General features: G+C 33.3%; 56 protein-coding genes (1 of these 56 running past the window's edge). 33 read left to right on the forward strand and 23 right to left on the reverse strand.

Annotated features, from left to right (window positions below; translation table 11 throughout):
- From PQF96_RS08960 to ahr, 16 genes are all read left to right on the forward strand, one after another.
- The coding region (locus tag PQF96_RS08960; protein ID WP_271765806.1) for a transposase at window positions 1-405 on the forward strand (405 nt) is incomplete at its 5' end.
- The gene (locus PQF96_RS08965; protein WP_271765808.1) at window positions 406-621 is read left to right on the forward strand and encodes a hypothetical protein; all 216 of its coding nucleotides are present in this window, start codon (window positions 406-408) and stop codon (window positions 619-621) included.
- A gap of 1,311 nt (window positions 622-1,932) precedes the next feature.
- Window positions 1,933-2,343, forward strand: a complete 411-nt coding sequence (locus PQF96_RS08970; protein WP_109435893.1) for a prepilin-type N-terminal cleavage/methylation domain-containing protein — start codon at window positions 1,933-1,935, stop codon at window positions 2,341-2,343.
- Window positions 2,343-2,825 carry a hypothetical protein gene (locus PQF96_RS08975; protein WP_271765809.1) on the forward strand — a complete coding sequence of 161 codons (483 nt, stop codon included), beginning with the start codon at window positions 2,343-2,345 and terminating at the stop codon, window positions 2,823-2,825. Before PQF96_RS08970 ends, PQF96_RS08975 begins: the two co-directional genes overlap by 1 nt.
- Window positions 2,789-4,240 carry a GspE/PulE family protein gene (locus PQF96_RS08980; RefSeq protein WP_271765810.1) on the forward strand — a complete coding sequence of 484 codons (1,452 nt, stop codon included), beginning with the start codon at window positions 2,789-2,791 and terminating at the stop codon, window positions 4,238-4,240. The genes PQF96_RS08975 and PQF96_RS08980 overlap by 37 nt, the downstream gene beginning before the upstream one ends.
- 94 nt (window positions 4,241-4,334) lie before the next feature.
- A complete protein-coding gene (locus PQF96_RS08985) occupies window positions 4,335-6,539 on the forward strand; it encodes a type II secretion system protein GspD (RefSeq protein WP_271765812.1) in 2,205 nt (734 codons plus the stop codon).
- Entirely contained in the window at window positions 6,539-7,750 is a 1,212-nt protein-coding gene (locus PQF96_RS08990) for a hypothetical protein (protein ID WP_143917476.1), read from the forward strand. The genes PQF96_RS08985 and PQF96_RS08990 overlap by 1 nt, the downstream gene beginning before the upstream one ends.
- Entirely contained in the window at window positions 7,734-8,255 is a 522-nt protein-coding gene (locus PQF96_RS08995) for a hypothetical protein (protein WP_143917475.1), read from the forward strand. Before PQF96_RS08990 ends, PQF96_RS08995 begins: the two co-directional genes overlap by 17 nt.
- 13 nt (window positions 8,256-8,268) lie before the next feature.
- Complete coding sequence (locus tag PQF96_RS09000; protein WP_271765814.1) at window positions 8,269-9,006, forward strand: hypothetical protein; 738 nt, start codon at window positions 8,269-8,271, stop codon at window positions 9,004-9,006.
- Window positions 9,007-9,008: 2 nt separating this feature from the next.
- Window positions 9,009-9,938, forward strand: coding sequence for a hypothetical protein (locus PQF96_RS09005; RefSeq protein WP_271765816.1), 930 nt, complete (start codon window positions 9,009-9,011; stop codon window positions 9,936-9,938).
- Window positions 9,939-9,943: 5 nt separating this feature from the next.
- Window positions 9,944-10,411, forward strand: a complete 468-nt coding sequence (locus PQF96_RS09010; protein ID WP_271765819.1) for a hypothetical protein — start codon at window positions 9,944-9,946, stop codon at window positions 10,409-10,411.
- A complete protein-coding gene (locus PQF96_RS09015; protein ID WP_271765821.1) occupies window positions 10,408-11,673 on the forward strand; it encodes a hypothetical protein in 1,266 nt (421 codons plus the stop codon). Before PQF96_RS09010 ends, PQF96_RS09015 begins: the two co-directional genes overlap by 4 nt.
- On the forward strand, window positions 11,661-11,978 hold the full coding sequence (locus PQF96_RS09020) for a hypothetical protein (RefSeq protein ID WP_271765823.1): 318 nt from the start codon (window positions 11,661-11,663) through the stop codon (window positions 11,976-11,978). The genes PQF96_RS09015 and PQF96_RS09020 overlap by 13 nt, the downstream gene beginning before the upstream one ends.
- Entirely contained in the window at window positions 11,975-12,436 is a 462-nt protein-coding gene (locus PQF96_RS09025; protein WP_271765824.1) for a PulJ/GspJ family protein, read from the forward strand. Before PQF96_RS09020 ends, PQF96_RS09025 begins: the two co-directional genes overlap by 4 nt.
- Window positions 12,437-12,439: 3 nt before the next feature.
- Window positions 12,440-13,570: a type II secretion system F family protein gene (locus tag PQF96_RS09030; RefSeq protein WP_271765826.1), complete on the forward strand. Its 1,131-nt coding sequence runs from the start codon at window positions 12,440-12,442 to the stop codon at window positions 13,568-13,570.
- 237 nt (window positions 13,571-13,807) lie between these two features.
- Window positions 13,808-14,812: an NADPH-dependent aldehyde reductase Ahr gene (gene ahr / locus PQF96_RS09035; protein ID WP_271765827.1), complete on the forward strand. Its 1,005-nt coding sequence runs from the start codon at window positions 13,808-13,810 to the stop codon at window positions 14,810-14,812.
- Between the two features lie 197 nt (window positions 14,813-15,009).
- On the opposite strand, the gene PQF96_RS09040 is transcribed toward ahr, so the two are convergent.
- Entirely contained in the window at window positions 15,010-15,447 is a 438-nt protein-coding gene (locus PQF96_RS09040; RefSeq protein WP_271765828.1) for a hypothetical protein, read from the reverse strand.
- Window positions 15,448-15,805: 358 nt separating this feature from the next.
- Between PQF96_RS09040 and PQF96_RS09045 the strand changes: the two genes are divergently transcribed.
- Complete coding sequence (locus PQF96_RS09045) at window positions 15,806-16,627, forward strand: SH3 domain-containing protein (RefSeq protein ID WP_271765830.1); 822 nt, start codon at window positions 15,806-15,808, stop codon at window positions 16,625-16,627.
- Between the two features lie 3 nt (window positions 16,628-16,630).
- Here the strand turns inward: PQF96_RS09045 and pdeM are convergent, their stop codons facing one another.
- On the reverse strand, window positions 16,631-17,266 hold the full coding sequence (pdeM, locus tag PQF96_RS09050; protein ID WP_271765831.1) for a ligase-associated DNA damage response endonuclease PdeM: 636 nt from the start codon (window positions 17,264-17,266) through the stop codon (window positions 16,631-16,633).
- Between the two features lie 136 nt (window positions 17,267-17,402).
- On the opposite strand from pdeM, the gene PQF96_RS09055 reads away from it, so the two are divergent.
- Window positions 17,403-17,804: an endonuclease domain-containing protein gene (locus PQF96_RS09055; RefSeq protein WP_271765832.1), complete on the forward strand. Its 402-nt coding sequence runs from the start codon at window positions 17,403-17,405 to the stop codon at window positions 17,802-17,804.
- A 39-nt stretch (window positions 17,805-17,843) separates the two neighbouring features.
- On the opposite strand, the gene PQF96_RS09060 is transcribed toward PQF96_RS09055, so the two are convergent.
- The 3 genes from PQF96_RS09060 to PQF96_RS09070 are packed head-to-tail and all read right to left on the reverse strand — an operon-like array spanning window position 17,844 to window position 22,986.
- A complete protein-coding gene (locus tag PQF96_RS09060; protein ID WP_271765833.1) occupies window positions 17,844-20,333 on the reverse strand; it encodes a ligase-associated DNA damage response DEXH box helicase in 2,490 nt (829 codons plus the stop codon).
- The gene (locus PQF96_RS09065) at window positions 20,333-21,964 is read right to left on the reverse strand and encodes an ATP-dependent DNA ligase (protein WP_271765835.1); all 1,632 of its coding nucleotides are present in this window, start codon (window positions 21,962-21,964) and stop codon (window positions 20,333-20,335) included. Before PQF96_RS09065 ends, PQF96_RS09060 begins: the two co-directional genes overlap by 1 nt.
- Entirely contained in the window at window positions 21,961-22,986 is a 1,026-nt protein-coding gene (locus PQF96_RS09070; RefSeq protein ID WP_271765836.1) for a ligase-associated DNA damage response exonuclease, read from the reverse strand. The genes PQF96_RS09065 and PQF96_RS09070 overlap by 4 nt, the downstream gene beginning before the upstream one ends.
- 585 nt (window positions 22,987-23,571) lie before the next feature.
- Here PQF96_RS09070 and PQF96_RS09075 point away from each other — a divergent pair.
- On the forward strand, window positions 23,572-25,191 hold the full coding sequence (locus PQF96_RS09075) for a vitamin K epoxide reductase family protein (protein ID WP_271765838.1): 1,620 nt from the start codon (window positions 23,572-23,574) through the stop codon (window positions 25,189-25,191).
- Window positions 25,192-25,297: 106 nt separating this feature from the next.
- The gene (locus PQF96_RS09080; protein ID WP_271765839.1) at window positions 25,298-25,534 is read left to right on the forward strand and encodes a hypothetical protein; all 237 of its coding nucleotides are present in this window, start codon (window positions 25,298-25,300) and stop codon (window positions 25,532-25,534) included.
- 151 nt (window positions 25,535-25,685) lie between these two features.
- Here PQF96_RS09080 and PQF96_RS09085 read toward each other — a convergent pair whose 3' ends face one another.
- Window positions 25,686-25,931 (reverse strand): hypothetical protein, encoded by a 246-nt coding sequence (locus PQF96_RS09085; protein ID WP_271765841.1) that lies wholly within the window; start codon window positions 25,929-25,931, stop codon window positions 25,686-25,688.
- A 126-nt stretch (window positions 25,932-26,057) separates the two neighbouring features.
- Entirely contained in the window at window positions 26,058-27,776 is a 1,719-nt protein-coding gene (locus tag PQF96_RS09090) for an AraC family transcriptional regulator (protein WP_271765843.1), read from the reverse strand.
- Between the two features lie 145 nt (window positions 27,777-27,921).
- Between PQF96_RS09090 and PQF96_RS09095 the strand changes: the two genes are divergently transcribed.
- A complete protein-coding gene (locus tag PQF96_RS09095) occupies window positions 27,922-28,353 on the forward strand; it encodes a tellurite resistance TerB family protein (RefSeq protein ID WP_109435874.1) in 432 nt (143 codons plus the stop codon).
- A gap of 32 nt (window positions 28,354-28,385) precedes the next feature.
- On the opposite strand, the gene PQF96_RS09100 is transcribed toward PQF96_RS09095, so the two are convergent.
- The 5 genes from PQF96_RS09100 to fbp all read right to left on the reverse strand — a co-directional run bounded on the left by PQF96_RS09100 (window position 28,386) and on the right by fbp (window position 32,856).
- On the reverse strand, window positions 28,386-29,915 hold the full coding sequence (locus PQF96_RS09100) for an ATP-binding response regulator (RefSeq protein ID WP_271765844.1): 1,530 nt from the start codon (window positions 29,913-29,915) through the stop codon (window positions 28,386-28,388).
- Between the two features lie 2 nt (window positions 29,916-29,917).
- Complete coding sequence (locus PQF96_RS09105; RefSeq protein WP_109435872.1) at window positions 29,918-30,412, reverse strand: Rab family GTPase; 495 nt, start codon at window positions 30,410-30,412, stop codon at window positions 29,918-29,920.
- Window positions 30,399-31,223: a cell envelope biogenesis protein OmpA gene (locus tag PQF96_RS09110; protein ID WP_109435871.1), complete on the reverse strand. Its 825-nt coding sequence runs from the start codon at window positions 31,221-31,223 to the stop codon at window positions 30,399-30,401. The genes PQF96_RS09105 and PQF96_RS09110 overlap by 14 nt, the downstream gene beginning before the upstream one ends.
- Window positions 31,224-31,241: 18 nt before the next feature.
- Window positions 31,242-31,595 (reverse strand): fructose 1,6-bisphosphatase, encoded by a 354-nt coding sequence (locus PQF96_RS09115; RefSeq protein ID WP_109435870.1) that lies wholly within the window; start codon window positions 31,593-31,595, stop codon window positions 31,242-31,244.
- 262 nt (window positions 31,596-31,857) lie between these two features.
- Window positions 31,858-32,856 (reverse strand): class 1 fructose-bisphosphatase, encoded by a 999-nt coding sequence (gene fbp / locus PQF96_RS09120; RefSeq protein ID WP_109435869.1) that lies wholly within the window; start codon window positions 32,854-32,856, stop codon window positions 31,858-31,860.
- A gap of 177 nt (window positions 32,857-33,033) precedes the next feature.
- On the opposite strand from fbp, the gene PQF96_RS09125 reads away from it, so the two are divergent.
- From PQF96_RS09125 to PQF96_RS09135, 3 genes are read left to right on the forward strand one after another with little or no spacing between them, the layout of a single operon-like run.
- Entirely contained in the window at window positions 33,034-33,513 is a 480-nt protein-coding gene (locus PQF96_RS09125; RefSeq protein ID WP_109435868.1) for a GNAT family N-acetyltransferase, read from the forward strand.
- An 18-nt stretch (window positions 33,514-33,531) separates the two neighbouring features.
- A complete protein-coding gene (locus PQF96_RS09130) occupies window positions 33,532-34,785 on the forward strand; it encodes an aspartate kinase (protein WP_109435867.1) in 1,254 nt (417 codons plus the stop codon).
- Window positions 34,786-34,838: 53 nt separating this feature from the next.
- The gene (locus tag PQF96_RS09135) at window positions 34,839-36,647 is read left to right on the forward strand and encodes a GNAT family N-acyltransferase (protein ID WP_109435866.1); all 1,809 of its coding nucleotides are present in this window, start codon (window positions 34,839-34,841) and stop codon (window positions 36,645-36,647) included.
- Window positions 36,648-36,720: 73 nt separating this feature from the next.
- Here PQF96_RS09135 and PQF96_RS09140 read toward each other — a convergent pair whose 3' ends face one another.
- The 5 genes from PQF96_RS09140 to PQF96_RS09160 form a co-directional block, all read right to left on the reverse strand.
- Window positions 36,721-37,149, reverse strand: a complete 429-nt coding sequence (locus PQF96_RS09140; RefSeq protein ID WP_109435925.1) for an arsenate reductase ArsC — start codon at window positions 37,147-37,149, stop codon at window positions 36,721-36,723.
- A 70-nt stretch (window positions 37,150-37,219) separates the two neighbouring features.
- Window positions 37,220-37,717, reverse strand: coding sequence for a GNAT family N-acetyltransferase (locus PQF96_RS09145; RefSeq protein WP_143917073.1), 498 nt, complete (start codon window positions 37,715-37,717; stop codon window positions 37,220-37,222).
- Window positions 37,717-38,202, reverse strand: a complete 486-nt coding sequence (locus tag PQF96_RS09150; RefSeq protein WP_271765845.1) for a DUF6428 family protein — start codon at window positions 38,200-38,202, stop codon at window positions 37,717-37,719. Before PQF96_RS09150 ends, PQF96_RS09145 begins: the two co-directional genes overlap by 1 nt.
- Window positions 38,203-38,222: 20 nt before the next feature.
- Window positions 38,223-38,546, reverse strand: a complete 324-nt coding sequence (locus PQF96_RS09155) for an ArsR/SmtB family transcription factor (protein WP_109435864.1) — start codon at window positions 38,544-38,546, stop codon at window positions 38,223-38,225.
- A gap of 94 nt (window positions 38,547-38,640) precedes the next feature.
- Window positions 38,641-38,991, reverse strand: a complete 351-nt coding sequence (locus PQF96_RS09160; protein WP_109435863.1) for a TM2 domain-containing protein — start codon at window positions 38,989-38,991, stop codon at window positions 38,641-38,643.
- A 208-nt stretch (window positions 38,992-39,199) separates the two neighbouring features.
- Here PQF96_RS09160 and PQF96_RS09165 point away from each other — a divergent pair, with 208 nt between their 5' ends.
- Entirely contained in the window at window positions 39,200-39,622 is a 423-nt protein-coding gene (locus PQF96_RS09165; RefSeq protein WP_109435862.1) for a hypothetical protein, read from the forward strand.
- Window positions 39,623-39,731: 109 nt separating this feature from the next.
- On the opposite strand, the gene PQF96_RS09170 is transcribed toward PQF96_RS09165, so the two are convergent.
- The 6 genes from PQF96_RS09170 to PQF96_RS09195 all read right to left on the reverse strand — a co-directional run bounded on the left by PQF96_RS09170 (window position 39,732) and on the right by PQF96_RS09195 (window position 43,289).
- Window positions 39,732-40,115: a VOC family protein gene (locus PQF96_RS09170; RefSeq protein WP_109435861.1), complete on the reverse strand. Its 384-nt coding sequence runs from the start codon at window positions 40,113-40,115 to the stop codon at window positions 39,732-39,734.
- A gap of 10 nt (window positions 40,116-40,125) precedes the next feature.
- Entirely contained in the window at window positions 40,126-40,584 is a 459-nt protein-coding gene (locus PQF96_RS09175; RefSeq protein WP_109435860.1) for a DUF1801 domain-containing protein, read from the reverse strand.
- Between the two features lie 14 nt (window positions 40,585-40,598).
- Window positions 40,599-41,120 carry a DUF4199 domain-containing protein gene (locus tag PQF96_RS09180; protein WP_109435859.1) on the reverse strand — a complete coding sequence of 174 codons (522 nt, stop codon included), beginning with the start codon at window positions 41,118-41,120 and terminating at the stop codon, window positions 40,599-40,601.
- A 103-nt stretch (window positions 41,121-41,223) separates the two neighbouring features.
- On the reverse strand, window positions 41,224-41,640 hold the full coding sequence (locus tag PQF96_RS09185; RefSeq protein WP_271765846.1) for a response regulator transcription factor: 417 nt from the start codon (window positions 41,638-41,640) through the stop codon (window positions 41,224-41,226).
- A 51-nt stretch (window positions 41,641-41,691) separates the two neighbouring features.
- Window positions 41,692-42,309, reverse strand: a complete 618-nt coding sequence (locus PQF96_RS09190) for an HD domain-containing protein (RefSeq protein WP_271765847.1) — start codon at window positions 42,307-42,309, stop codon at window positions 41,692-41,694.
- Complete coding sequence (locus PQF96_RS09195; protein WP_271765848.1) at window positions 42,303-43,289, reverse strand: 2-hydroxyacid dehydrogenase; 987 nt, start codon at window positions 43,287-43,289, stop codon at window positions 42,303-42,305. The genes PQF96_RS09190 and PQF96_RS09195 overlap by 7 nt, the downstream gene beginning before the upstream one ends.
- Window positions 43,290-43,519: 230 nt before the next feature.
- Here PQF96_RS09195 and PQF96_RS09200 point away from each other — a divergent pair, with 230 nt between their 5' ends.
- The 8 genes from PQF96_RS09200 to PQF96_RS09235 form a co-directional block, all read left to right on the forward strand.
- Window positions 43,520-45,361 carry a T9SS type A sorting domain-containing protein gene (locus PQF96_RS09200; protein ID WP_271765849.1) on the forward strand — a complete coding sequence of 614 codons (1,842 nt, stop codon included), beginning with the start codon at window positions 43,520-43,522 and terminating at the stop codon, window positions 45,359-45,361.
- Window positions 45,362-45,657: 296 nt separating this feature from the next.
- Window positions 45,658-47,349: a tetratricopeptide repeat protein gene (locus tag PQF96_RS09205; RefSeq protein WP_271765850.1), complete on the forward strand. Its 1,692-nt coding sequence runs from the start codon at window positions 45,658-45,660 to the stop codon at window positions 47,347-47,349.
- A gap of 182 nt (window positions 47,350-47,531) precedes the next feature.
- Complete coding sequence (locus PQF96_RS09210) at window positions 47,532-48,068, forward strand: helix-turn-helix transcriptional regulator (protein ID WP_271765851.1); 537 nt, start codon at window positions 47,532-47,534, stop codon at window positions 48,066-48,068.
- Between the two features lie 190 nt (window positions 48,069-48,258).
- Complete coding sequence (locus PQF96_RS09215; protein WP_271765852.1) at window positions 48,259-50,544, forward strand: T9SS type A sorting domain-containing protein; 2,286 nt, start codon at window positions 48,259-48,261, stop codon at window positions 50,542-50,544.
- Window positions 50,545-50,845: 301 nt separating this feature from the next.
- A complete protein-coding gene (locus PQF96_RS09220; RefSeq protein WP_271765853.1) occupies window positions 50,846-54,655 on the forward strand; it encodes a T9SS type A sorting domain-containing protein in 3,810 nt (1,269 codons plus the stop codon).
- A complete protein-coding gene (locus PQF96_RS09225; RefSeq protein ID WP_271765854.1) occupies window positions 54,652-55,341 on the forward strand; it encodes a fibronectin type III domain-containing protein in 690 nt (229 codons plus the stop codon). Before PQF96_RS09220 ends, PQF96_RS09225 begins: the two co-directional genes overlap by 4 nt.
- A gap of 161 nt (window positions 55,342-55,502) precedes the next feature.
- A complete protein-coding gene (locus PQF96_RS09230; RefSeq protein WP_271765855.1) occupies window positions 55,503-57,182 on the forward strand; it encodes a tetratricopeptide repeat protein in 1,680 nt (559 codons plus the stop codon).
- Window positions 57,183-57,349: 167 nt separating this feature from the next.
- Window positions 57,350-57,671: the start of an immunoglobulin-like domain-containing protein gene (locus tag PQF96_RS09235; protein WP_271765856.1), read on the forward strand. Its footprint extends 6,074 nt past the window's final position; 322 of the gene's 6,396 nt are visible here — the first part of the coding sequence; its start codon is at window positions 57,350-57,352; its stop codon lies off the right edge, out of view.

Consider the following 57,671-nt stretch of genomic DNA (forward strand, 5'->3'; position numbering starts at 1 on the left):
TTTATGCCTAGTCACATCCATTTAGTATTCAGATCTGCTAATGAAGATCCATCGGGTTTGATACGAGATTTTAAAAAATATACAGCAAAAAAAGTATTAAAGGCTATACAAGATAATCCGCAAGAAAGTAGAAAAGAATGGTTACTAAGTATGTTTAAGGAAGCAGGTAAAGAAAAAGGAAATATAAATAAGTATCAATTTTGGCAACATCATAATAAACCAATAGAATTATGGTCGGATAAAGTCATTCAACAAAAAATAGACTATATCCATAATAATCCTGTAATGTCTGGTTTTGTGGTAGAGTCAGTAGATTGGAAATATAGTAGTGCTAGGAATTACCAGGATGATCATACTGTTTTGAAAATTGATAATGAAGGAGTTCTGTTAGTACTGCCTAAATAAATGTTATGGGCACAAGTTGCAAACTTGCGCCATCGATGGGAGTCTTCAAAGATAGAATTGGAAGCAGTAAAAGAAGATATTGATGATTTAATAATTAATATAGAAGATTATTGGAAGCCTTTAAGTATAGAATCTAATGTGTGTTTTGAAAATTCACATGAAGCTTTGAGTTGGATAAAAAAAATAAAAAATGTACCGACCACCCGCACTAGCTAGCGCTCGTCTGTGATGGGTGCCGTCAAAGCTAAACAAGTTAGGATATGACAAAGTAGATAAAACAAAGCTATGGTATGATAAGTATCATAGCTTTTGTGTTTTTATAATGTTTGAAAAGGCACAAATTACAAACTTATACCAGCGAATGAGTAAGCAAATTAAGAGTAAGAAATATAAAAAAATTGGTTTTGGTAAGAAGTAGAAGGTTATAAAATTGATGAAATAAAAAAAGCGAGATCAAAATTACCTCGCTTTTTTACGTTTTATATACCAATCCTCGTAGGGATGGTGTTTTCCTGTACCAACTCATGGCTTACCTATGGATTGCATAACTAGAAGATGCAGGAAGTTCTTTTAAAAAGTTAATAAATGGTTTAAAGTTAAATGTCCATGTAATCGTGTATAAAGTTTTCATATCTACATTATTTTAAATTAATATTTCTTGTTTGGTTATAGTATTAACAATTGCCGTGCCAAAAATTAAAAAATTCTGTAATCAATAGTATATCAATGGATTGAAGAGGTTGGTGTTTTGAGATGAGAAAAAGAAGAAACCTATAAACTTCTAAATTTTGATCACTTAATTCTAAAATTCTAACAAAAAAATACTCAGTCTCGAAAAATGATACTGGGATATGGTATTATTGTGCCATAAACTCACTATGCACTTCCTGATAGAGACTAAATACATTGACTCAATGAAGAGGAGAATTGGAGAAATAAATAATTGGATTTTTACTTTTAACATTTAATGTCTAATAAAAAATTCTCAGTCCCGAAAAATGAAACTGAGATATAGTATTATTGTACCAATGAAACGATGTGATGGTATTAAAAGATGAAATATTGGTGTACAAAATAGGAATATATGTAAGGACAAATGTTGAAAGTTTTTAACGGGGTAACAAAAATTGAACTTACGACATTAATAAGTAGGTCTATTATCGAATATAATTGGAGTTTGAAATTACTTTGATATCGTATTAAAACCTTCAAATCGAGTAATTTTTGGAAATGAAATGAAGAAAAATTGTACTTCGACAAGCTCAGCAGGACTATCAAGATTAGGTTTTGTAGAATGAGAAAATACTTAGGCTGACGAAAATGAGAAAAAGTAGAATACTGTTTTAGGGATAATTAATTCAGAATAGATATTAAAATTGTTATTAAAATAAAAAAATGAATCATTAAAGAAGTGATGATATGGTAAGTGTTGAAAATGTATAAATAAAGTTGGATTCCTGTCTTTTTGGATCTCCAATATTTCTTTGAAAACCTTACTTTTGCCACTATTTTGATTATAAGATAATTATGCAAAAAATCCTACCCAAAAAAATAAAGGCGTTTAACCTTCAGGAGATGCTCCTGGTACTCGCCATTATCGGAATCTTATTATTGATTGCCTTACCTAATTTTTTACCACTTATTGCACAGGCTAAGGCACAAGAAGCTAAAATTCAGCTGAAAACGATTAGTGATATGCAAACACAATATCGTTATCTCAATTCTAAATACTCCTTAGATTTTTCAGAACTTAATTATGAAGCCCCCAAAACCGTAAAAACCGGTGGAACGGCAAATTATAGTTATGAAGTTCTGGAAGCTAGTGTGTCAAATTTTAAAGCCAGGGCAACGGCTGTGGTCGATTTTGATGGAGATGGAGTGTTTAATGTATGGGAGATCGATGAAAACGGTAGTCCAAAACAAATTGTAAAGGACTAATGCTTCTTTTAAAAATAATCACAATTAGTGTTCTGGCAATCATCATATATCAGGACCTTAAAGATCGAGAGGTCTTCTGGTTTATGTTCCCTATACTGATGGGTTTACTTGGGTTTTTACATTATCATCACACACAACAAATTAGTTTTTTGTATGCAGTAGTAATCAATGTAGGAGTATTGATCGTGGTCATGGGGTTGTTGTATCTATATACATTGATCAAAATAAAACGCCCGTTTTTTGAAGAAGTATTTGGAGTAGGAGATCTTTTATTTTTTGTTGCCTTAGCAATAGGATTTCCAACGGTGACATTTATTGTTTTATTCGTGTTTTCATTAGTTTTTTCATTGCTAGTGTGGCTTATGATTAAAAAGAAAGCAAAACATAATACGGTTCCGTTGGCGGGATACATGTCTGTATTTCTTATCGTAACATTTATTACTCAATGGATAACGAACACATTAACCTTATACCTGATATGAGTAGTATCACAACATATGAAATACCAGTACATTTGAAGCAATTAATTACTTCGAATCAGGCATTTCATTATAGGATAATCCCAGTAGCAAAAGAAGGAGATGAACTACACCTTAAAACTGATGTTAAGGATATTGACGGTCTACAAAAAGAGTTAAAAATAATTTTGGGATGCTCTATTGTTGTTATACAAGAAACTACAGAGCATATCCAGTCATATTTGACGTTTAATTACCGAAAAACAACAGCTTCTTCAAGTGAAAAATTAGCCTATGAAGATCGATTTTTACAAAAACTAATCGCTACAGCCAAAGATTTTGGTAGTAGTGATATCCATATGGAACCATATGAAAAATCATGTCGAGTACGATTTAGATTAGACGGTAAACTAAAAGAGCAATACACGATTTCTAATACTGAATATCCGCAACTGGTGAATCAGATTAAAATACAATCGGGACTTGATATTTCGCAAAAGCGATTAGCACAGGATGGTCGAATTACATTTAAAGAAGGAGCAGACGAATTCGATATTCGTGTATCTACGATGCCTACACTATACGGAGAAAAAATAGTACTCCGACTATTAAATAGAGATACACAAGAGGTGTCTTTAAATGATTTAGGTTTTACTACAGAAGAATTAGAGTTATATCGTGAAGCCATAAAAAATCCTCAGGGGATCGTGTTAATTTCGGGGCCTACAGGGTCGGGTAAAACAACCACATTGTATGCGACCTTAAAAGAATTGAATACCGAAACAACAAATATTCTTACCATAGAAGATCCGATAGAATACACCTTACAAGGGATTAATCAGGTGCAGCTTAGAGAAGATATAGAATTTGATTTTCCGGCAGCGCTTCGTGCATTTTTACGTCAGGATCCAGATATTATAATGGTAGGTGAGATTAGAGATGATCGTACAGCAGGTATGGCGATAAAAGCAGCACTTACAGGACATTTGGTGTTATCAACCATACATACCAATTCTGCCTGGGCAACGATTTCGAGATTAATCGATATGAAAGTACCAGCATTTTTATTAGCTAATACCATCACGATGAGTATTGCACAACGCCTGGTAAGAAAGCTATGTCCACATTGTAAAACACAGAAAAAAACAGAGGCGAAAGATTTTCCTCAGGGATTTGAGATTCCAGAAGACATGGCAGAACACCATATTGCAATAGGGTGCAACCAATGCTATCATACAGGATATTTAGGACGTAAAGCCATTTATGAGATATTACCAATTACAAAAGAACTCGAAATAGCAATACGACATAACGAATTGCAGATAGATACCTATATAGAAGAAAGAAATATAAAAACATTACAGCATAATGCCATACGTATGGTAAGTAATGGAGAAACTTCGGTAGAAGAAGTATATGCTTTGTTGGCAGATAATTAAATAGTATAAATGAAGATACTAAGAGGAGATAATATCAACTCAAATTAGTATTGACAATTCCATCGGGGAATGGAAAACAATAAATAGAAAAGCAATGAGAATACAATTAAAAATAACAATACTAAGTATTGTTCTTGCCTTTGGAGTCCAGATTTGGGCCCAGGATGGGTTTCAAAACCAAGCGCAAGACAATACCCGTGTTGCTACCATAGAAAATAAACTTCAATTATTAAATGTAGACATACCAGGATTAGCAGAAAAGGTAAATGTAAACATATCCAATACTTCGTTGCTTAACTTCTTGAGAGCAGTTTCTCAGGTACACAAGATTAATATCAATCTGTCTAATGAATTAAATGATATTACTATTGTTAATGGATTTAATAATGTGACCGTACAGGATTTATTGGTATTTCTGGTAAAAGAATATCGTTTGGACATCGCATTTACAGGTAATATATTATCCGTTAAAAAGTATACTCCTCCGGTGGTTGCTCCTATAGAAAAAGAAGTAAAAGTACAATACGATGTTTTGGCAACAGCACTATCTACAGATCTAAGTAATGATCCGTTACCAAAAGTATTTAGAAAAATAACAGAGGTGTCTGGGAAGAATTTATTGTTTACACCTGAGCTAAATAATAAAAACCTCAATTTGTTTATCAGCAATGTTCCTTTTGATCTTGCGATGAAAAAACTGGCAGAAGCCAATAATCTGGATTTTAGGAAAACCAGGGACGGATTTTATGAATTTGATGCCTTTCCGCAAACAGGAAATAGTGCAGTTGGTGGACGTTCACGTCGTCCAAATTTTTCATATAAAGTGATAGATACGCTAACAAGAATAGTTGCCGTTGATTTAAGAGATACACCAATATCTGATGTTATTTATACATTATCCGAAGATTTAAAATTAGATATTTTTACAGCATCACCGCTAGAAAATGCAGGAAAAGTAACCGTAAAGGCAGAGTCTATTTCTTTTGATGCCTTATTGGTTAAAATCTTTGAAAGTAATGTAACTTCTGTACAAAATAATACCGCAGGTCAAAGAAATACTTCTAATGTAAATGGACAACAGAATCTACAGAATACTTCTGGGGGATCCAGATCATTTACATTTAAAAGAGAAGGGAATGTATACTATTTTGGAACAGAAGATCAGCTGGCGCTAAAGAAAATAGAACTGGTACAAATGATGCATCGCTCTATTGCGATGCTAGGAGATGCAAATTCCTCTACTTCGTATGGAAATAGTTTTAATAATAGCAATTTTACTACTGGGGGAATCAATTATATCTCTGGGGCTTCTAATAATGGATTTAATCAAAATGGAGGAGTAAATAGAAATCAACGAGGAGGTTCATCGTTTAGAAATACAAACACTTCCTCTGGAAGAACACAAGAGATAGGTTCTATTTCAGATATTTTTCCTGCCACTATCATCGATGGTTTAGATGTAAAAATAGATACAGAACTCAATAGTTTTGTAGTTAGTGGTCCAGGGACACGAGTAGAAAAGTTTAAAAACTTTATCAAATATATTGATAAACCTGTTCCTTTAATACTGATTGAAGTTATGATTCTCGAAGTTAATCGTACGGCTACAGTAGAAACCGGAGTAGAGTTTGGAATTGGTAAAGAACCAGCTACAACCGCAGGAACTACTTTTCCGAATGCGAATATTACATTGGGAGCTTCGACTATAAATAGGATTATAGGAGGCTTTGATGGTTTTGGGTCACTCAACATCGGTAATGTAGTCCCAAATTTCTATATGGATATCAAAGCGATGGAAACCAACGGAAATGTAAAGATACTATCTACGCCAAAGCTAAGTACGCTTAACGGGCATAAAGCGTATTTGTCTAGCGGACAAACAACCTATTATGCGGTGACCAATCAAAACTTTTTTGGATCTCAAATTCCACAAACTTCTGAGGTGGTGAATTACCTTCCGATTGATGCAGAATTAGCGCTGGAGTTTAAGCCTTTTGTATCTGGAGATGGACAAATTACATTAGATATACAGGTAATCCAATCTAATTTTAGTGGAGAACGCATCGCAGAAAATGCTCCGCCTGATATTAATAGTCGTAGGTTTTCTTCTATTATGAGAATGAGAGCAAATGACGTGGCTATCCTTGGCGGAATTGAACAAAAAGTAAAGAATGATACGGGTTCTGGAGTACCTATATTGGCACGTATACCGATCATAAAATGGCTATTTAGTAAAAGAACCAGAGAAGATACTAAGAAGAAGTTAAACGTGATTATAAAACCAACAGTGTTCTATTAATGGCAAATCTATTATCGTCATATAATCCTATTGGAAAAACTTTGGTATCGGTAGAGTATTCTGTGCAAGAAGGAAAACCTATACTGTTTGGCCTGGAACTGGTTCAGAAAAAAGGAGAATTGGATATTAATCAGACCTTTACTTTAAAACAACCTGAAGAACTATCCAAGTTTTCTAAAACAACCCATTTAAGTCTTGTGATTACAGATGATTATGTATTGTCTAAAGAAGTACAACAAACAGGAACCGATGCTGAGATTGTAGCTGAAGCTTTTCCCAATTTAAATCTGAATGATTTTTATTATCAAATCCTTAGAAGTACAAATTCGTCTTTTATAGCTGTATGTAGAAAAGAATATGTTGAAACCTGCATCGAACAGTTTCAAAAAGCTGGAAATACTATTACAACAATAGCTCTTGGAGTTTTAAAAATGACAGCTTTATCTGGATATGCTCAAGGCGAAACCTTAAAAAGCTATACTGCAGAAGTAGGTTTTAGTAATGAAGAACTGATTTCTATTGTATCCAAAAGAGAACATATAGAACAGCAATATAATATCGAAGGACTTACTTTTCCTGCTACACATTCCTTACCGTTAGCTATAATTCTGGATGCTGTATTTAATACTGATAGGATTTCAGGAAATCTCGAAACTCGAAATCAGGAGCTACGGAAGCGATATAAAGAAACTCGTTTTTTTAAAAACACATTACAACTCGGTGTCGGATTTCTATTAATAACATTGTTGATTAACTTTTTTGTTTTTAATGCAAATTATAAAAAGTGGCAAGGGTTACAAGAAGAACTTCAGGTGTATACCACACAAAAGGAACAGATTACCAAAAAACAAGCTGAGGTAAGTACAAAAGAGGCTTTGGTACAAAGTATATTAACTACCGGGTTTTCTAAAAGCTCATATTATACAGATCAGATCGTGCAAGCACAACCAGCTACGGTACTCTTGACATCCTTTATATATCAACCTTTAACAAAACCCATTCGTAAAAATAAATATATTGAATTCAGAGAAAATATAATCTCTATTATGGGAAAATCAACAGATAAAACAGAATTTACAGCTTGGTTAAAAATAATGGAAAACTTACCGTTTGTGGAAGCAGTAACCATAATACAATATGGTTTGGATAAAAAGAATATCTCAGATTTTGAAATAACACTTAAGATTAAACCAGATGCAGCAAAAGACTAAAAACATACTACTCATCGTTGGATTGTTCTGTATGCTGCTTATCGCTTATCAGTATGGTTTTGCAAAAACATTCACATTACGAAGTGAAGTAGCTAAACTAGAACATGAAAAAGATAAATATTTGGCGGCACCAATGCAACTAGCTGCTTTAACAAAAAAGAAACAGCAACTAGATGCTGTTCTGGCAAAAAATAATGTAGAAGGAAACTCGGTACAACAGAATCTTCTTAAAACTTTAAATACGTTATCGAATACTTCAAATATTAAAATCATTGCTTTTGAAGAACCTCATGTCTTCACTAATGAGACAACAAATGAAGGAACTACAACTTATGATTTTATTTTACAAGGAGATTATAAGGCATTGATCCAGGTAATATATGCACTCGAGCAGCAATATAGTTTTGGAAATATTGCCCAGGTAAAATTTGAAAAAAAGAAAAACTTTAGAACAGGGGCAAGGTATTTACAGTGTAGGTTACTATTGCAACGTCTGAACCAATAACATAAATAGAAATATGATGAATTATAAAGCATACTGTTATATTATCTTTCTGGCCCTTTGTTGCACAGGATGTCATAGTATAAAGGTGAATCATACCAAGATGCATACGGCTGTAACTAATCCTATAGCGTTAGGAGTAATCGGTTTGCAGAAAGGAGATGTGTATGCCTCAGATTTTCAGGTGACTGCAATACCAGAATATAAGACTGAAATTAGAGTGCAGATCACCAAAGAAAATTTTAATCGAACTACATTTGATACTTATCTCAAAGCAGCCAAAGGAAATGAACATAAGATTAATTATGTAGATTCTTTGGAAGCCAAACCACAGTTTGTAATTCTTGAGTTATTAGATCGTGTAGCTCTTATGGCCGAAATAGAGGAAGCCCACAATACAAAAACACTTAGATATATAAAGAGTCAAAAAGAAGCAGGTATAGTGACTTCGGTTTCTCTGGCAATATCACAGGAGCTAATACAAGAACTGGATAATGCTGATGTAGTTTTTTTAAACAATAGTGCATACAAGCAATACCAATTATCACTGGTAAAAGAAGGAGAAACATATAAGACTATTGACTTTGCAAAGACATCCATTTTTGGATACACCTTATCCTATTTCTGTTGGAGAGAAAATGATAAAAGACAAATTACTTTGGTAGATATTATTGATGAAAAATCATCCTGCTCAAAAAACACATATAGAGATGCAGAAAAAGCATTAGAAAACATGAATTATTTTAAATTATAATGATGAAGAGGATAAACATATACTTAGGGATAGTGTTTCTGGTATTTTTTAGTTGTGAAGAAGTACTTTTAGAGGAAGACCTATCTGATAAAACAATACTAATAAATGCACCTACTGATGGTGCTACTGTGCGCAATACTTCAGTGACTTTTAATTGGGAAACTGTAGATCAGGCAACAGCATATCGACTTCAGGTAGCTCAACCCGATTTTGAAAATGCAGCACAAATCGTATTGGATACTACGATAACAGGAACTAGTTTTAATACGAGTTTAGTTAGAAATAGTTACAATTGGAGAGTACGGGGACAGAATTCTGGTACGGCCACACCCTATGTAACATCAGGGTTCACGGTTGTAGAAAGCGAGGATTTTTCTGCACGAGAAGTGCTGTTAACAGCTCCCGAGAATACGACCATTGTTAATACAACTTCAATAAATCTACAATGGCAAGCGGTAACCGATGCTACTTCTTATAGAATTCAGCTATTAAATCAGAGTAATGCAGTGGTAGAAGAAAAAACTACAGCAGATACTTCGATATCATTTACTTTTCCAGAAGGGGTAACACAATGGCAGGTAAGAGCAGAAAATAATACGCAAAATACACTATATACCACAAGATCATTGACTGTAGATAGTATGAAGCCAAATCAACCTGTGGTTGTAGCTCCAGCCAATGACGCTTCGCAAGCAGGTACGACAGTCACTTTTAGCTGGACTAGAGAAGCTGTAGCAGGTACTCCAGAGTTTGATAGTATCTATATCTATAGTGATGTAGCATTGACGCAGCTTGTGTCTAAAAATAGAGTAACATCACCAACAGATATAGAACTTGATGCAAGTACTACATATTATTGGTTTCTAAAAGCATTTGATGAGGCTGAAAATGAAAGTGAATCCAGTACAAGTTCTCGTTTTACAATAAATTAAAAACTATGCTAAAAGGTAAAAAAGCACTATATATCTTATTACCATCGGTAGCACTTATCTGGGGAGCGATTATTGTTCAGGTAGTTGGCGCATTCTCTGATGACGATCCTGTTAGCTTGGGAACGACTTCAGTAGATATAAAACCGCTCAAAACAAAAGAACGAGAAAAATTCACTTTAGGAATAGTAGAAAGAGATCCTTTTTTAGGAACATTGTACCAACCCAAAAAGAAAGAAAGTAAACCTAGATCAATAGTTAAAAAAGTAGATTTGGTATGGCCTTCTATTCGTTACAAAGGTGTGGTCTCTGGACAGAATAGTGCTAAGGCGATTTATCTTATTGAAATTAATGGAACGGATCAACTTATGAACCTAAGACAAACCATAGATGGAATAACGTTACAAAGAGGAAAGTCAAGTTCGGTTTTATTGCGGTACAAAGGAAAAACAAAAGATTTTAAAATCACCAATTGAAGATATTCTCAAAAATAAGAGCTCAAGCGATGCAATTTGCCATACTCATTTCGGTATTGGTAGCACTAGTATTAAGTGCGTTCTTATTATTAACACATACACACTCTTTTTTTAAAATCAAATCCCAGGAATTGTTACAGGCTTTTGAGCAATCTAATAAGCTTGTATTCGAATCTTTAGAAAACCATACCATTAAAACAGACACTATCGTTTCTCAGGAAGAGGCCAGGATTATTAAACAAACAACGAGTTATCATGGTGTATGGTCCAAACAATTTTCGCAAGTAAGTATACATCAAAGAAAAGCAACCAGAATAGCGTATATTGGATCAGAATTATCAGAAAAAACTCCTAATTTGTATGTAATCAATACCAATTCACCTTTGGTGGTAGTAGGTAATACAAGACTAGAAGGTAACAGTTATCTTCCAAAGCAAGGAGTAAAAGCGGGTAATATTTCTGGGAATTATTACCAGGGTAATAGCTTGTATTATGGTCGTGCTATAGAAAGTAAAACTACATTGCCTAAGTTGGCACCAGAATGGATCATGTATCTTGAAAATAGAAGTAATGGAATAGGTATTGAAGATGCTCATACAGTTGCATTAAAGAAAGAACTTCGTAATTCTTTTCATCATCCTGTTCAAGTAATATATGACACTGATCCCATTTTTTTGGAAGATGAAAAGATTATTGGAAATATTATAATTCAGTCTCGATCTAAAATCATAGTGGGATCTCAATCTCAATTAACAGATGTAGTATTGATTGCTCCAGAAATTGAAATAGATAACGGAGTAAAAGGCAGTTTTCAGGGTATTGCTACACATAAAATCAAAATTGGAAAAGGATGTTATTTATCATACCCATCTTCTTTGGTCCTTTTGGATAAAAAAATAATAGCAGATAAAGAAAAAAACAACCTGCACATTGATCCTGATTTTACCATAGGGAAAAGAACCAAAATTGAAGGTGCAGTAGTATATTTTAATAAAAATATATCTCCTAAAAACCGAATAAAGACACATCTCGAAATAGCACCTGATTCTGAGATCACAGGAGAAGTATACTGTCAGGGAAATATTGATTTTCAAGGAACTGTAAAAGGTTCTTTATATACGCGACAATGTATTGCTCGTCAGTCTGGGTCTGTGTATTTAAACCATATATATAATGGGAGGGTTTTGATCAATCCAGTGCCGGATTATGCTGGATTACCTTTTGTAAATACTAAAAACAGTATAGCAAAATGGTTATATTAAAGAAAATAAAAGGAGCAACCTTAATTGAAGTATTAACGGCTTCAATATTGATCATTATTGTATTTATGATTGCTAGTTTAAGCTTTAATAACATTTTTAAGAATCAAATACAAAGGGATCATAGTACTATTGAGAACCGGGTAAAAGAATTAGAATATCTTTCTATCCATGGTAGGATAAAACTACCGTATGCAGAAGATTTTGATGGATGGGAAATTCTTATTAATACCGAGGAAGAAAAGATGATATTGTTATACACCAGAGAAGATGTTGAATATAAAAAACAGCTAATGGTAAGAAGATGAAGATAAACCATAAAATAAAAGCGTTTACATTGACCGAAGTTATGGTGGTTATGGTGATTTCTGCAATAGTGGTAGGTTTGGCATTTTCGGTATTAGGAATTGTACAGAAAAACATGCGTAACATTGGTAAAAATTATCAAAATCAAGAACAGATACAATCTTTTGAAACGGCTTTAACTATTGATTTTAATACTTTCCCAACTGCGGTATGGGATCCGATAGAAAATACATTGATGGTTTCTTCTCCAATAGATGAAAGAAAATACCAGTTTTATAACGATAGTGTTGTTACTAATATTAGTAAGCATGCAATATCGATAAAAGAGAAAATGTTTTATTTTGAAGGTAGGTCGGTACAGTCGGGAAGTATAGATGCGATAAAATTTACCTTTCATAATACCAAAGAATCACATCGTTTATTTGTGTTTAAATATAATGATGCAACGATACATTTTTAGAGTATGGGAATAAAAATCGATACCACCAAAAGGCAAAGCCAAAGAGATAACTCTTTTGATGTATCTGATATATTAACAAAGGAGATCACACTATTTGGAACTGCATTTACATCCAAAAAAAAGGAACAGTGGTATGCAGAACTTAGTGTGTTGTTAAAATCGGGGATAGACCTTAGAAGCGGATTAGAATTATTGTCAGAAACTCAGAAAAAAGAGAAAGACAGAAAACTAATGACCGTTATGCTTTCTAAGCTGATTACCGGAACACCTTTTTCTGAAATTCTTAAAGACGATAAAAACTTTACTGATTATGAATATTATGCCATAAAAATAGGAGAACAGACAGGGGAGTTAGCCAAAATCACATTAGAACTCAGCGAATTTTATAAACGAAAAAACGAACTACGTAGAGAAATTGTTTCTGCACTTACATATCCCATAATAGTATTATGTACAGCAATGATTGTTATCGTTTTTATGCTTCGATATGTAGTGCCTATGTTTGTTGATATTTTTAAACAAAACAAGGTGGATCTCCCAGGGATTACACAAGGAATTATTAGTTTCTCTAACTTTATGGGGGAGTATGGAGCATTATTGTTTGGACTTTTTATCTTAGGAGCCGGCGTACTTATTTTTATATCTAAAAAGCAATGGTACCGAAAAATCCTTGGAACGATTCAGCTACGACTACCCATATTGGGTGCATATTTTCAAAGAATTTATATGGCACAATTTACCCAGGCAATATCCCTATTGACTTCTGCTAAAGTACCTATGGTAGAGAGCATTGATTTGGTTAAGAATATGATTAATTTTTATCCGCTTCAACAAGGGTTGTATAGAACCAAACAGCTTGTTCTTGCAGGAGGCACATTAAGTGTTTCTTTTGCTGAAAGTCCTATTTTTGATAAGAAAATGATTGCTATGATGCGTGTAGCAGAAGAAACCAATCAAACAGAGTTCATCTTTCAAAAATTAAATGAGCAATATAACCAGCAAGTAAAACATCAATCTCAGATCATTTCTAATGTCCTTAATCCACTATTAACCATTTTTGTGGGAATTATTGTTGGAGCAATTTTAATTGCGATGTATTTACCGATGTTTAGATTAAGTAGCGTTATAGGGTAGGTTTTATCTGTACTAAAGAAAAATAATGCTTACTTACTTCATTTATTACCATAGATCAATTTTTTTCTGAAGGTATTAGTGTAATTTTATATGAATGTCCATAATGTATCATAAAGGCTTGTCATCCTGAACTTGATTCAGGATGACAATTTAGAGTTATTCATGAGACAAAACGGATAATCAATAATTTTATCTTTCTAGCACATAAAAATTTTAAAAACTAATCATATTTCAATTATGAAAGTAAATGCATACGCCGCTGTAGAACCTAAAGCAAAGTTAACGCCTCACTCATACGAATTAGAAGAACTAAGACCAGAACAAGTAGATATTAAAGTATCGTACTGTGGTATTTGTCATTCTGATTTAAGCATGATAAATAATGATTGGGGAATAACAGAATATCCCATTGTACCAGGTCACGAAGTTATCGGAGAAGTGATAGCGACAGGAGATGCGGTTAAAAAAATAAAGGTAGGAGATAAGGTGGGCTTAGGTTGGTTTTCTGCTTCGTGTATGAGTTGTCATGAATGTATGGATGGATCACATCATCTTTGTGCAAATAATGAAGCTACCATTGTAGGGAGACATGGGGGTTTTGCCGACCATGTGCGCGCACATTGGTCATGGGCAATTTCACTACCAGATGCTATTGATATGAGTAAAGCAGGCCCATTACTTTGTGGGGGTATAACTGTTTTTAATCCGATTATATTGGCAGGAGTACAACCTACAGATACTGTTGGTGTGATAGGTATTGGAGGGTTAGGACATATGGCTCTTAAATTTCTAAAACATTGGGGTTGCGAAGTCATTGCTTTTAGCTCTAATCCTGATAAGAAAGAGCAAATTTTGAATATGGGCGCAAATCAAGTTATCAATTCAAAATCTCCTGAGGAATTAGAAAGTATTACAGGAAAACTAAACTTTATTCTGAATACAACTAATGTTACTTTAGACTGGAACTCTTACTTAAGGACATTAGCACCAAAAGGGAAATTACATACCGTAGGAGCAGTTTTAGAGCCCATGGCTATACCAGCATTTAGTTTGATTGGTGGAGAAAAATCTGTTGGAGGAAGCCCTTTAGGAAGTCCTGCATTAACAGAGACGATGCTCGATTTTTGTGTAAGACACAATATTTACCCTACAGTAGAGGAATTTCCTATGGAAAAAATTAATGAAGCCATTGCACATCTTGAAAAAGGAAAAGCTCGATTTAGAATAGTATTAAAGAATTAAGAATAGGGGGTGTACTATACTATTAAATGATTATACAATGATAGCATTTTGGTTATAAATTTTATTTTTTTCATAGAGCATAAGGTCAAAACTTGTTATACCCTCTTCTGATAAGGTATCTTTATAGTTGTTCACTAATAATAGTTCTTGAATCAATGCAATTTAAGTCTTGTAAATCATAGTTATGGAGTTTTTTTTTATTGATTGTTATTCTGTTGTTCTTTAAAAAACGCTTTAAAATTTAAAGAGAAAATAAAATAATAAACACTTAATCCATAAATTAAGAATGTAGATATAATTACCGATAATACCTTTTTCAAAGTCGTAATATCAGAAAGCAATAGAACAAAAAACATAAAAAATGCCAATAAAATTGCAAGGGAAAAACAAATTATCAATATTATTCTTGCCCAGTTTTTCCCTTTATAAGTTGATATTACAAGGAACACTGTTGCTAAAAACCGAAATAAGTGCTTAAAAATCAGAAAAGCACTAATCTCAGCTTCAGTATAGGATAACAAAGTGATCAAATCTGCATTTATTGAAAATAAAATTATACTTAACCCTAATATTTTTGTACGACGTCTTCCTTTTGCTATCGCAAGCCTTTGTTCAAAGGTGTGGTTTTCGTTCATAATCATTGGCTTTTAGTAATGTAATATTTAATTTATTAATTTCCTCGCTAAATCGAGTACCTAGTGTTGCTGCTATCCTACTGCTTATAGATTCTTTAGCATAATTATATAAGATGTCAAAGAGACTAAAGTAGATATTAGAAATGTGATTACATTACAGAAAACTGTAATAGCAGTTTTTTTATGGCTAACCATTGTTGCGATGTATTTGTTGATATTTGGATTAAATAAGATCTTTTAATCTTTATTTTTTCTCCATAACTTCAATGACAAGCAATTATCCTAAATCCTATTTAACTGAAAACAGGGTAATGTCTTAATCAAATGATACTTACATTTGGGGTGACAAAAAATAGTGATGAAAAAAACAGGAGTATTGATATTCTTATTTGTTATTACACTCAACTTCATAAGTTATGGTCAAGAGAAAGGCAGAGTTGAAAACCCAATAGAACAACATGATTTAATTTCTAAAGATACAACGTTGGTAATACAAGGAAATCGTATTTGGATTAGAGACTATCCAAAAACAGGAGAAGTTGTATTTACATTAAATGAAGGTGAGGTATGTCGTATTTTGGAAAAAGGAGAAGAACAGATCATACGGGGAAATAGAGATTTCTGGTATAAAATAGAACATCATGATCAAGTAGGTTGGGTTTTTGGATCACAAACTTCAATCAGACAAAATACCAATTTTAAAGGCTTTGAACCTTTTCTAAAATATTTTTTACAAACTTCTTTTTATGGAAAAAGGATAGATTCACAAAAGAAAAATGTGAAACAATTTATACATGAAGATATTGGTTTTTATAGATTTTATAATCCTGGTGCTGCATGTACGTTATATTCATCTTACCTTAATCATAATAATAAAATAGCACCAAAAATAGATAACCCAAAGTTTTTTTCACAAAGAACTTTTCAAGATGGTTTTTGTGAAGAAAGTCCTGATCCTGATGGGATATATTATAAAAAAATTGAGAGCTTACCTGATTACCCAGATTTGAGTGTTAATTATGAAATGAAGAAGATTGATATTCCAGAGAAATATAAAAATGGTTTAAAGGTTAAAGTGAATGTTTTGGTTGATAAATGGATTATAAAAACTATGTATTTTATGATTGCAGATAACAAATGGAATCTTGTATTAGTTGATGATTGTGATTGTTCTGCATAAGTATTAGGATACCAAAATCACTTCATTTTGTGTAATTGCATATACTTCACTTTTCTCTGAAGGTTCTAATACATGAATCCCTGTGAATTTACCAAAAGCGGGCAGAATCATTTGTGAATCAGATTTAAAAAAGCACGGTAACCTAAGTCGCTGTCTACCTAATCCACTTAATAAAATCCCGGGATGGATATGTCCACATAAATTGAATAGTCCTTTTCTTTCTTCTGGATGGTGAGTAAGCAAAAAATCATCTATAACAAGTTCGATTCCGACCGTTACTCCGATATTTTCATATTTGGTTGGTGAAATGATATCATGATTACCAGCAATCAGAATACATTGACTATTGGTTTTTATTACCCAATCTTCAAAAAGTTGCCATTCACTATTAACATAACTATGAAAGAGGTCACCGAGAAAACAAATTTTCTTAGGATTAAAATATTCAATTACGTTATCCAATTGATCAAAATTTTTCTTGATGGTTTCTTGCGGTACAGCACTACCGTGTTTTCTAAAATGAGAAACTTTACCAAGATGCACATCTGCAATGAATACGATTTGTTTTTCTTTCCAAAATAATGATCCTGATGAATGAAGAATAAAGGATTGGTTTTGTATCTGGATGGTCTGGGTCATTATTATTAATACTTTAGATTCCCCTCTAAAAAGAGGGGTTAGGGGTGTGTAAATACAAAGATTAAATCTAACTTAAGAAAGTATTTCAAAACTAATTTTTCATTAAAGTTGTACTTTGTTATAAATTGAGGAGTTCGTGAAAATCAAATATAATCCAAAACTGAAAGAATTAGCTAGGCAACTAAGGAATAATGCCACAAAATCAGAAATTAGATTGTGGCAAAAATTAAAGAGAGGTCAAATGTATTCATATGATTTTCATAGACAGAAACCAATTGACAATTATATAGTTGATTTCTTTTGCAATAAATTGCAACTTGTTATAGAGTTAGATGGATATTCACATCAAATTATAGAGGTATGGGAAAAGGATGTTTTGAAAACAAAAAAGTTAAATGAACTAGATATTAGAGTTATGCGTTTTTCAGATCATCAAATCATGAATGATATGAGCAATGTGTTGAGAGCTATTGAAAGTTATATTTTACAATTTGAAGAAACAGGAGTTTTACCATTAATAAAGGATTATGGAGTATAACACCTCCCTTAATCCCTCCTTTTTAGGAGGGAGATACGCTTATTTCTTTAATAGTATTTTTGTCATTTTTTTAATTCGATCTTCGAGTTTTTCGCTGGATAGTTTTTCTCGAGATAAACGATCTGTGATGATAGGAAATGAGAATGGAGTAGGGTCTTCACATCGTTTCCAATCGATTTCTTGTTTTTCGATACGTTCTAATGCTATTTGTAACCTACCTTCTTCGAGTTGATGTTCAAAAGTTTCTGTAAAAGATTGCTTAAATAATAGATTGTCTGGTTCATCATCCCGAAACACATCAAAAAGTAATTGAGAACTTGATTGCAGATGTTTGCTTTTTAGTATTTTATCGGGGTATCCTGTAAATACCATTCCTGATATGACAGCGATATCTCTAAATTTACGCCTGGCCATTTCTGTGGCATTTAAGCTTTTTTGCAAATCCTGATGTAGGTGACTGGTGGTAAATAAATCATTATCGATCACCTGTTGCATATCGATTTCCTGATCAGAAAGGAGTTCGAATCCGTAATCGTTAAACGCTAAGGAAAAAGTGATAGGAGAGAGTAAACTAATGCGATAAGCAAGTAAACTTCCTAAAGCTTCATGTACAAAACGTCCTTCAAAAGGATAAAAAATAGCGTGATATCCTTCTCTGGTTTTAAAGGTTTCGATAAGAAACTGACCAGATCCGGGCACAATACTTTCCCTTTGTTGTCTCTCGAAAATATGGGATAGAGATCTTAATTCTTTCGATAACTTTTTCTTTCCATCTGATAAAGCATCATTAGGAAGAGCAACTTTGTAAAGTTCTTGTCTTAATAGTTCAGACATTTGTGAGGTGAGTGTTAATCTCCCGCCCATCCAACTAGGTACTTTTGAGGTTCTTTTACTGGATTTACGAACCAGAACCTGCATGCTTTTAATACGAACTAATTCTAGATTTCTGCCAGCAAAGGTAAAGACATCACCTGGAGTGAGTTTAGAGATAAAAAACTCTTCAATACTACCAATAAAACCACCTTTTAAGTATTTTACAGTAAGTACGGCATCACTAACAATAGTACCAATCTGTAATCGATGGCGCATTGCAATAGCTCTGTTATTAACTTTAAACAAACCATCTTCTTCAATCGTTACTTTTTTGTATTCGTCATAAGATTGCAAACTCTGACTTCCTATGGTAATAAAATTTAAAATCCATCTCCATTGATCAGAAGTCATGGCCTGATAGCAAAACGTACTTTTGATCTCTGGATATATTTCTTTAGGATAAAACCCATCAGAAACAGCAAGTGTCGTAAGGTATTGTACCAATACATCAAAACTATTAAGATAAGGTATACGATCTTCTACAGTATTTTGTTGCACTGCCTGCTGCAATGCAGAAGCTTCAACTAATTCTATTGCATGAGTTGGGAGGAAGTATATTACACTTGTTTTTCCAGGTTGATGACCACTTCGTCCGGCACGTTGTAAAAACCGAGCTACTCCTTTTGGACCACCTATCTGAATAATAGTCTCTACAGGAGCAAAATCTACTCCAAGATCAAGACTAGAGGTGCAGACTACAGCTTTTAAAGATTCATTGCGTATAGCTTGCTCTACCCAGAGTCTGGTTTCTTTATTAATACTACCATGATGCATAGCCATTTCTCCCGCAAATTCTGGATAGCGTTCTAATATTTTTTGAAACCAGATTTCGCATTGCGACCGTGTATTGGTAAATAATAATGTGGTTTTACTTTTTCTGATGATAGGAATTACTTGATCTAGTAAATGGATACCGAGATGACCTCTCCAGGGAAAAGTCTCCATTTGATCCGGAATAATACTTTGCACCTTGATTTTCTTTTTGATATTGGCTTTGATCAATACCGAATTTTCTAGTGCTTTAGAATTTGACCCTAATAATACTTCCTGCGCTTGCTCAAGGTTTCCAATAGTAGCCGATATCCCCCAGATTCTTAGTTGAGGTGCGATAGTTTTTAATCTGGATGTACCTAACTCAATTTGCACCCCTCGTTTAGTGCCGAGCAATTCATGCCATTCATCAATGATAATGGCAGAACAGTTTTTAAAGGTTTTATCGTACCCTTTTGATGCCAATAATAATTGTAAACTTTCTGGAGTAGTAATCAAAAGATCGGGCATAGTTCGTTTCTGTGCAGCGCGCTCTTTTTGAGTGGTATCTCCGGTTCGAATGCCAACAGTTAACTGAGTATTTAAATCTTTGGTTACACGTTCTGCTGCCTGTTTGATTTCTTGAGAAAGTGCGCGAAGCGGAGTAATCCATATCGCTTTAAGACCCTTTTTATGTTTAGTCTGGTAGTCAGGATTGTTTTTGATGTAATTAAGAACAATTGGAATCCATAATGCATATGTTTTACCACTTCCGGTAGGAGCATTAAGGAGTCCATGTTTTCCTTGAAGAAAAGCTTTCCATGCTTGTTTCTGAAACGGAAAGACTTTCCAGTTTTGTTGTAAAAACCAGGATTCACCGATATGAAAGAGCTCTTTCTGCGTCATTATTCACTACTGGTATTTGGAATTAAAGCTTTCAAATCTTCAAGGGTATTGGCTTCATCAATTTTCTTGTCTTGTCTCCACCTTAAGATTCTGGGGAAACGAGTTGCAATTCCGCTTTTATGTCTTTTAGAAATTGCAATACCTTCAAAAGCAATTTCAAAAACTAACTCGGCGGTTACACTTCGAACAGGGCCAAATCGTTCTAGCGTATTGGCTTTAATAAATGTATCGATTTTTTTGAATTCTGCATCTGTTAGTCCAGAATATGCTTTGGCAAAAGTAACCAGCTCGGTCTTGTCTTTATTCCAAAGCCCAAACGTATAATCGGTAAATAGATTTGATCGTCTACCATGTCCTCGCATTGCATAGGTTAAAACAGCATCAATCGTTAAAGGGTCAACTTTCCATTTCCACCAATTCCCTTTTTTTCGTCCAACCAGGTATGGAGCGTCTTTTCGTTTTAGCATCAATCCTTCAGAAGACACTTCACGAGATCGTTCTCGTTCTTTTGCTACATCATCCCAGCTGGTAAAAGATATTTTTTGAGATAATAAAAGTGGAGTTTTGTTCATGAATCCTTCAACGGGTTCAAGGTGGTTTATATTCTGATAAAGGTCTTCCAGAAGTGCTCTTCGTTCAGAAAATGGATGATTCCTGATGTCTTTTCCTTCCCATTCTAATAGGTCATAAGCCTTTAGGACCACCGGAGTTTTTTTTAGTAACGCTTTAGAAACTGTTTTTCTGCCAATTCGGGTTTGCAGGTCGTTAAAAGTTCCTATTTTTCCATCAGGAAAAGGAAGAATCTCTCCGTCCAAGACAGTTCCGTTGGGCAGTACATGTAAAAACTCTTGAAATTCGGGATATTTATCAGTAACGAGTTCTTCTCCACGACTCCACACAAAAATTTCATTTTCTCTTACAATAACCTGTGCTCGTATTCCGTCCCATTTATGTTCCACATACCAATCCTGAACATTTCCCAGGTCAGAAATACTATCTTCGATAGCATATGCGAGATAAAAAGGGTAGGGCTTGGACAAAAAATCGGTTGCTTTTTCCTGGATCACCAAATCGTGAAATGAAATTGTATTAGGGTCCCAGTTTCCCATAAGCTTATAGGCAAGAATGTCTTCATCGATGTTTACAGCTTTTGAGAGTGCTTTAGTCATAAGTTTTTGACTAACACCTATTCTAAATCCTCCTGTGATGAGTTTGGTAAATACAAAACGTTCATAATAATTCAAGGTTTTCCAATTTTCATGCAGATAGTATTGCTTTTGATCCTCACTTTGTTTTTTAAGAGCGATCATTTCCTGAAGAAACTGGGTTAGACTTTTTTCTGAATGTTCTGTTGAGGTGGGAATTACTAGTGCGATAGTTTCTGCCAAATCTCCAACAATATGATACGATTCTTCGAATAACCATAATGGGATATTTGCTAATTCTGAAGCCCATGTTCTAAGCAATGTTGTATTTACAGGACGTGGAGGACGACGATGAGATAGGATAGCAATAGTCCATACTTTGTCTTCATCAGGTGCATTTTCAAAATAAGAAGCTAATGCTGCTACTTTTGTATTGGTTTTATTAGTGCTGTCCAATGTTTTAATAAGATGAGCAAAGCGTTTCATTTTATAACCTCACTTCCTTTTTCTGTTTCTATTTCTGAAAGTTCCCCTTCATATTGTGTTTTTTCAGTACGTGCATCATATCCTATTTCTCTTAGATATCTAGAAAAAATATCAGTATATCCATGTGTGCTTATGATTTTAGAAGCTCCTGTTTCTCGTATTGCAGATAGTAATCCTTCCCAATCACAATGATCAGACAATACAAAACCTTTGTCGATAGCTCTTCTGCGTCTTGCCCCACGAAAAGCCATCCATCCACTAGCCGATGCTGTGACATAGGGGACCATTTTTTTTATCCATGTACCACCATGAACGCTAGGAGGTGCAATGATTATGTTACCAGAAAGTTCTTCTTTTTTGGTTTGATTCGTAATGAGCGTAGTGGTTGGCAGATCAACAATAGTACGTATAACTTCATTCATGTTTTCTACAGCACCATGTGTATATATTTTACCAATTGAAGAATCTAAATGTTGTATCAATCGTTGGGCTTTACCGAGTGAATACCCAAATAGGACAGAGGTTTTTCCTTCTGATTGATTTTGCGCCCACCACTCGTTAATGTCACTCATCACTTCTTGTTGTGGAATCCATTTAAAAGCAGGAAGCCCAAAAGTACATTCGGTGATAAAGGTATGACATTGTACAGGTTCAAAAGGAACAGATATGGAGTCATCTTCAATTTTGTAATCCCCTGTAAATACCCATACCTCGCCTTTGTGTTCTACCCGAATCTGAGAACTCCCAACAATATGCCCTGCAGGATGAAAACTAAACTTTACATTATTGATACTAAATATTTCTCCGTACGCTCTACCGGATACATTAATATCTCCTAATCGATGTTTGATAATGGGTATGTTAGTATGATGAGTAATATACTGTTTATGTCCCCAACGACTGTGATCAGAATGGCCATGTGTAATAATGGCTTTGTCTACGGGTTTCCATGGATCCAGATAGACATTGGCAGCAGCGCAATAAATGCCTTTATTAGTAAATTCTAAAAGTGGTTTTTTCATTGGATTGACCTTAAATCTTTTGTGAGGAACTCATTTTGACTTTTTCAATTGGCTAAAAATTAGCTTTTTTTACCCACTTTTTGTCTTTTTTTCCTTCCGTAGCTCTGCTATGTAACTTAAAAAAGTCTTCAATTGGGCACAAAAACCCTCAATTTTCGCTTTAATCCAAAAGTCAAAATGAGTTCAAGATATAAAGGTGATTTTATGAAAAATAATAAATGTTCTATCTATTAGAAAGTGTTTATGAAAATATTAGGAGTTGTTTATTATCTTTTTTTAAAACCAGCGTTTAAAAACCGATGCATGGTATTTTGAGTTACATAAAACAAGTGACATATTTATTAAGAATATATAAGCTTTCGTATCATATTTTATGGTTTTATGATAAAATATTAAAGTTTTAGAAATGGAATGTAAATGTATTTAAAATCAGTGCTTTATAGATTTTGTTAGAGGCCCCTTTTCATGGAATTGAACGTGCTATTCCTTGTCTCAATGATCGTATTGCAACTATATTTGGCTTCATAAATTGCCTATAAGCACGTTTCAAAAAATCTAAAATTTATTCTAAAAATACTTTTTACTTTGAAAACTCCTATTTCTCATATTGTCAAAAAATATCTGGATATTTCGGGATATCGTTTTAATATGGATGAATTAAATCTTCAGTTGTTAAGTCATCCTGATTTTCCTAATTTAATAGCAGTGATTGATCTTTTTAATCATTTAGGAATCGGTCATTATGCTTTAGAGTTAGAAAAAGAACTTTCGATACTATCAGAATTGCCAGAGCACTTTTTGGCACATATTGTAGACAAAAAAGGTCCACAATTAGCAATAATTACCAAAAAAGGAAACCAACTGATTTTAGAAACGGATAAGAAAGAAAAAAGAAACATTTCTAAAGAAGATTTTATCAAAATATGGTCTGGTATTACGATTTGTATACACCTTGAAGAAAAGAATATTGCAGAAAAAGGAGCCGGGAAAATAACTTCTTTCAATTCAATTACACAAATCATCACTTCTATTATTATTACATCGGTTTTTTTAATGTCTGGTGTAAGTATATTTCAACTTCTTTCTTTCAGTTTTTCTGTTATAGGGATCGCCATTAGTGTATTGATCATTCAGCAAGAGATAGGATATAACTCTACTGTTTTAGCCAAATTTTGTAATACTTCAGAAAAAACAAGTTGTGAGGCCACTATTAATTCTAAGGGAGCTTCATTGTTTGGTGTTTTAAAGCTAAGTGATATGGGAATTATTTATTTCTCATCTCAAATCTTATTATGGATATTCAATTCAATGAACACTGTGTCATTTGATACATTGATTGTTTTTACAAGTTATCTGAGCCTTCCTGTTGTTTTGTATTCTATTTTATACCAATGGATTGTGATCAAAAAATGGTGCCCTCTATGCCTTGGTGTTGTTGGTGTTTTGCTTGTTCAGTTTTTTAGTACATTTCTTTATTCATCATCTTTTTTGACCGAATTGTTATCCACATCTTTAAAAGAGGTATTAATGTTTTTAATGAGTATGTCTTTCGCTATTGTGGGATGGTTATTTGTAAAGCCATTATTAAAAAAAGGAAAAGAGTTATCTATTTTGAAAGTACAAAACCTGAAATTCAAACGTAATTTCAGTTTTTTTAAAGCTTCATTATTTAAGGAAGATCCAATACCTAATATCAACATTCATAATGAAATAATTCTGGGGAATCCAAATGCGCCAATAGAATTGACTTTGATTACCAACCCCTTATGTTCTTATTGTAAAAGTGCTCATGAAGGAGTCGAAAAAATCCTTGATGTATATTCTGAATCGGTTAAAGTACGTATTAGGTTCAGTGTTGATTTTAGTGATACAGAAGATAAGGCTACATTGATTTCTCATCATTTACTGCATTTATATCAACGAGAAGGAGAGAATAGATGTAGAATTGCCTTAAACGAAGTATATGCCTTGGATAATAGTGATAAAGAGAAATGGTCAGATAAGCAGTTGATTAATATAGACCAAAAAATTATAGAAATACTAGAACAACAAAAAACATGGGGTATTAATGAGAAAGTATACCTCACTCCCACATTATTGATTAATAATTATGTGTTTAATAGAGAGGAATACTCTATTGAGGATCTGATCTATTTCATAGAGGATTTACAAGAAGAAAATCATCTTCACTATGAATTAGTGTAACTATTTGATTACAAATTTCATACAATATTTTTCGCGCGTTGAATAGACATATATTCTGAATGTCTCTAAATGTTCAGATACAATTCTAATGTTTAAATTTTTAATAATGAAAAAAGTTAATGTAAATGATTTACTTAAAAAAGGAGCTAAGACACTCAATAGATCTGAGTTAAAGCGGGTATCTGGAGGAGAATTTCAGGAAACAACTTTCCCTGGTGGTGGAAATGCTGGTAATTGTGGAAGAATATGTAATCTTACTGCTTATGATTGCTATGATTCTGAATGTAATGTTTGCCGTCCTATGGGATTTGGTACTAACGCAGGTACATGTAGATCAGAATAGTAATAAAATAGTCTAGAAACGTATCATACTACATTAGCCCATACTTATAGATTTTATAAATATGGGCTATCTGTTTTTTTGCAACAAGATATAATCAGATAGATAGCTTGAAGTTATAATAGGGGGTATAAACTAACTTTACTTAGTACTTTTAAATTAAACCACACTGTCTGTTATTTGTTCTACAAGTACCAGAACAACCATTGTTTTTTGCTAAACTAGCACAATTATCTGATTGTTGATCTGTTGGACAAGTATCTGTATGACAAAGAGAATTTGAAAAATCTATAGGTATTTCAGTATCTCCTCCTTTTATTACAGAGAAGTTATTTCGATTAAGCTTTGTAATTTTAATTTTCTGTAAACTAAGTTTTTGTTTCCTTTTTTTGTGTGCCATTAATTTTTCCTTTTAAGTTCTGAACAAAGATATAAATTACATCAATCGATAATGCGGGTATTAGAAAAGTTATAATGCGTTTTCTGGGAAAAGGCACTTGTTGATTCCTGATTAACAACTAGTTAACTATTTTTCTTTTTCTAGTTGGTTGATGAAATATGAAGGATATACTCCAGTCTTTTGATAAAAAGCTTTTGAGAAAGCCCTGTCATTATTATAGCCTATTTCTCGAGCTATTGCTTTAATACTATATCGCCTGAATTTAGGATCATCTTTAAGGGTACGAATTACATAATCTACTCGTAATTCGTTAATGTATAAACTAAACCTTTTTTGTTTGTATTGATTAATGATTTTGGATAGGTATTTAGAATTTGTATTCAACTTTTTAGCTAATGTGGTAATAGTTATATTACGAGACAAAAAACCCTTTTTTTCTTCGAACTGTGTTAACTTTTCTAAAATTCCTTTGACAATATTTTCAGGGATATCAATGACTTTTGTTTCAGCTTTATTTTTGATCGAATCTAGAGAGTCTGCTGTTTCGACATCGTCTTCATTTTTTGGCTGCATAATTTCTTTATACCGTTTCTTGTATTGTGTATTTTTGTAATACATATAGGTAAAAAAAATGATGAGAACAATAATTAAAAATGCTGCAATACTGTATTTTAAGGTGGCTGTTTTTTCTTTTTGTTCTAAAACAGTAATGAGGTTCTGTTTTTCTTCTAATAATTGAGGTGTATCATATTCTTTGGTAATCTTTTTATTAAGGTTCTTATAGTTGCTATCCAGGATACTATCTATAGTAAATAATCTATTGATGTAGTGTAGTTGTGTATTCTTATCATCAATCGATTTATAATAGTTAATTAGCAATTCATATCCTTCTCGCATTTCTATGGATGTATAATTGAGATTCTCATAATACCAGTCAATTTTTTGTAAGGATTTTAGTGACATTTCTGTATCATCAAGCGCCTCATATATTTTGCTCAAATGCAGATACCCATCAACTATAAATCCCATATTGTGGGACTCGTATTTTTCGATATATGGAATAGATTTGTTGAGGCTATCTAATGATGCCTTATACTGTTTATTATTATATGAAATAATTCCTTCTGTTAAGACAAATAGATAATAAACAGAAAGATTATCTTTCATAGATTTTCTAATTCCTATTTTACTATAATATGCTGCCGAATCTATTGTATGGAGTTTTCTATAGGTATTCGCAAGTCCTAAAATCGTAATCAAATGCTTTCTTCCGTTGATGTTATTTTGATCTTCATAGATTACTATATCCTTATACATTTCCTTTGCTTCTTCATATTCTCCGATCTCATCTTTTAACCTTCCTATATTATGTTTTATATCATAAAAAAGGCTATTATTAACCTTATCAGTTAAGTTTAAAGCAACAAGGTAATCGTCTAATGCTTTGTTATAATTGCCAATTTGTTTGTATGCTCCTGCTCTACTGATATAGGAAACTGCTGGATATTTTTTATGTTTTAAGGAATTACTAATTGCAATAGAACTATCTAAATAAGTTATACGCTTATGTGAATTGTTAAAATGATTAAAAGATACCTGAAAATAGCCTTTTGCTAATCCTAGGGTGTCTTTTTCTCGTTTTGCTTTAGCAAGCAATACATTTGAAAAAAAGACAACTTTGATGGAGTCTCTGGAATATTTATCGATTAAGTCCTCAATATCATCAATTGTTTTTCCTTGTAAAGAGTCTGGGATCACAAATTTTTGGGAGTACCCAAAAACCGTAATTAACAAAAAAAAGATCGTTATTAAGATCTTTGATCTATCTTGTAAGTGAGTTCGCATGGGTTAAAAATATTGAAATAAATGAGGAATTCTAAATTTAGATAGTGATTAATAATTTTAGAATGATACGAAAAAAAGCATAATTATAAATTTTAAAAGGTGTATAGTTTAGTTATATTTGCGGCAAATTAAACAAAAGTACATGATGTCAATATCTGATTTATTTGATAGTGGATTTCAGAAGAGAAACCAGGACCATTTTGCGGCAATTGTTAAAGTAGCCATGACTGATGGGGTAATTACAGATGAAGAGAAGGCCTTTTTGGATAGATTAGCGAGGAGACTGGATATTTCTGATAATGATTACAAGGAAATTTTAAAGGATTATAATACACATCCGATTAACCCTCCAACAAGTTATGATAAAAGATTAGAGCGTTTATTTGACCTGGCAAAGATGGTATATGCTGATCATGTTAAAGGTGAAGGACAAGTGGTTTTATTAGAGAAACTGAGCATTGGTTTGGGTTTTAGATCAGAAAATGCAAAATATGTTGTTGATAAAGCTTTAATTCTTGTAAATCAGGGAGTCGATGGAGATACCTTTGCAGACGAGATTAAAAATATGAATCGATAATTTAGTATTCTTTTACGATGTAAAAAGGCTGCCTATTCGGCAGCCTTTTTTGCTATTTGCTTTATGATTTTATACATCAATTCTTCTTGTTCAAAAGGTTTTGCAATAAAATCATCCATTCCTGATCTAATACATTTATCTCTTGCGGTATCATTGGATTTTCCAGAAAAACCTATAATTGGAACCCCAGAAATAAACTTATCACCATAATTATTACGTATCATATGGGTGGCCTGGTATCCATCAATTTTTGAAACCGTTAAATCCATCAAAACCAGATCATATTTACGGCGCTCAATATAATTTATAGCCTGTTGGCCATTGATAGCAATATCAACAAAAAAATTGCCTTTAGAGATTAGTATTTTCATAATGAGATATTGAGTAATCTCTTCATCTTCTACTAATAACACTCTAAACTTATTTGAACTCTCTGGGAGTGTATATTTTTTCTTTTTTCTATTAGGAGCAGTTTTTGTGATTTCAAATTTAAAAGGTAATTTGACATTAAATGTCGTGCCTTTTTCGGGTTCACTAGTTACTTTTATTTCTCCATTGAGGAGATCAACTAGGTTTTTTACAATTGCAAGCCCTAAACCAGTTCCCGGAATTTGTTTGTCCTGATCAAATCGTGAGAAACGTTCAAACAGATGAGGTAAGTTTTCTTCATGGATTCCAATTCCTGTATCTTCAATTTTAAAAGTAAGGCTTAGTTTATTGGTACGCTGATAGTTTTTTGTGACCGATAAAGTAATTTTTCCTTCTTCAGTAAACTTAAAGGCATTGGTAAGGAGGTTGTTTATAATTTGATGTATTCTTGTTCTATCTCCAATCAGATATTCCTGAATGTTGGGATCAATATTAGTCTCAAAGACGATTTGTTTATCCTCTGCCATTTTAGAATAAGACTCACGAAATCCATCCATGATATCCTTAAAAGGAAAACGTTCTTCTACGATCTTTAATGTTCCTGATTCTATTTTAGAGAGATCAATCATATCATCAATAAGAGCGTTAAGATGTCGACTTTCTCTTTTTATAATTCTAGCAAGCTCTTCCTGTTCAAAAGTTAATTTTGTGGTTTCAAGTACCTCTACAAACCCTAATATACTCGTTAAAGGGGTTCTTATTTCATGATTAATATTAGCAATAAAACTATTTTTGAATTCTTCTTTTTCCAGAAGATATTTGTTTTTGAGTTCTAGTTCTTTGGCTAAAAGAATAGATTCGTTTTTTTGCTGTGCTATTTGATTTAAATCTTTGTATTTTGAAGTGTAATCAAAAAGAATAATGGTGATTTCCTCCTTTTCGAATGTTATAGTAATGTCACAGATTCTTTCTGAATCACTATCTTCTAAATGAATACAAGGAAAATTTAATGCAGTATGATTACTATAATCACTTTGTTCAAATTCTCTAAGAATCTCAAAAAAAGGATGAGCATCAAAAATAGAGGACTGCTTGGGCCAGTTAAAAAGGTTCTTGTCGGTTGCTTTGATGATTCCATCATAAGATACTTTGAGAACTTGTACTTGGGGGTTAAATTGCAATTCGTCTGCCATACTCACTTCGTTATTTCTTCAGCCAGGTCAGAAAAGAAATCCTGAACATTTTTATTCGTTTTTGCACTGGTTAAGCAATCGAAAGGTATATTGTTGGTTTTAAGATGTGCACTAATTTCTTTTTCATTAACCAAATCCAATTTATTACCTAATACTTTTGCTGGTACTTTGGTATAGTTTTCTTTTAGATATTCGAGATCTTTATTAATATTTATATAGGTTTCTTCCCTGGCAAGGTCAAAAACATAAATAAAAGCATGTGATCCTAGTAAATAAGATTTACGGGTATCTTCTACACTGTTAGAATGTCCTTCGGCATCCCAAATAATCATAGATAATTCTCTTCCGTCAGGCAATTGTACTATTTTTTTCTTAATCTGAACTCCAAGAGTTACTTTATATTCTTGTGAAAATTCATTGTCAATAAAACGTCTGAACAATGACGTTTTTCCGACACCAAAGTGTCCTAAAAGCACTACTTTTTTAGACAATTTCATCTGCAAAATGTTTTTTTAATTTTTTAGTAAAAAGGGTACTATCTTCTAAATCTTTACTAGAAATATAATTTTTGGCAAAATCTATAATTTGATCTTCCAAAACTTCCTTGAACATCATGTTATATGCTCCAGAAATTACCGCAGCTACATAATACGAATAAAAATTTTGAATATGTATAGTATATAATTCGTATTCTATTAATTCTAAGTTTTGATCACCTCCCTGAAAAGCATCTTCTACAAAACTTTTTATCGCGGTTAACATACCAGCGACCATTTCTTTATCAATAGTTCCATCAGATAGCGGACTATAGTCCGCCAGTAATATTCCAGAGTTTTTTTCGACCACAAACATTTGGATTAACCTTGGTTTTGCATAATCACTAATGGCAAGATCGCCTTCACTTACTCCCTGTACTTTTGCTTTGGTTCTACGAAACCAGTTTTTAAAAGAAAATGCTTGTTTGGTTTTTCTGGAGATATTTTCGCTAAGCAATTTCATTTCATGAGCAATGTATTTCTTTATCATTTTACCGATAATAGGAAACAAAGCTTCTACTACTGCGTCTTGAGAATTTTTAATTTCTTCTTTTAATGCTTCTGTGATGGTTGGTCCCAGAGTTTTTGGGATTTCTTGTACAAACTCCTCTAGTTTATCATCAATAATGGGATCAACTTTATGAGAAAGTTCTTTTTTCTGATGAACAATTTTGGTTAGTTCTTCTACTTTTTGAGCAATAGAGTCAGCAAATTCTTTTTCTTCGGTAAGAAGAAGTTCTTTAAGAATCTTAAGTTTATCCTGTTCCTCCATACTCTTGGATATCCTGGATTACTTTTGACTTATTTTCTCACCCAAAGAAATAAGAAGATCTCCCAATACTTTTTTATCAACCTTTTTAGCATCTAAGTGTTCTGCCCTTTCGGCAAGATTATCTTCTAATTCTGTAATTCTAATATTGATATCTGTGCTTAAATTATCTATAGCTTGATTAAGTTCTGCACGAGAATCCTCTATGAAGTTTTCGAGTTCTTTTTTCTTATTCGCAATGTCCTTTTTTACCTTTTCGAACTCTGAATTATAAGCTGCAATATTTTCTCCAAAAATCAGATTTTTTATTGCTTCTATTTTTGATGAAGGATCGTTATCAACTTTTTCTTCAATAGCTTTATTTTCTTTAGCCATTTGGTCGGTTTATTAGATTTTTGTTTTACACTATACGTAAAATTAACATAAAAACGCTAAAAACATAATGTTAATGGGTTATAATGTTAATTATATAAGGTTATCATCTTCTTTTAGGGAAGATTGTATGCTGTGTTTACTCTTAAAGTTTAGGGGATATGAATGGTATAGAATAGTATAAATATACAACTATTCCTTTACACATTGACAGTAAAAAAGTTTAATTTAGAGTTTTTAAACAAGCTCATAGAGACATAATAACTTATTCCATAAAAGATTCTACCTTTTCGACCATGTTTTTGCTACCGCAAATAAAAGGTGTACGCTCATGCAACTCGGTTGGTTTTATGTCCATAATTCGTCTATAGCCATCACTTGCTTTCCCTCCGGCTTGCTCAGTAATAAAAGCCATAGGGTTACATTCATATAATAAACGAAGTTTACCATTAGGCGATGTAGAGGTACTAGGGTACATATAGATTCCTCCTTTTATCATATTACGATGAATATCACTTACTAATGAACCAATATATCGAGAGGTGTAAGGACGATCTTCTTTTTCTTCTTGACAATATTTAATATAATCTTTAATACCTTGAGGGAAGTGAATATAATTACCTTCATTGACAGAATAAATAGTGCCGTCGTCAGGAAATCTCATATTAGGATGTGATAAATAATAGGTTCCTAATGCAGGATTTAAAGTAAATCCATTTACCCCATGCCCTGTTGTATACACAAGCATGGTTGATGTTCCATAAATAATATAGCCTGCAGCGACTTGTAAATTTCCTGGTTGTAAAAAATCTTCTAGAGTAACTGGTGTTCCTGTTGGAGTAACTCTTCTATATATAGAGAAAATAGTCCCTACAGAAACATTAACATCTATGTTAGAACTACCATCCAGAGGATCCATAAGAACTACATAATTGTTTCGATGGTCATTTTTTTGACCTTTTATTGTAATAAATTCATCATTTTCTTCAGAGGCAATACCACATACAATTTCTCTGTTAGTAAGAGTATTAATGAAAGTTTCATTCGCCAAAACATCAAGTTTTTGCTGATCTTCACCCTGGATATTGGTTTCTCCTGCAGCTCCTGTGATATCTACCAGACCAGCTTTATTTACCTCATGATTTACCATTTTTGCAGCTAATCTTATTGAATTAATCAAACGCGAAAGTTCTCCACTTGCATATGGAAAATCTTTTTGATTTTCAATAATAAATTCTCCTAAGGTTTGGTTTTTTCTTGTCATTTATGGTGAAATTTATTTGGTGCAAAAGTATTATTTTTTAAGTAACTATAACGTTTTCGTAAGTTTAAATTATCAAACCTCTTTAATAATTAGCAAAAGATATAATATAGCTGTATAAGATTAGAAAATTACTCAAAATCTAATACATATTTTATAGTTTTGATAAACTTTTCTTTTATGGACTATATAATTAGAGATGCCAGAGAACAAGATATGGCTCAAGTTCTTACTTTAATACAAGAGTTAGCGACTTTTGAGAAAGAACCAGATGCAGTAGAAGTTACTGTTGATGAACTGATTCGTGAAGGCTTTGCAGAGCATCCGCTTTTTCATTGTTTTGTTGCTGAAGTACAGGATAAGATTGTAGGAATAGCATTGGTGTATTATCGATTTTCTACCTGGAAAGGACGTTCTATTCACCTAGAGGATCTTATTGTAAGCGAATCTATGAGAGGTACTGGGCTGGGAAGTGCATTGTATGCCGAAGTATTAAAATATGCAAAATCAAAAGGAGTAAGAAGAGTAGAGTGGGTGGTGTTGGATTGGAATACGCATGCTATTGATTTTTATGAGAAAAGTGGAGCTAAACTTCTAAAAGATTGGTACCTGGTCCAAATGGATAAAGAAGGAGTTCATAATTTTGTAGCAGCATTATAATTATAGAAAAAACTGTAGATGAGAGTTTTTAAATTTGGAGGAGCATCTGTTAAAGATGCTAATGCGGTAAAGAATGTTCTTAAAGTATTAGAAGAAACTGGATATTCTAATCTGGTTATTGTGGTTTCTGCAATGGGTAAAACGACCAATGCTTTAGAGAAAATTGTAGCGTCTTATCTTAAAAAGGGTTCAGATCTTGACAGTTTGCTGGATCACATTAAAACATATCATCAAGAAATTGTACTACAACTTTTTGATAATGAACAGCATTCTGTTTTTAAAGATGTAGAGCAGTTGTTCGTAGATTTGGATACTACGCTCAAAAGAAATAAATCGACCCGGTATGATTATATCTATGATCAGATAGTAAGCTATGGAGAATTACTTGCTTCTACTATCCTAAGTAGGTATTTAAATTATAAGGGATATCAAAATAAATGGTTGGATGCTCGGGATGTTATCAAAACAGATAATGCTTATCGAGATGCAGAAATAGACTGGGAGGTAACAAAACAAAGCATACTTAAAGGAGTAAATAAAAAAGGACTTAGTGTTACTCAAGGATTTATCGGATCTGATGAGAATAATTTTACAACCACCTTAGGTAGAGAAGGAAGCGATTATACTGCAGGTATTTTTGCATATTGTCTAAATGCCGATAGTGTGAGTATATGGAAAGATGTTCCTGGTGTACTTAATGCAGACCCCCGGGTTTTTGATACTACACAATTGTTATCGCATATTTCTTATGAAGAGGCTATAGAACTTGCTTTTTACGGAGCTTCTGTAATACATCCTAAAACAATTCAACCTTTGCAACGAAAAGAAATTCCTTTATACGTTAAATCGTTTTTACATCCACAAAACCAAGGAACTTCTGTGAAAAAAGGACAACCATTAGATCCACATCTTCCTTGTTATATCGTAAAGAAAAATCAAATCTTGCTTTCACTCTCGTCATTAGATTTTTCATTTATTGTAGAAGATAACATTAGTGAGATTTTTAGTCTTTTTCATCAATATCATATTAAAGTAGATTTGATCCAGAATTCGGCAATTAGTTTTTCTGTGTGCCTGGACGATAAGTTTAATAATTTTGAATCCCTTTTAAGTAAACTTAAAGCAAAATTTAGAGTTACTTATAATACAGATGTATCCTTATTTACCATTAGGCATTTTACAAATGAGGCGATTACAACTTTAGAAAAGGAGAAAGACATTCTGTTAAAACAGATCACCAGAGAAACCTATCAAATGGTTACTAGGTATTAACAGCGTCAATTGAAGGATTTTGCTATATTTGCAGTTAGCGCAAATTGTATTTAATGCCCATAGTCACAGCAAGACAAGTAGCCACAGGGCTAAAATTAGATAAACTCGGTTTTATAGGTACCTTTATTGGTTGGGTACTTCTTAAGGTTACCCGAATATCAAAAATAAATCGCCAGTACGATTCACTTAGCCATTTAGAAGGTGTAGAATACATAAGTAAGACATTAGACTTATATGGAGTTACTTTTGAAATCCCAGAAGAAGATTTAAAACGACTGCCAAAAGATGGCGCTTTTATAACATTATCAAATCACCCTTTAGGAGGTATTGATGGTGGGTTGTTGCTTAAATTAATGTTAACACATCGGTCTGATTATAAGATTATTGGTAATTTTTTGCTACATAGTTTTGAGCCTTTACAACCTTATGTGATGCCGGTAAATCCATTTGAAGATAGGAAAGAAGCTAAGTCAAGTCTTAAAGGAATCAAAGATGCAATTTTACATCTTAAAGAAGGAAAGCCTCTTGGAATTTTTCCGGCAGGAGAGGTGTCTACAATTAAAGAAGGAAAGAATTATGTTGATAAAGCATGGGAACCAAGTGCAATGCGTTTGGTTCATAAAGCAAAAGTACCTGTAATACCAATATATTTTCACGGTCGTAATAGCAGACTTTTTTATCGTTTAGCTTCGATTAGCAGTACACTTAGAACAGCTAAATTGCCGAGTGAGCTTTTTTCGCAAGAAAATAGAGTGATCAAAGTACGTATTGGTAATCCGGTTTCTGTAAAAGATCAGGAAGAACATACGAACCTGGAAGATTTTACCAGTTTTTTACGAAAGAAAACCTACATGTTAGCAAATCCTTTCGAGAAAAAAACACTGCGTGAATCTATTCCGCAAAATCTGAAATTACCAAAGTCTCCTAAGGAAATTGCAGGTGAAGGTAATATTAATATTATAGAATCTGAGTTACAGTACTGTAGAGATCATGATAAGCGATTATTGATTAGTAAAAATTATGAAGTTTTTCTGGCCAAGAAGAAATACATTCCAAACGTAGTTCATGAGATAGGTAGATTGCGAGAAATCACATTTAGAGAAATAGGAGAAGGAACCAATAATTCTCTGGATTTGGATCCTTTTGATGAGTATTATCACCATATGTTTTTATGGGATAACGGCGCAAAAAAAATGGTTGGTGCCTATCGTATGGGTATGGGGTCTGAGATTTATGCTAACCGTGGTATTGACGGATTTTATTTGCAAGATTTATTTCGATTTGAACCAGAGTTGCATAAAATGATGAATGAGTCTATCGAGATGGGTAGAGCTTTCATCATTAAAGAATATCAACAACGCCCAATGCCATTGTTTTTATTATGGAAAGGGATCGTACATTGTACCCTGCGTTTTCCAGAGCATAAATATCTTATTGGCGGAGTGAGTATCAGTAATAAGTTCAGTAATTTCACAAAATCTCTAATGATTGAGTTTATGAAATCTCATTATTACGATCCTTATGTTGCACAATATGTGAGACCAAAGAAAGAATTTAAGGTAAAACTCAAGGACGCAGATAAAGATTTTGTTTTTGATGAAAGTAAAAGTGATTTAAATAAATTTGATAAAATTATTGATGAAGTAGAACCAGGAAGTCTTCGTATTCCGGTTTTAATTAAGAAGTATATCAAACAAAACGCAAAAGTAGTAGCTTTTAATGTAGATCCATTATTTAATAATGCGGTAGATGGCCTAATGTATATTCGTATTGCAGACTTGCCAGACAGTACAGTAAAACCAGTTATGGAAGAGTTTCAGGCCGAACTGGAGAAGAAATACTTTAAGAACGGAGATAAGTAATTAAAAAACAATAGAAAACCTCATAGTATCCAACTCTAAGGCACTATGAGGTTTTTAATATATAAAAGACTTTCTAGGATACCGTTTCTAATATGTTTTTTTCTACGAAATCTTTACAGTATTCTTTAATTTGATTTCGGGTCTTTGTAAAAGCAGCATGAATTTCCTCTTCTGTGCCTTCTACTTTGGATGGATCAAAGAAATTGTAATGTAGCCGTTCTGCTTTCCCGGGAAAAAAGGGACATCTTTCTTTGGCGTTATCGCATACGGTAAGGATGAACTCAAATTTTGTGTCCAAATACTCATTAAGATTATTAGAAGTGTGATTTGAGATGTCTATACCATCTTCTTTCATTATTGCTATTGCTTTTGGGTTTACTCCATGAGTTTCTACTCCGGCACTATAGATAGTGGCTTTACCCTTTGCAAAATGTTTAAGATATCCTTCTGCCATTTGACTTCTGCAGGAGTTTCCTGTACATAATACTAAAATGTTTTTCATTGTTGTCATTTTTAATGATTTTCTCACTGTATTGATATAGCTAAGTAAGAAGATCTGTGGTGTTTTGTGGTTATATAATTATTTTACTTCTGCGTTCTAAAATGGTATTATCATACCAGGTTGTATCCAGTTTTGCTATTTTTTCTCTGTATCCTATTTCTCTAAATCCTAAAGATTTATGTAAAGCAATACTAGCCTTATTTATACTAAAAACCCCAGCTTGTAATGTCCAGAATCCTGCTTGTTCGCTTTCTGCAATTAACCTGGATAAAAGTAATGTACCTATTCCTAATCTTCTGTATTTTGAGGTTATATAAATGCTAACTTCTGCCACACCTTTATATACTTCTCGTTTTGAAACAGGAGCTAATGCTGCCCAACCTGCAACAGAATTTTTGACCATAGCTTTAATTCTACACGATGTAAAATGAGAGGCATCCCATTGTTCCCAGGTTGGTAATTGAGTCTCAAAAGTAGCTATCCCTGTATCGATTCCTTCTTTGTAAATTTCAGAAATTACGGACCAGTCTTTTTGAGTAAAATATTCTATTTGGATACTTTCACTCATTAGCAACATCCGCTACCAGGAGCACAAGAAGTTGCTTCTGCTTCACTAGTTTCTGGAACTCCACAAGTTTCTTTAGCCTTGCAGTCAGTAGGGTCTACAGCAAGCTTAACGATGAGTTGCCCTTCTTTAATCTCGGTACTTGTAATGTGCAGTTGTGCAGTATGGAATCTTGAATTTCCATATTCTATTTTTACTGTGGCATCCATTTCATAGGCTTTCATTTCACCTACTTTTCTTAATATTCCCAAAGCTTTGTATGCACTCATATAATTAGGTTTTCCTAATTCACTGGGACTTTCCCAAAGTTGGATTATAGTTTCTTTCCAGGAGTCAGTACCTGCTCCACAGTCGACTGCATCTATAGTAATGTGTTTAACTTCTGTGATATGATAGTTAGTACCTACCAGCATTCCTGGGCTATATTCAAATAACAATGATTTATCTTGGTGCTCTGCCAATACGGTTATAAAGTCTGATGTATTCATATTTTTATAATTAATTAGATTTAACAACAATTCATTTTTGTGGTATTAAAAAATGAATTAAGATTTTTTTGTAGGGTATTCCATCGATCAATATCAATACAATAGCACATACTTTTACCTTCAATTTCACCTTTAAGCAATCCTATACTTTTTAATTCTTTTAGATGTTGAGATATAGTTGCTTGAGCTAAACCTATTTCTTCCACCAAATCATTGCAAATGCAAGCATTTTGTTTGCTTATATATTGAAGAATAGCTATACGAGCAGGATGACCAAGTATTTTGAATAGTTGTGCTAACTCATTTTGTCGCTGATCAAATATTTGTGTCTTGGTTATTCCCATAGCATTGATATTATTATATCGCAATATTACGATAATAAAATGAAATAAAAAAACCGGAAAATTATTTTCCGGTTTTTTTAACAATGATTATATTTTAGAACCAAGGTTTTCTTCCTACCTGATAGGTTTGATAAAATTCATCATCAGATTTAGTAAGGTAAATAATACCTTCTATTAATCCAATGAAAGAACCAATACCACAGGTAACAAAAGTGATAACAATCTGTATTATTCCTTCTTTAGTATATCCAAGGTAGAATTTATGAATACCTAAAGATCCAATAATAATTGCAAGAATTCCAGCTATCATTTTCTTGTTTTCTTCAGAATTGATAACTTCTTTTGCTCCATCGGCAAAATCATTAGCTGCATCTTTTACAGTTTCTGCTGCTTCTTCGGCACCTTTCTTTATATCGTCGCCTAAGTTGTTGTTTTCTTCGCTCATAATTGTTTAAAAATGATTAATTTATTTGGAGAAAATTACAAAAAATATTGACTAAACATCAGAAGATCACGAATAATATTTATACTATTGGTTTTTGTTATATAACCTTGCTTGAGTATCATAAATTTTGATAATTGGTATTTATTGCTATATTTGATAAAACAACTTTGAATAAAAAACAAATACTAACCCTCTAAATTTTAAAACTATGATATGGGGAATCTCATTAATCGTATTAAGTATTCTTGCAGTACCATCGTTATTATTATCTAAAAAACCAAACGCTAAAGAGCTTTTAGAAAAAATCGAACCATATCAAGGCTGGATTGGGCTTGTGTTCTGTTTTTGGGGCATATGGGGAATTATTTCTGCCATTTTAAGCATAGGATTGCTTGGATCATTTCCGATTTGGTGGATAACTTGGCTTGCAGGAAATGTTGTTTCTGCAATATTAGGATTTATGCTTGGATTTGGACTAATAAGTAAATATTTTTTATCTAAAAGTGAAGAAGCGAAGGAAAAAGCAAACCAGCTTCGAGAGAAATTGGCTCCAAAACTTGGTAAACTAGGAATTTTAGGACTCATAGTTGGCGGCTGGATGATAGTAGCTTCCCTTTTGTTTGCAGGATAATATTATTTTGTCAAGATTATAATAAGTATAGAATAAAGGTATATTCTATATATTTAAATTAAATATGAAAAGGTTGGCCGTAAAGCCAACCTTTTTTATTAAAAGCTATTTATAAAAATGCTTTGTCAACAGGCTCCCAAAGCTCTATTTTATTCCCTTCAGGATCTACAATCCATCCAAATTTTCCATATTCATATTCCTCTACCTTATCAATAACAGTTACACCTTCATTTTTAAGAGTTTCAAGAAGTTCAGTTAAGTTTTCCACCCTGAAATTCATCATAAATTCTTTTTCACTGGGAGCAAAATAGGCAGTGTCATCTTTAAAAGGGCTCCATTGAGTCGAGCAATCATTACCTTGTTTATCTTTCCACCAGAATGTACAACCATAGTCATCGGTATTAAAACCAAGATGATCTCTATACCATTCTTTTGTTTTTTTTGGATCGGCTGTCTTAAAAAATATCCCTCCTATTCCTGTTACTCGTTTCATAGTTATATTGTTATTTGTTTTTTACTTTAGATTCATACATAGTAATCCATTCCTGTGGAGTCATTTTGGTTGCTAATTCTCCGATCAATTTCATCGGAATCTGATCTATTTTTTTGAAACGGATGCAACTTTTACCCATATCTAATTTTGTTTTTACATATTTGGGGTATTCGCCAACAAACCAGTTCATTAATTCGGGATTTGCATAAATGCCGCTATGATAGACCGCTATAAAGTTCTTTTGAGAAGCAATATTCATGAATGGTAATGGTAACTTAGGATCGCAATGATATCCATCGGGGTATAGTTGATGAGGCACAACATAACCAATCATTTTATAACTGATCACTTCAGAAAAACCTTTAGGAAGATTTTCTTTAATCACCTTCCTAAGATTTTGCATGACCTCTTTTCTTTCTTCAGGAATAAGATCGATATATTCATCAGGTGTTTTGGCTTCGTATTGCATGTGTTTTGATTTTTTTAGTTACTTCTCGTAGGTTTACGTTGAAGAATAAGTGCAGAGATTAATGAAATGATAAATCCAACAATCATGACGGTAGCAAACATAAGAAAGAAGTTCATAAATATGTTAGAGAATAATTCTTTTTGAGATTCTAACTCTGCTAGTTTTATTTTAAATTCGGCTTCTGGCAGAGAAGTTTTCATTTGTTCGACATAGTGCGCATAATATTCTGCCATAAAATCTGGATTGATATACTTTACATAAATCACATCTAGTATTCCAAATGCTAAGGCAGCAATTAAAGTAATAAGTACACCAATCAATAAAGCTCTTCCAAAAGCTACTATGCCATTATTTTCTTTATCTCGATAATGTTTTATACCAAAAAACACAAAGAGTAAGGACACGACCATACCCAAATAGCCTATTACTTCTTGGATAGAATAATCCAAACCTTGCCCTAAAAACCATCCTGCAAGTGCTAAAGCGCAAATAGAAATGGCACTTCGTATTCCGTAGCGAATAATTATGTTTTTCATTTTAATATGTAGTTAAATGTTTGATTCAAAAGTAGATCCGAATCTTAAAAAAACACTCATACTAAAGTATGAAATTCATACTATATACCTGGTATAAGGTATTTTAATATGGTATGATTTTAAGCTCTTTAGCTTTTTGTATAGCCTGTGTTCTTCGTTTAGCATCCAATTTTACTAATACATTAGAAACATGAGTTTTTATAGTGCTTTCTGAAACAAAAAGCTTTTCAGCAATTTCTTTATTGGATAATCCAGAAGCTATTTCACATAATACTTCATATTCTCGTTTACTTAAACCAAGAGTTTCGATTTTTTTATGATCTATCTCCTGAGGTTTAAGTTTTTCTTTGTGTAAGACTCTTCTGTTTATAAGTATACCAATAACAAAGAAGATAATAGCAATAATGGCAATTATGGTTTCTACAGAAGAATTTCCTGTAATAATACTGTATTTGCTTAACTGAAATAGTGCTAGCAATGCGATTACAAGAGCGGTAAAAATAAAAATAGTTTTCCTCACTTTATAAATGTAATAAAACTGAAATTGAGTTGAAGTATTTTTAAACAATCTCTAGGAAAGAAAATCAATTTCTTGTCTAAGGTTTTCTTTGGCCCGGAGTTCGAATTTATGATAAAAATAATCGGTTTTAAAAATAGCAGGCATAGTAATGAAGTGATTTAAAACTTTGATTCGCCCTTTATTATACATGAAATCAGGATAGTACTTATATTCTTTACGTACATTTTTAAAATAGACCTGATAATTTTCCCAATCGCTACCTAATATAGAAAGGTCAGCATCGGTAAAGTAGTTGATATCACTATTTTTAGAAATATTATGTCCTTTGGTGGCTAAGATGATTTCTTTGCAGAGGAGACTTCGATGTTTATCAATTGACAAAGCATGTAGTATTTCTACTGCCTTCTTAGCACTTTGTGCTTCATTATCCTGTTTTAACGCATTGTAGATATAATCATGATAAAACAAAGCAAATATAACCATGTCCCAGTCTTTGATTTCGTTTTTGACTTCAGTCAGGTTATGATAAAGATGTTCGAGATGAGAGAGATTATGATAGTGTCTGTTCCTTTTATTATGGTACTTTACAACATCACTCCATAAGGATTTGATATAATCAACATCCTTTGTGTAGTTGGATAGTAATGTTATAAATACTTCTTTTAACAAAATTCAGTTTTGATTTTATCTACTATGGTTTGTGCTAATTTCTCTTTGGATTCAACAGTCCAACCGGCGACATGAGGACTTAGGATTATATTATCCATTTTTAACAATGCAGAAAAAGCATCTGGCATCTCGACAGAGCCTTTGCTGAGCGAAGACGAAGTGCTTGATGTAACATCTTTTTTTGAAGTAAATAAATTTTCAAAAGAAGATTTTTCATATTCTAAAACATCTAATCCAGCTCCCAATACCTTTCCTTCTTCTATACTTTTAACCAGATCTTCGGTCACTACACTTTTTCCTCGAGCGGTATTGATAAGCCAAAATGGTTTTTTGAATTTGTTGATGAATGTTTTATTAATCATTCCAATAGTCTTTGGAGTTTCTGGAGTATGTAGACTTAAAACATCAGTCTTTTCAAAAAGCTCTTGTAGTTCTACTTGCATTGCATTACTATCCTCTACATCGTCTAGAATGTCATAACAAATAACTTCTACATTAAATCCACGTAGCTTTTTGGCAAAGGCTCTACCCATATTTCCATATCCAATAATACCGATTGTTTTTCCATCTAATTCGATACCTCGATGTTTTTCACGTAACCATTGTCCGTTTCGTACACTTTGATCAGCAATATTCATTTTGTTGAATAGCGACAAAATCATACCTAATGCATGCTCACCAACAGCATTACGATTCCCTTCTGGAGCATTAAATAGTTTGATTCCTCGTTCCTGAGCGTATTGGATATCGATGTTTTCAAGACCAGCGCCAACACGACCAATAAATTTTAAGTTTTCTGCCTTATTTAAAAATGTTTTATCGATGGCAAAACGACTACGAATAATGATACCCTCATAAAGAGATATATTATCTTCAATTTCTGTTTTAGTCGATGTATAATCTTCATCATTTTCAAAACCAGCTGCCGCAAGTTGATTTAATAGTAAAGGATGATTAGTATCCAAGTGAAGGATTTTCATATCTATGGTATTGACATCAAAAATAAGGATTAAACCTCAATTTGTATATTAAAAATACCTCAAATCAAATGGTAATAATTACGTAGGGCTACTAATATTATAAGATATATCCTATATGTACTTTTGTGCACATAAACTGATTGAAAAACAGCATATTTAACAGTATTAATTTTTGTTAAAGAAAAGTTAATAAGTACTTTTGCAGCTTTAAAAAACAAACCCTTATACATATGATTAAAAAATTACTTACCGGAATAATTTTTATATTTTTTTCTACTACAGCATTTTCACAGTTCTTTACTTCTGATGTGATTGTGCAAGGTTCGATGCAAATTGGAGGTAGTGCTCAAAATGGGCACAATTTTGGCTTCAATACTTTTGTCATGAGTGAGGATAACCTTAGAATGTATTTTGATGATACCTCAGGAAGCGCTTCTTTTCCATCAAATGATTGGCGTTTTACTTTTAATGATAGTGGTAATGGTGGTAGCAATTACTTTTCAATAGATGATGCTACCGGGGGGAAAGTACCTTTTAGAATAGATGCAGGAGCACCTAACAATGCTTTGCGTATCGCAGATGATGGAAATATTGGTATAGGAACCAATGACCCAGGAAGCATCGAACTTAATATTTTAGATAATGACACTCCTACGATACGTTTGGCGCAGAATGGAGGTTTTGGAATTCAATCCTGGGATGTAGCGGGAAATGAAACCAACTTTTTTGTACGAGATGTAACAAATGGGAGTAAATTACCTTTTAAAATTCAACCCAATACACCTACAAATACATTTGCGATAGGTAAGAATGGAAATATTGGCGTCGGTTTTGGGGGAGGATCATTTCCTAATATAAATGCGAATGCCTCTATACATATGAAAGCTACCAACAAAGGGCTTTTAATTAATAGTATGACTACTGCACAACGTACAACGTTTTCTGCTAGTTTGGATGCAGACGAAAATGGAATGATGGTGTATGACAATGAAGAAAACAAATTATACTTATGGAATGGCACGGCATGGGTAACCGATACCGATGCCCAGGATTTGGATCTTACGGATAATACATTGAGCTTAACCAATGATGGAACTACAGTAGATCTTGCCAAATATCTGGATAATACCGATGCTCAAACTATAGATACGTTTCGATTGAACAGTAATGATCTCGAGATATCTCTGGAAAACGATGGTGTAGCTGTTCAAAAGGTTGATCTTTCTGGGTATTTAGACAATACCGATGCTCAGGATCTTGATTTATCAGGAAATACCTTGAGCCTAACTAATGATGGTACAACAGTAGATCTTGCCAAATATTTGGATAACACAGATAGCCAAGAACTTTCATTGACCACAAATACCTTGGGTATTTCTGGAGGAACAAATACTATTGACTTATCAAATTATCTCGATAATACAGATGATCAAACGCTTACACTAAGCAATACTACTTTGAGTATTTCTGGAGGAAATAATATAGATTTATCTGTTTTACAAGATGGCACAGGAACTGATGATCAGACATTAGATTTATCTTTAAATGTGTTAAGCATATCAAATGGGAATGCAGTAGACCTTTCTTCATATGTAAATACCGATAACCAGGATTTAACATCTGCAACGTTAAGCGGCACTGATCTTACTATCAACATCGAAAATGGAAACGCAGTCACCGTAGATTTATCTTCGATATTGACCCCATTGCAAGACGAAAATGAAGCACAACAAACACAAATAGATGACTTGATAAGCCGTCTTGAAGCTTTAGAACAAAGTATAACAAGTCAAGATACTTCGACAAAATCTAATATGCCTGTGTTATATCAAAATATTCCTAACCCATTTAATAGTACCTCTAGGATTAAGTATTACTTACCAGATAGTATTACTAATGCTTCTGTAGTATTTAGTGATATGACAGGTAAGGTGTTTTCTACGATATCATTAAAACAAACTGGTGATGGAGAATTATATATTAATAGTGATGGCTTAGCTAGTGGGACTTATTTCTACACACTATATGTTGGAAGCCAAAAGATAGATACCAAGAAAATGGTTATAGAGTAAACGTCTATCGATATAAGATATTAATATCAAAAATCACCCAATTAATCGGGTGATTTTTGGTTATATATTATTGTGTTCTTTTAATACTCATCTTCATTGTCATCACCGGCATCATCGGTGTTTTGTTCTTGCAAAACAGTTAGAGAATCAGAACTTCTGTTTCCTCCATAAATGGTATTAATTTCAATTTTTTCATCACATTTGTTTATAAAATTTATCTAAATATAAAGAATAAAATAAAGTGCTAATATGTAACCGATTCATCCAGTTATTTTAAATTAGTAAGTTTGTAGTTCATGAGATTATTTATACCCCAAATATCATTAGTTGGTTTGCTAAAACGTTTAGTCTGTAAACATGTGATTGCATTTTTACTTTGTTTAGCTGTTTTTAATGTTTTTTCTCAGAATCATCAAATTAAAAAAGATAGTCTTCAAGTAGAAGAGTTATATGCAAAGGCAATTGAAATAAAAGATACTGATCTTGTAGAGGCAAAGAAAAAGTTTGAAAGCGCGATAGAGATCATTGATAGGAGCTTATTGTCCAAAGATGAATTCTTATTAAAAAAAGCTTCTATATTAGAACAGTTAGCCTATTTTTTGAGAAGAGAAAACAAGTTTGGCCCTGCACTAAAGAACCTTCAGGAAAGCTTAAAAATAAAAAGAAAGATAGGAGAAACATATACCTTGGCATATACATATTCTCAAACAGCTTGGTTATGGCTTTATCAGTCTGAATTTGAAAAAACAAAGGTTAATTTAGATTCGGCGTATGCTCTAAGTAAAAAACACAATAATATAATAGAAACCATAAGGACATTGAGTCGATATGGAATTCTTTATCAGAATACAAAAGAGAATGCTAAGGCAGAACAACATCATCTTCGAGCGATTAAACTTGCAGATTCAATTAATGAAACCAAATCTATCGCGGCTACCAATGCGAATTATGCTTTCTTTTTAAGACGGCAAAAAAAGTATAAAGAAAACATCCCATATCTTGAGAAGTCAGTAGAGATGCATCGAAAAGCAAATAATCAAATAGGATTAGAGTCAGGTTATTTTGCTTTGGGAGTTACCTATAGAGTTTTAGGAATGCCTCATAAAGCAATCGAACTATATAATAAGACTCTTGCTATGTCTAAAGAGCAAAAAAATGAAGCTGTTTTGCATTCTAGATATTTGGGGCTAAGTAATAGTTATGCAGATCTCAAAGATTATGAAAAAGCGTATTCATATCATTTAGAATATACCAAGTGGTGGATAAAAGTCAAAAATGAGAAGAACTATCAAAAGATGGTAGACCTGGAGGCTAAATATAAATATGAACAGCAACTTGCTGTAGATAGCCTCCAATTTGCGCAAGAGAAAAGAGAAGTAGAACTTGTGGCACAATCAGAATCTTCAAAAAAGAAACTATACTTTGCCTTATTACTAGTGACGCTTTTGGGTGCAGTTGTTATTGGTTATTTGATACGTCGTAATTATCAGCAACGTTCAAAAATTGCTAGAGCTATGTATGAGAATGAAAAAAAGATATTAGATCAGGAAATTAAGGGTAAGGAAGAAGATATTAAGCGATTGATCGCTGATAATAGTATGCGTTTGGCTTTTAAAGAAGAACTCTTGGATAAGTTGAAAACTGATATTGAAGGTTCGGACCCTCAAAGCATAAAGCAATCCCTAAATTCATTAACGACCCAATTAAGATTACAAATTGAGACAGAAAGTAAATTATCAGGCCTGCAAGAAAAAATAGATGCTGTAAACAAAAATTTTGATACCAATCTTCAAAAACAATTTTCAGAATTGACCAAAGGAGAACGAGAAGTATGTGCATTGCTACGTCTTGATCTTTCTATCAAAGAAATTATGACGATTCGTAATGTGTCTTCAGATTCAGTAAAATCTATGCGTCGTCGTATTCGCAAAAAAATGAATGTTCCACAGGATATCGAACTCGAAAGTTTTATTCAGGCATTAACATAAATACTCTTCTTTTTTTAATAATAGATCTTTCATGACACCTTTTGACACCGTCATTTACTTGGTGAATGTATACGTTGTAGGTAATATTGCGTAAACCTAAAAACGTAATACTACCATTGTTCGTCATTTCTTTTATCATATTATTTTTGAAAATAACATTGCCGAATGTTCTTTTATGTATTATGCTAGTTATTAATGGCTATCTTATATGGAGCTTTTTACAGCATCGTTCAAAAATACGTAGGGTTGAAGACGAGAACAAAGCTCTTGGTGAACAACTTGCAGTAAAAGAAGAGGAGGTCAAGACATTAATGGCAGATAATAGCATGCGTTTGGCATTTAAAGAAGAATGGCTGACAAAGTTGAAAAACGAAATTTTGACTACGGCAGACGCAAACGAATTAAGGCAATCTCTTAATTCATTAATTGCTCAATTACGACTTCAGATCGATACCGAAAACAAATTAGCTGGCTTGCAAGGAAAAATTGATATCAACAATATTAGCTTCGATACCAAATTACAAGAGTTATATCCAGATTTAACCAAAGGAGAGCGCGAAGTATGTGCATTACTGCGATTAAATCTCTCTATCAAAGAAATCATGACGATTCGTAATGTGTCTTCAGATTCAGTAAAATCTATGCGTCGCCGTATTCGTAAAAAAATGCAAATCCCTTCAGAAGTTGAGTTGGAGAAGTTTATTCAGGAGCTAACTTAAGTAAATCATGTATCTCATATCTTCAATCCCGTGTACACTTCGACAAGCTCATAATACTTCGTCATTCAAATACGTAACCCTATGTATTTTTGTCTAAAACAGAATAATGACACCTTTTGACACCGTTAATATTGCCTTAAAATCAGATGTTTACAGTATTATTGTATCACTATATAATAAACCCCAGAATATGATAAAACAACTACCCTTCGTTTTTGTGTCGCTTTTGTTCACCATTATTTCAAATGCCCAAACCGGGAATCAGACTCTCGGTTCAGCAATAACTCCAAACCAATCTAATGCCAGTAATACACCTTTTCCTTATGACGGCACAGAGACATTTACCCCAGGAGCTTCATTAACCACAGGAGATTGGAATCTTTCTATAGGACCTGGCGCGGGTAGCGCTTTAACAGAATCGTACAGTAATATTTTGATAGGTGGAATGGCAGGAGCACTACTTAATGAAAGTACAAGTTTTCGAGATGCTAATGATAATGTAGTGATTGGTAATTTTGCTGCCGATCAAACCATATATGTTGAAGACAATGTATTTATCGGGAATTATGTGGCAAGAAATGCTACAAACTCTGATAATGTGATTATAGGTCATCGCGCAGGATCAAATCTAACAAGTGGAAGAGATAATACTATTGTTGGAGAAGAAGCTGGACGTAACCTTATCGATGGAGAAGATAATGTACTCATTGGTGAAGATGCCGGGTATGAGTTAACTACAGGTGATGACAATTGTTTTGTAGGAAGTAGAGCTGGAGCAAAAACAACTACAGCTAGTGGCAACACTTTTGTTGGTGGAGAGGTTAAAAGTTTCACACCATCAACTCTGGGTAATGGAGTTGATTATGATTTTAGTACCATTGGTGGAGCAGTAGGTGCATCAAATACGACAGGTGAAGCCAATACGTTTATAGGTTCTGGTGCCGGCCTGGATAATGTTGATGGTTTTGCAAATACTTTTCTAGGGTATGCAGCTGGAGCTAATAGCCAGCATGCAGATGGAAATACATTTATAGGCTATGGTACAGGTTGGGATAATAATAGAACCAATAATAGAAATGATGCCAATAGAAATACCTATATGGGAGTACTTACTGGAGGCACCAATAGAGAAGGATCTGATAATATAGGGATAGGTTGGAAAGCTGATTTTGCAGGAAATGGTGTCAATGGACCCTCAGATAATAAAAATAATAGAAATATATTTTTAGGGAATTCTGTGTCGGTATTTGGAGATGATCAAGTGATTATTGGTCATGCTGCCAGATCTTCAGGAAATCGAGGATCAATCACTATAGGTGCATTGAGTAGTACAGGAGGTTCTTATGCTGCAGCTATCGGATATGATGTAGATGTTACCCAAGCCAATACGATGGCGCTTGGGGGAAGCACTGCTACGAATCGAATGAGTGTGGGAATTGGTACTATAGCAGCAAATCAAAATGCATCACTAGAGCTTGCTGATATAGATAAAGGGTTTTTAGTCAATAGAGTAACCACAGCACAACGTACCACTATGGAAACTGCTGCAGCAAGTGGTAACCCTTTGGCGACTACTGAAGCAGGAATGATAGTGTATGATACTGATCTTTCTTCTTTATTTGTATGGGATGGAACACAATGGGTAAATTCGACCATAGATACCAACACAGATACAGATGATCAAACGATAGATGAATTTCAGTTAAATGGCGATGATCTCGAATTATCCTTATTAGATGATGCAGAGGCTACCAAAACGGTTGATCTTTCAAAATATTTGGATAATACTGACAGCCAGGAGCTTTCATTGGCAACTAATACCTTAAGTATTTCTGGCGGAACAACTACAGTTGATCTTGCAGGATATTTGGATAATACCGATAGTCAAGAACTTTCTTTAGGAACAAATACCTTAAGCATTTCTGGTGGAACAGCCACAATTGATCTTTCAGGATACTTAGATAACACAGATACACAGGATTTGACTTCGGCAAATTTAAACGGGACTAATCTAACGATTGCTATAGAGAATGGCGCTTCAGTATCGGTAGATTTATCACCTGTACTTTCTTCATTAACAACAGATCTTGGTGATGCGCAAAGTGAAATTATTGATTTACAAACCGAAAACACAGCACAACAAGTCCTTATTGATGATTTGATTACTCGAATAGAAGCCTTGGAGAGTGATGTGGTTGGTCAGCTTAATAAAAGTAAAACACCGATTTTATATCAAAATATTCCTAATCCGTTTAATGGTACTTCATCGATCAAATATTATCTACCTACCGGGATTAATAATGCTACGGTTGTGTTTAGTAATTCAGTAGGACAGGTGATATCTACTGTAGCCATAAAACAAAGTGGTGATGGAGAACTAAATATTAATAGTGATGGCCTGGCTGCAGGAACCTATTTCTATACCTTATACATAGGAAGTCGAAAAATCGATACTAAAAAGATGGTGATAGAATAGATTAAATGCTATGTCACATCGAGTGATCCGACCAAGGAGGATTGTATCGAGATGTAATAGGAACAAGATAGTTCAATCAAAGTCCTCGATAGTTCTGCTGAGCCTTGTCGAAGTACAATTTTTCTCCACTATATTATAAAAAACCACTCGGACTGATGAAGTATATACTTCACATAATCACATACGTATCCCTACGTATTTCTTTCTAAAACAGGATAATGACACCTTTTGACACCGTTAAAATTGTCTTAAAAACAAGGCTTTGCCCTATTATTGCAATTGTGTTTAAAACCCCTTTAATATGAAAATAAGATTACTTTATGTGGCTTTTTTATGCTTTAGTTTTTCGACATATGCTCAATATACAGCTATTCCAGATCCTAATTTTGAAACAGCATTAAATGCCTATGACGATATCGCTAATGATAATCAGGTCCCTACTGCAAATATTGCAAGTCTTACTACATTAGATATATCTAATAGTAATATTTCTGACCTAACCGGGATCGAAGATTTTGTATCACTTGAGACACTGCAAGTACATGACAATAACATTTCAACAATAAACCTTAGTACCCTGGTGAACCTGATTACTTTTAGAGCTACAAGAAATCAATTAACTGCTTTAGATGTAAGTAATCAACCCGCATTGGAAAGTCTTATTGTAGATGGAAACCTTATTGAGACATTATCTATAAATTCTACTGTCTTGAAAATCTTACAAATCACTGGAAACGAATTAACAACTTTAGATACTTCGGGATTTCCACTTTTAAGACAATTATTTGTAGGAGGTAATGATGTAGATTCTTTAGATTTAAGTCTAAATCCAGCGCTAGATAGGTTAGAATGCCAAAGAACTAATATTGTTTTTCTAGACCTTTCGATGCTTCCAAATCTTGAAAATGTAAGAGCATTTAACACAAACTTGAAGTTTTTGAATGTAAAAAACGGGAACAATACAACTATCCAACAGTTTGAAGTTCACAACAACCCTGATTTAGAATGTATTGAGGTAGATAATGCAGCAGATGCTAATGCGGGGTTGAATAATTATGCGGGATGGCAAATAGATGCAGCTACCTCTTCTTATGCAAATCAGTGTCTCACCAATGTACCTGATGATAATTTTGAACAGGCATTAATAGATGCGAGATATGACTCGGGACCATTAGATAATTTTGTGCCTACAGTCAATATTGCCAGTTTAGAAACTATAGCCATAGGAGGAATATTGGCTAACAAAGGAATCGTCGATCTAACAGGAATAGAAGATTTTGTATCATTAACACAGCTATCTAGTCAAGGGAATCCTATAACAAACATTGATTTGAGTGGAAATACCAACTTAGGTAGTTTGTTTTTAAGAAACACAGAAATAACAGATTTAGATCTTAGTGCCAATACAAAATTACATACAGTCCGTATAGGATATAATACGCAATTGACTAGCGTTGATTTAAGAGCCAATACATCGTTAACAAGTTTTAATATTAATAATAATCCATTATTAGCTACCATAGATCTTAGTGCCAATACAGCATTGACAAGTTTAAGGATTAACAATAACGCATTATTAGATTTGGATATTAGTGCTAATGTTGGATTAGAAACAATATTCATTACAGATGTTTCATTACCAAGTATTGATCTTAGTACTAATACACTATTAACATGGTTAGATATAGATAACAGCGGGTTAACAAGTCTAGATGTAAGTACCAATGTACTGTTAGAAAAGTTGTATTGTAATAACAATCTATTAACGAGTTTGGATGTAAGTACAAATACACTTTTAGAAGAGTTGGGATTTGAGTTTAACCAACTCTCTGGTATTGATCTAAGTGCCAACGTGAATCTTGCTTATCTCTATGGTAACGATAATTCACTTACAAACCTAGATTTGAGGGCTAATCCTTTAATGGAAGAGTTAATAGTTGATAATAATGAACTTACATTTTTGAATCTCAAAAATGGAAACAACATAAGCACCTTGTCCGATGTAACAGTAGTCAATAACCCTAATTTAAGCTGTATTCAGGTAGATAATGCGACGGCCGCAACTGCTGGAACTGGTAATTATAATGGTTGGATAAAGGATGCTACAGTATCATACAGTGAAATGTGTACAGATTGTGCCGTAGCGGGTACAACTATTTCCTCACAAGCAGAATTAGATGCCTTTATTACTACTTTGGGGAGTTGCAATACAGTGAATGGAAACCTTATTATAAGACAAGCTAACGATGTGACAGATCTTTCTGGTTTAGCAGGTATTGAAGTCATTAATGGCTTTTTAAATATTGGTGATAGTGATATGATAACCAACCTTACAGGATTAGAAAATTTACATACGGTAACCGAAAAAATAGCTGTATTTCGTAATGATGCACTTAATGATATTACCGCACTTTCAGGGATCACAAACCCTGTGAAAAGACTTTTTGTATATGATAATGTGATGTTGACTGATATTTCTACAGTATTGAATTTTACCATAACCGAAGTTGTAAACATACGAGGTTTAACTCTCAATCACGCATTGGTATTTCATAATGTAACAACCTTAACAGGATTGAATTCACCTATTGACAGACCGGGATCGATAACATTTCAAGATCTTATAGTGCCAGGTTCTGGTATTAGCTTTCCCAATCTTACGTATATCGAAAATGTTTTTACGATGAGAAATGTAGAAGCTAATACAACGTCATTTCCTTTATTAACCGAAGTAGGATTAAGTTTCTCAATATCTAATGTAAATAGTACAGTGTTTAATTTTGATTCGATAGAGACCTTGGGCAATTTTTTCCTTGATAGAACTAGTCTTATTGACCTTTCGTCGTTTGCTACAGTAACATCTATTGGAGGGCAGGTTACTATTCAAAATAACCCAAATCTAACCAATCTTGAAGCTTTTAGTAATGTATCTGCTGCTGAAGTGTCCCTTACAGTGGATGGTAATGTTTCTTTAACCAGCTTAAATGGGTTAGAATTTATTTCTGGAACAATTGGATTGATCACTATCGAAAGAAATTCTGTATTAACCAATATTGATGCCTTACAATCGATAACTTCTACACGGTATTTTCGAATTAGAGATAATTTGATCCTTGATAATGTAGATGGATTACAAAATCTTACTGAGACTACAGAAACCGACATGGGAGCGTTTTTACAATCAACCATATCAGGTAATGCGATAACTTCACTAAATCTTACTAGTTTGAGAACAGTTGCAAATCGGTTCAATATTGTAGAGACCGGGGTTACTAATTTTTGTGGATTATATCCTTATGTCACCAATGGTGATGGGCAAACTACTCTTAATCTTACAGGAAGCTCCTTTACAATTTCTGATGTTTTAACTTGTGAAGATGTTTTTAGTTGTCCTTTATATAGCTTGCCTTCAGATAACTTTACCATTGAAGCAGTAAGTGAAACATGCATGGATAAAAATAATGGTATCATCTCGATCAGTGCTACTGAACCATTAAACTATATCGCTACCATTAATGATGAGGTATACACATTTACTTCCAGCATGGTGATTCCTGATTTGGCACCAGACATATACAGTTTTTGTATTGCTGTGGATGGGATTACAGATTGCGAACAATGTTTTGAACTGCTAATTGAAGAAGCAGAGACACTGGAAGGTAAGACAAGCATACAGACTGATGCTGTAGGGAAAAAAGTAGTTGTAGATATTACCTCGGGTACAGCTCCCTATACGGTAACGATCAATGATGAGGTGGTTGGAGCATATAATGTGAATACCTTTTCATTAGATGTTGATCAATCAGGGTTGATAGAAATACATTCTAGCCTTGCTTGTGAAGGAAAACTATCAACCAACATAGAAGGGTTTAATACGATTACTGCATACCCTAATCCCACATCATCTGATGTAGAACTCACGCTTCCATATCGTATAGCAGATAATAGTATTATCGAGATTCATAATGCATTAGGTATGATAGTATCTTCCGGAGTGTATAAGACTACAGCAAATAAAGTAAAAATATCTATGGAAGATATGCCAGTAGGAATCTACTTTGTTCGTATACATGGAGCAACTTCACAACCCCTTAAAATTGTAAAACAATGAGACATTTTTATATAGTAATATTAAGTTCATTATTTCTGTTTTCCTGTAGTGGAGATGATAATACTGTGGTTCAATTGGTAAATAATGTTCCTTCGATACCGAGTTTGGTATTTCCTGCCAATAACTTGGTATGCACCAATTTTAACCTGGAGTTTGATTGGGGAGCTGCTGTTGATAGTGATGGAGATGCATTGAGTTATACGATTGACATTGCCACAGATAGTGGGTTTACTACGATACTATTTACAGCTACTACTACAGAGACAGTCAATACCTTTACTTTAGAAAAAGGAACTACTTATTTTTGGAGAGTAAAAGCAATCGATAGTATGGGTAATGAGAGTAAATATTCAGATGTGCAGACGTTTTTCACAGAGCCAGATGCAGGGGTAAATACGATTCCGAATGCTCCTTTGATCATAAGTCCTTCATTGGGAGAAAGAGTATCAGGGACTAATATCACTTTGGATTGGGATGCTACCGATGAGGATAATGACCCTTTAACCTTTGATCTTTATTTTGGAGATACAAACCCTCCTGTTTTAGTTTCAGAAAACATAAATGTTTCAACATTTGATGTGACTGTATCAGCCAATACTACATACTATTGGAGAGTTGTGGTTAAGGATGACAAACAAGGGACTACCATAGGTCAGATATGGAATTTGAGAACGGAAGTACCTTGATAAATTAACAACATAACGTGAAGTAAGGGATCCGTAACTTTTATCGATGCTAAGAACCACTCAAATACTCGAGTGGTTTTGTCTTTTTACAAGAGGTATAAAGAGAACCTAAAATGATAAACTGAAATAATAGGTAATTATATTTATTAGTAAGTTTGTTGATGATGAAACGCTATTTACCCTTTCTACTCTTTTTAATATCATGCTACTTTTATCCACAAGAAGCTGATACCACGTTGGTCAGGTTAGAAAAAGAACTAAAACTTGCATCTACAAGATCTGATAGCATAAACGCAATGTTGATGTTAGGAGAAATTCAATATGATAGGGATTTTAGCATTACAGAACAGATTATTGATAAAGCATTGGAGCTAATAGGTTTAAAAAATGATAGCATTAGTCAACAACAATTAGCAAAAGCCTATGTTGTAAAAGGAGTTGTACATAGACGAGAAGCTAATTATCCTAAAGCCCTGGAGTATTATCTCAAAGCCCAGAAGATTTATAAAAGTCAAAATGATTCTTTGCACATCTCTGATGTATATCATAATATGGGGATGGTATACCGATACCAGAAAGCCCATGATAAGTCCATTGATCTGTATAAAAAGGCTATTACTATAAAAACACAGTTAAAAGATACACATGGTATTGCTGCAGGATACAATATGATGGGAGTTTCATACCGTCAAACCAAAAGAATAGATTCGGCATTAATTTGCTATGATAAAGCAAAAGGGTTATTTAACGCTATTAACAGTGTAGATGATGTGCAACGGGTAAATAATAATATGGTAGCGGTGTATAGAGATAAAGGGAACTATGACGAAGCACTTCGATTAGCTTCGGAAAATATTAGATATGCAAAACGACTTAAGAAAAAGTTTTCTTTATGTACTGCTTATTATAATGTATCTACTATTTACAAAAGAAAAAAAGAGTTTAATAAGGGGATTAAATATGCAGATTCCTCCTTGATGATTGCACAAGCAGAAGGTTTTAGAGAACGTATTGCCAAAGCATATCTTCGGAAAAGTTTTTTGAATCATCTTCAAGGGAATTATAAAGACGCATATTTTGATTATAGAACATTTAATCGACATTCAGATTCGATTTTCAATATTGAAAATATAAAGAAAATTCAAGCATTAGAATTAAGCCATAAATTTAATCAGGAAAAATTAGCAGATAGTTTAGTATTTGCACAAGAAAAACGAGAAGTAGCTTTATTGGCAGAAACTGAAGCTTCAAAAAAGTGGTTATATCTGGCGTTGCTTTTAATAGCTGTAATAGCCGCTTTAATAATAGGGTTTTTAGTAAGAAGAAATTACCAAAACAAAGCCAGAATTTTGACCGAAAAGCTTGAAAAAGAAAAAGTGCAAAAAGAATTATTAGAGACAAAAGTAAAAGCCAATGAAGAAGAAACTAAACGACTGATTGCTGATAACAGTATGCGTTTAGAGTTTAAACAAGAGTTATTAGACCGATTAAAAAATGAAATAGCACCAGAAGCTTCAAATACAGTGAAAGAAGCAATTAATTCTCTGACTTCAGAGCTACAGGTGCAGATTAAGACCGAAGGAAAATTATCGGGACTACAATCTAAAATTGAAGAAGTCAATAAAGGTTTTGATACTAAGCTTCGAGACTTATATCCATCACTTACTAAAACTGAACGTGAAATGTGTGCATTGCTTCGCCTCAATTTATCTATCAAGGAGATTATGATCGCTCGTAATGCTTCATTAGATTCAGTGAAATCTACACGTTATCGAATACGTAAAAAACTAGGGCTTTCCTCTGGGGAAGAACTCGAAAAATTCATTCAAAATATTAGCTGATTTTTATACGTATCCCCACGTATATTTGCTTAAAAACAAGGGTTTGCCACTTTTTGCCACTGTTAAAATTATCTTAAAATTAAATAATTATAGTATCATTGCCCAAAATTTAAGAGCTGCAAAATGAATGTAGGTTTTAATTGCTATAAACGTAAAAGCCCCCTTATATGAAAAGAAAACTACTCCTAACTTTTTTCTTGTTATTTGGTTATGTCATAGTTGCACAGGAAACTTCTGTTCCAGATAATAATTTTGAAAATTATTTAGAAACGCATGATGCAAGTGGAGGTGTGGTTTCTGTTGGTGATCCTACTAGTATGGGTAACGGAATAGAAAATGACAATAAAGTACATACTTCGAATATTTCGAGTGTTGTAGAATTGGATATTTCGGGGTTAACTATTAGTGATGCCACGGGTATTGAAGATTTTGTAGCATTACAAACGTTCAACTGTTTTAATAATTCATTATCTAGTATTGATCTTTCAC

The sequence above is a fragment of the Aquimarina algiphila genome (assembly GCF_947494415.1).
Lineage (GTDB): Bacteria > Bacteroidota > Bacteroidia > Flavobacteriales > Flavobacteriaceae > Aquimarina > Aquimarina algiphila.

What these genes read in the sequence shown, in the direction of transcription:
- PQF96_RS08965 (WP_271765808.1), top strand. Translation starts at nt 406, where the DNA reads ATGTTATGGGCACAAGTTGCAAACTTGCGCCATCGATGGGAGTCTTCA.
- PQF96_RS08970 (WP_109435893.1), top strand. Translation starts at nt 1,933, where the DNA reads ATGCAAAAAATCCTACCCAAAAAAATAAAGGCGTTTAACCTTCAGGAG.
- PQF96_RS08975 (WP_271765809.1), top strand. Translation starts at nt 2,343, where the DNA reads ATGCTTCTTTTAAAAATAATCACAATTAGTGTTCTGGCAATCATCATA.
- PQF96_RS08980 (WP_271765810.1), top strand. Translation starts at nt 2,789, where the DNA reads ATGGATAACGAACACATTAACCTTATACCTGATATGAGTAGTATCACA.
- PQF96_RS08985 (WP_271765812.1), top strand. Translation starts at nt 4,335, where the DNA reads ATGAGAATACAATTAAAAATAACAATACTAAGTATTGTTCTTGCCTTT.
- PQF96_RS08990 (WP_143917476.1), top strand. Translation starts at nt 6,539, where the DNA reads ATGGCAAATCTATTATCGTCATATAATCCTATTGGAAAAACTTTGGTA.
- PQF96_RS08995 (WP_143917475.1), top strand. Translation starts at nt 7,734, where the DNA reads ATGCAGCAAAAGACTAAAAACATACTACTCATCGTTGGATTGTTCTGT.
- PQF96_RS09000 (WP_271765814.1), top strand. Translation starts at nt 8,269, where the DNA reads ATGATGAATTATAAAGCATACTGTTATATTATCTTTCTGGCCCTTTGT.
- PQF96_RS09005 (WP_271765816.1), top strand. Translation starts at nt 9,009, where the DNA reads ATGAAGAGGATAAACATATACTTAGGGATAGTGTTTCTGGTATTTTTT.
- PQF96_RS09010 (WP_271765819.1), top strand. Translation starts at nt 9,944, where the DNA reads ATGCTAAAAGGTAAAAAAGCACTATATATCTTATTACCATCGGTAGCA.
- PQF96_RS09020 (WP_271765823.1), top strand. Translation starts at nt 11,661, where the DNA reads ATGGTTATATTAAAGAAAATAAAAGGAGCAACCTTAATTGAAGTATTA.
- PQF96_RS09025 (WP_271765824.1), top strand. Translation starts at nt 11,975, where the DNA reads ATGAAGATAAACCATAAAATAAAAGCGTTTACATTGACCGAAGTTATG.
- PQF96_RS09030 (WP_271765826.1), top strand. Translation starts at nt 12,440, where the DNA reads ATGGGAATAAAAATCGATACCACCAAAAGGCAAAGCCAAAGAGATAAC.
- ahr (WP_271765827.1), top strand. Translation starts at nt 13,808, where the DNA reads ATGAAAGTAAATGCATACGCCGCTGTAGAACCTAAAGCAAAGTTAACG.
- PQF96_RS09040 (WP_271765828.1), bottom strand. Translation starts at nt 15,447, where the DNA reads ATGAACGAAAACCACACCTTTGAACAAAGGCTTGCGATAGCAAAAGGA.
- PQF96_RS09045 (WP_271765830.1), top strand. Translation starts at nt 15,806, where the DNA reads ATGAAAAAAACAGGAGTATTGATATTCTTATTTGTTATTACACTCAAC.
- pdeM (WP_271765831.1), bottom strand. Translation starts at nt 17,266, where the DNA reads ATGACCCAGACCATCCAGATACAAAACCAATCCTTTATTCTTCATTCA.
- PQF96_RS09060 (WP_271765833.1), bottom strand. Translation starts at nt 20,333, where the DNA reads ATGACGCAGAAAGAGCTCTTTCATATCGGTGAATCCTGGTTTTTACAA.
- PQF96_RS09065 (WP_271765835.1), bottom strand. Translation starts at nt 21,964, where the DNA reads ATGAAACGCTTTGCTCATCTTATTAAAACATTGGACAGCACTAATAAA.
- PQF96_RS09070 (WP_271765836.1), bottom strand. Translation starts at nt 22,986, where the DNA reads ATGAAAAAACCACTTTTAGAATTTACTAATAAAGGCATTTATTGCGCT.
- PQF96_RS09080 (WP_271765839.1), top strand. Translation starts at nt 25,298, where the DNA reads ATGAAAAAAGTTAATGTAAATGATTTACTTAAAAAAGGAGCTAAGACA.
- PQF96_RS09085 (WP_271765841.1), bottom strand. Translation starts at nt 25,931, where the DNA reads ATGGCACACAAAAAAAGGAAACAAAAACTTAGTTTACAGAAAATTAAA.
- PQF96_RS09090 (WP_271765843.1), bottom strand. Translation starts at nt 27,776, where the DNA reads ATGCGAACTCACTTACAAGATAGATCAAAGATCTTAATAACGATCTTT.
- PQF96_RS09095 (WP_109435874.1), top strand. Translation starts at nt 27,922, where the DNA reads ATGTCAATATCTGATTTATTTGATAGTGGATTTCAGAAGAGAAACCAG.
- PQF96_RS09100 (WP_271765844.1), bottom strand. Translation starts at nt 29,915, where the DNA reads ATGGCAGACGAATTGCAATTTAACCCCCAAGTACAAGTTCTCAAAGTA.
- PQF96_RS09105 (WP_109435872.1), bottom strand. Translation starts at nt 30,412, where the DNA reads ATGAAATTGTCTAAAAAAGTAGTGCTTTTAGGACACTTTGGTGTCGGA.
- PQF96_RS09110 (WP_109435871.1), bottom strand. Translation starts at nt 31,223, where the DNA reads ATGGAGGAACAGGATAAACTTAAGATTCTTAAAGAACTTCTTCTTACC.
- PQF96_RS09115 (WP_109435870.1), bottom strand. Translation starts at nt 31,595, where the DNA reads ATGGCTAAAGAAAATAAAGCTATTGAAGAAAAAGTTGATAACGATCCT.
- fbp (WP_109435869.1), bottom strand. Translation starts at nt 32,856, where the DNA reads ATGACAAGAAAAAACCAAACCTTAGGAGAATTTATTATTGAAAATCAA.
- PQF96_RS09125 (WP_109435868.1), top strand. Translation starts at nt 33,034, where the DNA reads ATGGACTATATAATTAGAGATGCCAGAGAACAAGATATGGCTCAAGTT.
- PQF96_RS09130 (WP_109435867.1), top strand. Translation starts at nt 33,532, where the DNA reads ATGAGAGTTTTTAAATTTGGAGGAGCATCTGTTAAAGATGCTAATGCG.
- PQF96_RS09135 (WP_109435866.1), top strand. Translation starts at nt 34,839, where the DNA reads ATGCCCATAGTCACAGCAAGACAAGTAGCCACAGGGCTAAAATTAGAT.
- PQF96_RS09140 (WP_109435925.1), bottom strand. Translation starts at nt 37,149, where the DNA reads ATGAAAAACATTTTAGTATTATGTACAGGAAACTCCTGCAGAAGTCAA.
- PQF96_RS09145 (WP_143917073.1), bottom strand. Translation starts at nt 37,717, where the DNA reads ATGAGTGAAAGTATCCAAATAGAATATTTTACTCAAAAAGACTGGTCC.
- PQF96_RS09150 (WP_271765845.1), bottom strand. Translation starts at nt 38,202, where the DNA reads ATGAATACATCAGACTTTATAACCGTATTGGCAGAGCACCAAGATAAA.
- PQF96_RS09155 (WP_109435864.1), bottom strand. Translation starts at nt 38,546, where the DNA reads ATGGGAATAACCAAGACACAAATATTTGATCAGCGACAAAATGAGTTA.
- PQF96_RS09160 (WP_109435863.1), bottom strand. Translation starts at nt 38,991, where the DNA reads ATGAGCGAAGAAAACAACAACTTAGGCGACGATATAAAGAAAGGTGCC.
- PQF96_RS09165 (WP_109435862.1), top strand. Translation starts at nt 39,200, where the DNA reads ATGATATGGGGAATCTCATTAATCGTATTAAGTATTCTTGCAGTACCA.
- PQF96_RS09170 (WP_109435861.1), bottom strand. Translation starts at nt 40,115, where the DNA reads ATGAAACGAGTAACAGGAATAGGAGGGATATTTTTTAAGACAGCCGAT.
- PQF96_RS09175 (WP_109435860.1), bottom strand. Translation starts at nt 40,584, where the DNA reads ATGCAATACGAAGCCAAAACACCTGATGAATATATCGATCTTATTCCT.
- PQF96_RS09180 (WP_109435859.1), bottom strand. Translation starts at nt 41,120, where the DNA reads ATGAAAAACATAATTATTCGCTACGGAATACGAAGTGCCATTTCTATT.
- PQF96_RS09195 (WP_271765848.1), bottom strand. Translation starts at nt 43,289, where the DNA reads ATGAAAATCCTTCACTTGGATACTAATCATCCTTTACTATTAAATCAA.
- PQF96_RS09200 (WP_271765849.1), top strand. Translation starts at nt 43,520, where the DNA reads ATGATTAAAAAATTACTTACCGGAATAATTTTTATATTTTTTTCTACT.
- PQF96_RS09205 (WP_271765850.1), top strand. Translation starts at nt 45,658, where the DNA reads ATGAGATTATTTATACCCCAAATATCATTAGTTGGTTTGCTAAAACGT.
- PQF96_RS09210 (WP_271765851.1), top strand. Translation starts at nt 47,532, where the DNA reads ATGCTAGTTATTAATGGCTATCTTATATGGAGCTTTTTACAGCATCGT.
- PQF96_RS09215 (WP_271765852.1), top strand. Translation starts at nt 48,259, where the DNA reads ATGATAAAACAACTACCCTTCGTTTTTGTGTCGCTTTTGTTCACCATT.
- PQF96_RS09220 (WP_271765853.1), top strand. Translation starts at nt 50,846, where the DNA reads ATGAAAATAAGATTACTTTATGTGGCTTTTTTATGCTTTAGTTTTTCG.
- PQF96_RS09225 (WP_271765854.1), top strand. Translation starts at nt 54,652, where the DNA reads ATGAGACATTTTTATATAGTAATATTAAGTTCATTATTTCTGTTTTCC.
- PQF96_RS09230 (WP_271765855.1), top strand. Translation starts at nt 55,503, where the DNA reads ATGATGAAACGCTATTTACCCTTTCTACTCTTTTTAATATCATGCTAC.